At 56.9% G+C, this 56416-nt stretch carries 56 protein-coding genes (2 of these 56 only partly in view); 21 read left to right on the top strand and 35 right to left on the bottom strand.

The genetic code is table 11. The features are described from left to right. Positions 1 to 457, bottom strand: the beginning of a protein-coding gene (locus WFN61_RS17425; RefSeq protein WP_337038989.1) for an oxidoreductase. Its footprint begins 581 nt before the window's first position; the window shows 457 of its 1038 coding nt (coding positions 1-457); it begins with the start codon at positions 455 to 457; its stop codon lies off the left edge, out of view. Positions 458 to 807: 350 nt separating this feature from the next. Between WFN61_RS17425 and yhhY the strand changes: the two genes are divergently transcribed. Beyond that, a complete protein-coding gene (yhhY, locus tag WFN61_RS17420) occupies positions 808 to 1296 on the top strand; it encodes an N-acetyltransferase (RefSeq protein WP_222889341.1) in 489 nt (162 codons plus the stop codon). A 38-nt stretch (positions 1297 to 1334) separates the two neighbouring features. Here yhhY and ggt read toward each other — a convergent pair whose 3' ends face one another. Next, a complete protein-coding gene (gene ggt, locus WFN61_RS17415; RefSeq protein ID WP_312282910.1) occupies positions 1335 to 3083 on the bottom strand; it encodes a gamma-glutamyltransferase in 1749 nt (582 codons plus the stop codon). A gap of 122 nt (positions 3084 to 3205) precedes the next feature. On the opposite strand from ggt, the gene WFN61_RS17410 reads away from it, so the two are divergent. Continuing rightward, positions 3206 to 3571, top strand: a complete 366-nt coding sequence (locus tag WFN61_RS17410; RefSeq protein WP_144818009.1) for a DUF2756 family protein — start codon at positions 3206 to 3208, stop codon at positions 3569 to 3571. Here the strand turns inward: WFN61_RS17410 and ugpQ are convergent. The 11 genes from ugpQ to livH all read right to left on the bottom strand — a co-directional run bounded on the left by ugpQ (position 3568) and on the right by livH (position 13057). Further along, a complete protein-coding gene (gene ugpQ, locus WFN61_RS17405) occupies positions 3568 to 4308 on the bottom strand; it encodes a glycerophosphodiester phosphodiesterase (protein WP_312282911.1) in 741 nt (246 codons plus the stop codon). The two genes, WFN61_RS17410 and ugpQ, sit on opposite strands and share 4 nt — an antisense overlap. After that, entirely contained in the window at positions 4305 to 5378 is a 1074-nt protein-coding gene (locus WFN61_RS17400; RefSeq protein WP_257758714.1) for a sn-glycerol-3-phosphate import ATP-binding protein UgpC, read from the bottom strand. The genes ugpQ and WFN61_RS17400 overlap by 4 nt, the downstream gene beginning before the upstream one ends. Before the next feature lie 8 nt (positions 5379 to 5386). Beyond that, positions 5387 to 6232: a sn-glycerol-3-phosphate ABC transporter permease UgpE gene (gene ugpE / locus WFN61_RS17395; RefSeq protein ID WP_337038988.1), complete on the bottom strand. Its 846-nt coding sequence runs from the start codon at positions 6230 to 6232 to the stop codon at positions 5387 to 5389. Further along, positions 6229 to 7116 carry a sn-glycerol-3-phosphate ABC transporter permease UgpA gene (gene ugpA / locus WFN61_RS17390; protein ID WP_144818005.1) on the bottom strand — a complete coding sequence of 296 codons (888 nt, stop codon included), beginning with the start codon at positions 7114 to 7116 and terminating at the stop codon, positions 6229 to 6231. The genes ugpE and ugpA overlap by 4 nt, the downstream gene beginning before the upstream one ends. Positions 7117 to 7187: 71 nt before the next feature. Continuing rightward, positions 7188 to 8504, bottom strand: coding sequence for a sn-glycerol-3-phosphate ABC transporter substrate-binding protein UgpB (gene ugpB / locus WFN61_RS17385; protein WP_337038987.1), 1317 nt, complete (start codon positions 8502 to 8504; stop codon positions 7188 to 7190). Positions 8505 to 8670: 166 nt separating this feature from the next. Beyond that, on the bottom strand, positions 8671 to 9039 hold the full coding sequence (locus WFN61_RS17380; RefSeq protein WP_312282912.1) for a type II toxin-antitoxin system death-on-curing family toxin: 369 nt from the start codon (positions 9037 to 9039) through the stop codon (positions 8671 to 8673). After that, on the bottom strand, positions 9036 to 9257 hold the full coding sequence (locus WFN61_RS17375) for a type II toxin-antitoxin system Phd/YefM family antitoxin (RefSeq protein ID WP_257758716.1): 222 nt from the start codon (positions 9255 to 9257) through the stop codon (positions 9036 to 9038). Before WFN61_RS17375 ends, WFN61_RS17380 begins: the two co-directional genes overlap by 4 nt. A 104-nt stretch (positions 9258 to 9361) precedes the next feature. Beyond that, complete coding sequence (livF, locus tag WFN61_RS17370) at positions 9362 to 10075, bottom strand: high-affinity branched-chain amino acid ABC transporter ATP-binding protein LivF (RefSeq protein ID WP_042393287.1); 714 nt, start codon at positions 10073 to 10075, stop codon at positions 9362 to 9364. A 17-nt stretch (positions 10076 to 10092) separates the two neighbouring features. Next, on the bottom strand, positions 10093 to 10860 hold the full coding sequence (gene livG / locus WFN61_RS17365) for a high-affinity branched-chain amino acid ABC transporter ATP-binding protein LivG (RefSeq protein WP_103820364.1): 768 nt from the start codon (positions 10858 to 10860) through the stop codon (positions 10093 to 10095). Beyond that, complete coding sequence (locus WFN61_RS17360) at positions 10857 to 12134, bottom strand: high-affinity branched-chain amino acid ABC transporter permease LivM (protein ID WP_257758717.1); 1278 nt, start codon at positions 12132 to 12134, stop codon at positions 10857 to 10859. Before WFN61_RS17360 ends, livG begins: the two co-directional genes overlap by 4 nt. Beyond that, positions 12131 to 13057: a high-affinity branched-chain amino acid ABC transporter permease LivH gene (gene livH / locus WFN61_RS17355; protein WP_144818002.1), complete on the bottom strand. Its 927-nt coding sequence runs from the start codon at positions 13055 to 13057 to the stop codon at positions 12131 to 12133. The genes WFN61_RS17360 and livH overlap by 4 nt, the downstream gene beginning before the upstream one ends. 583 nt (positions 13058 to 13640) lie before the next feature. Here livH and panM point away from each other — a divergent pair. After that, positions 13641 to 14027, top strand: a complete 387-nt coding sequence (gene panM / locus WFN61_RS17345; protein ID WP_144818001.1) for an aspartate 1-decarboxylase autocleavage activator PanM — start codon at positions 13641 to 13643, stop codon at positions 14025 to 14027. 3 nt (positions 14028 to 14030) lie between these two features. Here the strand turns inward: panM and WFN61_RS17340 are convergent, their stop codons facing one another. From WFN61_RS17340 to ftsY, 8 genes are all read right to left on the bottom strand, one after another. Continuing rightward, positions 14031 to 14549, bottom strand: a complete 519-nt coding sequence (locus WFN61_RS17340) for a GNAT family N-acetyltransferase (RefSeq protein ID WP_257758718.1) — start codon at positions 14547 to 14549, stop codon at positions 14031 to 14033. Positions 14550 to 14552: 3 nt separating this feature from the next. Beyond that, on the bottom strand, positions 14553 to 14822 hold the full coding sequence (locus WFN61_RS17335; RefSeq protein WP_144817999.1) for a type II toxin-antitoxin system TacA family antitoxin: 270 nt from the start codon (positions 14820 to 14822) through the stop codon (positions 14553 to 14555). 303 nt (positions 14823 to 15125) lie between these two features. After that, a complete protein-coding gene (livJ, locus tag WFN61_RS17330) occupies positions 15126 to 16226 on the bottom strand; it encodes a branched chain amino acid ABC transporter substrate-binding protein LivJ (RefSeq protein ID WP_144817998.1) in 1101 nt (366 codons plus the stop codon). Between the two features lie 197 nt (positions 16227 to 16423). Continuing rightward, positions 16424 to 17689 (bottom strand): 4-aminobutyrate--2-oxoglutarate transaminase, encoded by a 1266-nt coding sequence (locus WFN61_RS17325; RefSeq protein ID WP_257758719.1) that lies wholly within the window; start codon positions 17687 to 17689, stop codon positions 16424 to 16426. Between the two features lie 137 nt (positions 17690 to 17826). Continuing rightward, complete coding sequence (gene rpoH, locus WFN61_RS17320; protein WP_042393216.1) at positions 17827 to 18681, bottom strand: RNA polymerase sigma factor RpoH; 855 nt, start codon at positions 18679 to 18681, stop codon at positions 17827 to 17829. A gap of 276 nt (positions 18682 to 18957) precedes the next feature. Beyond that, positions 18958 to 20007 carry a permease-like cell division protein FtsX gene (gene ftsX / locus WFN61_RS17315; RefSeq protein ID WP_144817996.1) on the bottom strand — a complete coding sequence of 350 codons (1050 nt, stop codon included), beginning with the start codon at positions 20005 to 20007 and terminating at the stop codon, positions 18958 to 18960. Continuing rightward, positions 20000 to 20668, bottom strand: coding sequence for a cell division ATP-binding protein FtsE (ftsE, locus tag WFN61_RS17310; protein WP_042393218.1), 669 nt, complete (start codon positions 20666 to 20668; stop codon positions 20000 to 20002). Before ftsE ends, ftsX begins: the two co-directional genes overlap by 8 nt. A 2-nt stretch (positions 20669 to 20670) precedes the next feature. Beyond that, positions 20671 to 22137: a signal recognition particle-docking protein FtsY gene (gene ftsY, locus WFN61_RS17305; protein ID WP_257758720.1), complete on the bottom strand. Its 1467-nt coding sequence runs from the start codon at positions 22135 to 22137 to the stop codon at positions 20671 to 20673. A gap of 203 nt (positions 22138 to 22340) precedes the next feature. On the opposite strand from ftsY, the gene rsmD reads away from it, so the two are divergent. From rsmD to zntA, 4 genes are all read left to right on the top strand, one after another. Continuing rightward, positions 22341 to 22952: a 16S rRNA (guanine(966)-N(2))-methyltransferase gene (gene rsmD / locus WFN61_RS17300; protein ID WP_144817994.1), complete on the top strand. Its 612-nt coding sequence runs from the start codon at positions 22341 to 22343 to the stop codon at positions 22950 to 22952. Further along, a complete protein-coding gene (locus WFN61_RS17295) occupies positions 22946 to 23215 on the top strand; it encodes a DUF1145 family protein (RefSeq protein WP_103820374.1) in 270 nt (89 codons plus the stop codon). The genes rsmD and WFN61_RS17295 overlap by 7 nt, the downstream gene beginning before the upstream one ends. A gap of 103 nt (positions 23216 to 23318) precedes the next feature. Next, positions 23319 to 23945, top strand: a complete 627-nt coding sequence (locus WFN61_RS17290; protein ID WP_042393226.1) for a lysoplasmalogenase — start codon at positions 23319 to 23321, stop codon at positions 23943 to 23945. Positions 23946 to 24018: 73 nt separating this feature from the next. Continuing rightward, entirely contained in the window at positions 24019 to 26205 is a 2187-nt protein-coding gene (gene zntA / locus WFN61_RS17285; protein ID WP_257758721.1) for a Zn(II)/Cd(II)/Pb(II) translocating P-type ATPase ZntA, read from the top strand. A gap of 78 nt (positions 26206 to 26283) precedes the next feature. Here zntA and WFN61_RS17280 read toward each other — a convergent pair whose 3' ends face one another. The 4 genes from WFN61_RS17280 to tusA form a co-directional block, all read right to left on the bottom strand. After that, the gene (locus WFN61_RS17280; protein ID WP_257758722.1) at positions 26284 to 27570 is read right to left on the bottom strand and encodes a TRAP transporter large permease; all 1287 of its coding nucleotides are present in this window, start codon (positions 27568 to 27570) and stop codon (positions 26284 to 26286) included. A 10-nt stretch (positions 27571 to 27580) separates the two neighbouring features. Then, entirely contained in the window at positions 27581 to 28090 is a 510-nt protein-coding gene (locus WFN61_RS17275) for a TRAP transporter small permease (protein ID WP_257758723.1), read from the bottom strand. A gap of 25 nt (positions 28091 to 28115) precedes the next feature. Further along, a complete protein-coding gene (locus WFN61_RS17270) occupies positions 28116 to 29087 on the bottom strand; it encodes a TRAP transporter substrate-binding protein (RefSeq protein WP_144817989.1) in 972 nt (323 codons plus the stop codon). A 173-nt stretch (positions 29088 to 29260) separates the two neighbouring features. Further along, positions 29261 to 29506 carry a sulfurtransferase TusA gene (gene tusA / locus WFN61_RS17265; RefSeq protein WP_154056941.1) on the bottom strand — a complete coding sequence of 82 codons (246 nt, stop codon included), beginning with the start codon at positions 29504 to 29506 and terminating at the stop codon, positions 29261 to 29263. A 167-nt stretch (positions 29507 to 29673) separates the two neighbouring features. Here tusA and WFN61_RS17260 point away from each other — a divergent pair, with 167 nt between their 5' ends. Next, a complete protein-coding gene (locus WFN61_RS17260; RefSeq protein WP_144817988.1) occupies positions 29674 to 30339 on the top strand; it encodes a 7-cyano-7-deazaguanine/7-aminomethyl-7-deazaguanine transporter in 666 nt (221 codons plus the stop codon). A gap of 72 nt (positions 30340 to 30411) precedes the next feature. Beyond that, on the top strand, positions 30412 to 30969 hold the full coding sequence (locus tag WFN61_RS17255; RefSeq protein WP_144817987.1) for a DcrB family lipoprotein: 558 nt from the start codon (positions 30412 to 30414) through the stop codon (positions 30967 to 30969). A 52-nt stretch (positions 30970 to 31021) separates the two neighbouring features. Here WFN61_RS17255 and WFN61_RS17250 read toward each other — a convergent pair whose 3' ends face one another. Continuing rightward, positions 31022 to 32230 (bottom strand): MFS transporter, encoded by a 1209-nt coding sequence (locus WFN61_RS17250; protein ID WP_238082549.1) that lies wholly within the window; start codon positions 32228 to 32230, stop codon positions 31022 to 31024. Positions 32231 to 32385: 155 nt separating this feature from the next. Here WFN61_RS17250 and WFN61_RS17245 point away from each other — a divergent pair, with 155 nt between their 5' ends. After that, positions 32386 to 33447: an AI-2E family transporter gene (locus WFN61_RS17245; protein WP_257758724.1), complete on the top strand. Its 1062-nt coding sequence runs from the start codon at positions 32386 to 32388 to the stop codon at positions 33445 to 33447. Positions 33448 to 33449: 2 nt separating this feature from the next. On the opposite strand, the gene WFN61_RS17240 is transcribed toward WFN61_RS17245, so the two are convergent. Next, positions 33450 to 35486: a hypothetical protein gene (locus tag WFN61_RS17240; protein ID WP_257758725.1), complete on the bottom strand. Its 2037-nt coding sequence runs from the start codon at positions 35484 to 35486 to the stop codon at positions 33450 to 33452. A gap of 75 nt (positions 35487 to 35561) precedes the next feature. Between WFN61_RS17240 and WFN61_RS17235 the strand changes: the two genes are divergently transcribed. Next, positions 35562 to 35786 (top strand): hypothetical protein, encoded by a 225-nt coding sequence (locus tag WFN61_RS17235; protein ID WP_257758726.1) that lies wholly within the window; start codon positions 35562 to 35564, stop codon positions 35784 to 35786. A gap of 89 nt (positions 35787 to 35875) precedes the next feature. Here WFN61_RS17235 and WFN61_RS17230 read toward each other — a convergent pair whose 3' ends face one another. Then, positions 35876 to 36382 carry a phenolic acid decarboxylase gene (locus tag WFN61_RS17230; protein WP_144817984.1) on the bottom strand — a complete coding sequence of 169 codons (507 nt, stop codon included), beginning with the start codon at positions 36380 to 36382 and terminating at the stop codon, positions 35876 to 35878. A gap of 98 nt (positions 36383 to 36480) precedes the next feature. On the opposite strand from WFN61_RS17230, the gene WFN61_RS17225 reads away from it, so the two are divergent. From WFN61_RS17225 to WFN61_RS17205, 5 genes are all read left to right on the top strand, one after another. Then, positions 36481 to 37335 (top strand): LysR family transcriptional regulator, encoded by an 855-nt coding sequence (locus WFN61_RS17225; RefSeq protein WP_144817983.1) that lies wholly within the window; start codon positions 36481 to 36483, stop codon positions 37333 to 37335. 44 nt (positions 37336 to 37379) lie between these two features. Beyond that, the gene (locus tag WFN61_RS17220) at positions 37380 to 38174 is read left to right on the top strand and encodes an SDR family NAD(P)-dependent oxidoreductase (RefSeq protein ID WP_312272622.1); all 795 of its coding nucleotides are present in this window, start codon (positions 37380 to 37382) and stop codon (positions 38172 to 38174) included. Positions 38175 to 38193: 19 nt separating this feature from the next. Then, positions 38194 to 39186 (top strand): alpha/beta fold hydrolase, encoded by a 993-nt coding sequence (locus WFN61_RS17215; RefSeq protein ID WP_312235028.1) that lies wholly within the window; start codon positions 38194 to 38196, stop codon positions 39184 to 39186. A gap of 30 nt (positions 39187 to 39216) precedes the next feature. Continuing rightward, positions 39217 to 40338, top strand: a complete 1122-nt coding sequence (locus tag WFN61_RS17210) for a metallophosphoesterase (protein ID WP_144817980.1) — start codon at positions 39217 to 39219, stop codon at positions 40336 to 40338. Between the two features lie 76 nt (positions 40339 to 40414). Beyond that, positions 40415 to 42388, top strand: coding sequence for a PhoX family protein (locus WFN61_RS17205; protein WP_144817979.1), 1974 nt, complete (start codon positions 40415 to 40417; stop codon positions 42386 to 42388). A 100-nt stretch (positions 42389 to 42488) separates the two neighbouring features. Here WFN61_RS17205 and WFN61_RS17200 read toward each other — a convergent pair whose 3' ends face one another. Further along, positions 42489 to 42824 (bottom strand): hypothetical protein, encoded by a 336-nt coding sequence (locus tag WFN61_RS17200; protein WP_222889317.1) that lies wholly within the window; start codon positions 42822 to 42824, stop codon positions 42489 to 42491. Between the two features lie 130 nt (positions 42825 to 42954). Between WFN61_RS17200 and WFN61_RS17195 the strand changes: the two genes are divergently transcribed. Beyond that, a complete protein-coding gene (locus WFN61_RS17195; RefSeq protein WP_337038986.1) occupies positions 42955 to 43833 on the top strand; it encodes a hypothetical protein in 879 nt (292 codons plus the stop codon). A 53-nt stretch (positions 43834 to 43886) separates the two neighbouring features. Here the strand turns inward: WFN61_RS17195 and WFN61_RS17190 are convergent, their stop codons facing one another. Both WFN61_RS17190 and WFN61_RS17185 read right to left on the bottom strand, forming a co-directional pair. Continuing rightward, complete coding sequence (locus tag WFN61_RS17190; RefSeq protein WP_144817974.1) at positions 43887 to 45350, bottom strand: pyridoxal phosphate-dependent decarboxylase family protein; 1464 nt, start codon at positions 45348 to 45350, stop codon at positions 43887 to 43889. Positions 45351 to 45367: 17 nt separating this feature from the next. Then, on the bottom strand, positions 45368 to 46753 hold the full coding sequence (locus tag WFN61_RS17185; RefSeq protein ID WP_257758732.1) for a diaminobutyrate--2-oxoglutarate transaminase: 1386 nt from the start codon (positions 46751 to 46753) through the stop codon (positions 45368 to 45370). Between the two features lie 440 nt (positions 46754 to 47193). Here WFN61_RS17185 and lysC point away from each other — a divergent pair, with 440 nt between their 5' ends. Further along, positions 47194 to 48558, top strand: a complete 1365-nt coding sequence (lysC, locus tag WFN61_RS17180; RefSeq protein ID WP_144817972.1) for a lysine-sensitive aspartokinase 3 — start codon at positions 47194 to 47196, stop codon at positions 48556 to 48558. Positions 48559 to 48569: 11 nt separating this feature from the next. Here the strand turns inward: lysC and WFN61_RS17175 are convergent, their stop codons facing one another. Beyond that, complete coding sequence (locus WFN61_RS17175) at positions 48570 to 49766, bottom strand: NAD(P)/FAD-dependent oxidoreductase (RefSeq protein ID WP_337038985.1); 1197 nt, start codon at positions 49764 to 49766, stop codon at positions 48570 to 48572. 231 nt (positions 49767 to 49997) lie between these two features. Between WFN61_RS17175 and pitA the strand changes: the two genes are divergently transcribed. After that, positions 49998 to 51494: an inorganic phosphate transporter PitA gene (gene pitA / locus WFN61_RS17170; protein ID WP_144817970.1), complete on the top strand. Its 1497-nt coding sequence runs from the start codon at positions 49998 to 50000 to the stop codon at positions 51492 to 51494. Between the two features lie 57 nt (positions 51495 to 51551). Here pitA and uspB read toward each other — a convergent pair whose 3' ends face one another. Then, a complete protein-coding gene (gene uspB / locus WFN61_RS17165; protein ID WP_042394150.1) occupies positions 51552 to 51887 on the bottom strand; it encodes a universal stress protein UspB in 336 nt (111 codons plus the stop codon). 396 nt (positions 51888 to 52283) lie between these two features. Here uspB and uspA point away from each other — a divergent pair, with 396 nt between their 5' ends. Next, positions 52284 to 52721: a universal stress protein UspA gene (gene uspA, locus WFN61_RS17160; RefSeq protein ID WP_103820396.1), complete on the top strand. Its 438-nt coding sequence runs from the start codon at positions 52284 to 52286 to the stop codon at positions 52719 to 52721. Between the two features lie 50 nt (positions 52722 to 52771). Here uspA and rsmJ read toward each other — a convergent pair whose 3' ends face one another. Next, positions 52772 to 53524, bottom strand: a complete 753-nt coding sequence (gene rsmJ, locus WFN61_RS17155; RefSeq protein WP_312174454.1) for a 16S rRNA (guanine(1516)-N(2))-methyltransferase RsmJ — start codon at positions 53522 to 53524, stop codon at positions 52772 to 52774. A 7-nt stretch (positions 53525 to 53531) separates the two neighbouring features. After that, positions 53532 to 55574 carry an oligopeptidase A gene (gene prlC / locus WFN61_RS17150; protein ID WP_222889311.1) on the bottom strand — a complete coding sequence of 681 codons (2043 nt, stop codon included), beginning with the start codon at positions 55572 to 55574 and terminating at the stop codon, positions 53532 to 53534. 199 nt (positions 55575 to 55773) lie between these two features. Between prlC and WFN61_RS17145 the strand changes: the two genes are divergently transcribed. Further along, positions 55774 to 56416: the 5' portion of a 23S rRNA (adenine(2030)-N(6))-methyltransferase RlmJ gene (locus WFN61_RS17145; RefSeq protein ID WP_144817967.1), read on the top strand. Its footprint extends 200 nt past the window's final position; 643 of the gene's 843 nt are visible here — the first part of the coding sequence; it begins with the start codon at positions 55774 to 55776; the stop codon falls past the right edge of the window.

The following is a 56416-nucleotide window of genomic DNA, read 5'->3' as shown; positions in this document are numbered from 1 at the left end:
TGTGGCTCTCGATTTCGACAATCTCACCCAGCTTGCCGCTCTCAATGGCTTTTTTCGCCGTCAGGAAACAGCTGTCAAAGCGACGGTTCTGGTAGGGCGTAACGGTGAGGCCTTTGCTTCTCGCCAGCTCGAACAGGGTAATGGCTTCGGCCATCGAGGGGGTAAAAGGCTTCTCTACCAGCACGTTTTTACCCGCCTCCAGAGCGCGCTTCGCGTACTCAAAGTGGCTATCGGCATGGGTGCAGACGATCACCAGCTTCACCTGTGGATCGTTGAGTACCTCGTCGAGATCGCTGGTGAAGTGGATGTGCTGATACTGAGGATACTGCTCTTCCGGCTTGGGATGGCGGCGGAAGATGTGTGCCACGTGCCAGCTCGCTTTGCGATTGAGAACATAGGGAAGGTGGTAGCGGGTGGTACTTTTACCAAAGCCGATAAATGCGCAGTGCAGAGTCATGGGTCACCTCTTTTTTAAAACAGTGCCCATAACCATAGCGCAAAGTAGAGCACCGTAACACGCCCGATGGCGCTGCGCTTATCGGGCCTACGGGTGCAGGCAAAATGGCAAATAAGCCAGGTTGATACATAGCTAAAAAAAAAGCCAGCATAGGCTGGCTAAATTAATACTGGAAGCAATGTGAGCAATGTCGTGCTTTCAGGTTCACCGTAGTAGCGCCTGAACGCATAGCAATAATAATCATTATCATTCGCACTTGTCTAATACTTTTTGCAAAAAATGGCAGTTGACGAAGATTTTGAATTAACGGATGTTGGAGAGGAGTGTTAACTAACTGAGGATAGAGGAAAATGAGTGAGATAGTGATACGCCACGTCGAAGCCCGCGATGCCGAGCCATTACGCCTGATGTCAGCGCAGCCGGAGATGTATCACCATCTACTACAGCTACCCTACCCCTCTCAGGAGCTTTGGCAGGAGCGCGTTAAGCCCCGGCCCGGCCACCGCATGCTCGTCGCCACCATTGATGGGGAAGTCGCCGGGCACATTGGCATCAGCGTAGAGCAGAACCCGCGCCGCAGCCACGCGGCAGAGTTTGGTCTTGCCGTCTCGCCCGCCTTTCGCCAGCGGGGCGTCGCCAGCGCCCTGATGAAAGCCATGATTGATGTGTGCGAGAACTGGCTGCGCATTGAGCGGATAGAACTGTCGGTATATGCCGATAACGAGGCCGCTGTCGCGCTCTACCGCAAGCATGGATTTGAGATCGAAGGCACCGCCAAAAAGTACGCTCTGCGCAACGGCGAGCTGGTGGACTCCTACTTTATGGCACGGATGAAATAAGAGATTGCCGGGTGGCACAGCGCCACCCGGCCTATACATTAATACCCCGCCGTTAAGTCATCCACCGAACGCGGATCCGACGCGCCATACAGCGCCCCGTCTTCACCTACCATGATGCTTTGGGTGCTGCCCATCGCCTCCTTCAGCGCCACTTTCTGTCCCTTCTGCTCCAGCATTTTCAGCGTATCCGGGCTAAAGCCCTTCTCTACGCGCAGCTCGTCAGGCAGCCACTGATGATGGAAGCGCGGCGCGTTAGTCGCTTCGGCCACGTTCATTTTAAAATCGATGCTGTTGACCACCATTTGCAGCACGGTGGTGATAATTCGGCTCCCGCCAGGGCTGCCGGTCACCAGCCAGGTTTTACCGTCTTTAACAACGATGGTTGGCGACATCGACGAAAGCGGACGCTTGTTTGGCCCCACGGCGTTGGCATCGCCACCCACCAGCCCATACACGTTTGGCACGCCCGGCTTGGCCGAGAAGTCATCCATCTCGTTGTTAAGCAGAATGCCGGTATTGCCCGCCACAATCCCGGTGCCAAAGACGGTGTTCAGGGTATAGGTCACCGCCACCGCGTTACCGTCCTTATCCACCACCGAGAAGTGGGTAGTCTGGTTACTCTCGTAAGGCGCCAGCTTGCCGGGGCGGATCTGGCTCGACGGCCTGGCCTTGTTAACGTCGATCTGCTGGGCAATGGATTTGGCATACTCTTTATTGGTAAGCGCCTGCCACGGCACTTTGACAAAGTCCGGGTCGCCAAGGTACTCCGAGCGGTCGGCATAGGCGTACTTCTCTGCCTCGGCCATCACCTGCATGGCATCCGCGCTGCCAAAGCCATATTTCGCCAGGTCGAAGTTTTCAAGGATATTAAGGATCTGCACGATATGGATCCCGCCTGAGGAGGGCGGCGGCATGGAGAAGACCTGATAACCTCGGTAGTCGCCGCTGATGGGGGTGCGCTCCACCGCCCGGTAGGCCGCCAGATCCTCTTTGGTAATCAGGCCGCCGTTCTTGCTCATCTCCTGGGCGATCTGATCGGCAATCGCCCCCTTATAGAAGGCATCCGGCCCCAGCTCGGCAATCATCTCCAGGCTCTTGGCCAGATTAGCCTGAACCAGCTTGTCACCTTTCTTCAGCGGCTCGCCATTTTTCCAGAAGATCGCCTTGCTGTTGTCGTGATTGGGCAAGACTTCGCTGCCGTAGGTTTTCAGATCCTCCGCCAGGGCGTCATTAACCGTAAAACCCTGCCGGGCCAGCTTGATGGCGGGCTGTACCACCTTGTTCAGCGGCAGCGTGCCGTACTTCTCCAGCGCCAATGAGAAACCCGCCACCGTGCCGGGGGTACCGGTCGCCAGATGAGAGGTCAGGGATTTTTTACTGTCGGGGTTGCCCTGGTCGTCGAGGAACATATCCCGGCTGGCCTGGGCTGGGGCCATCTCACGGAAGTCGATGGCGGTGGTAGTCCCGTCTCTGGTACGCAGCAGCATAAATCCGCCGCCGCCGAGGTTTCCGGCCTGCGGATGAGTCACCGCCAGCGCGTAGCCCACCGCTACGGCGGCATCCACCGCGTTACCGCCCTGCTTTAGAATATCAACACCCACGCGGGTGGCGGCGGCATCCACCGACGCCACCATCCCCTGCTGCTCGCGCACCGGGTGGAAAGTATCGGCTTCAACGCCGTAGGAGACGGGGGGCGCTTCCGGCTGCGGCGCGGCGGCCACGCCAAAACAGCTTCCAGCGACCAGCGCCGCGATAGCGGCCCAGTGCGCAAACTTAGGCTTACTCATCATTATTCTCCAGGAAAAATGGCTGATATTGCTGCTTAATCCTGGTTCACAACGCTAAAAAACGCACAGTCTTTGCGCTGAGCAAGTAAACTTAACTGATCCACCTACAGGAGGACATCACGATGAAATACCTCTTATCTCTGGCTCTGTTGCTACCGCTTAGCGTTTTCGCGCAGCCGATCAATACCATGAATAACCCGAACCAGCCGGGGTATCAAATCCCCAGCCAGCAGCGGATGCAGACCCAGATGCTGAATCAGCAAAGCCAGCAGAAAGGCATGTTGAACCAGCAGCTTCAGACCCAGACGCGCATGCAGCAACAGCACCTGGAGTCGCAGATCAATAACAACTCCCAGCGCATGCTGGATTCGCAGCCGGGCAGACTGGATAACAGCCGCGAACAGATGTTGCCCAACACTAGCGGCAGCATGCTAAATCCGTCCGGTACGCCGCAGCCCACTATTCCCCTGAAGACGATGAGTCCTTAGGGCTGGAAATCCGGGCCGATAGTGTCGATGCGATCGGTACAGATGCAGTCCACGCCCCAGCGTAGCAGCTCCGCCGCACGCTGGGGCTGATTGACGGTGTAGACCAGAATATGCAGCCCGGCTGCTTTAATCTCTGCCGTCCGCTGTTCATCCAGCAGCTTGTGGTTAAGGTGCAGCGAGACGCAGCCGAGGCGCGTTGCTAGCGCGCGCCAGTCTTCGCGCCACGCGTCCAGCAGCAGACCGCGCGGCAGCTCCGGGGCGGCCTGCTGCGCGGCCTCCAGAGCGTCAATCTCAAATGAGGAGAGCAGCGGCCGCGTCATGCCCTGCCAGAGCGCCCGCGCCGCCAGCGCCACCGTTTTTCCCGTCAGCGGCCCGGTACCGGTGGTCGGCTTGATCTCAATGTTAGCCATCATGCCATGCTGCCGGCAGCGATCCGCCACCTGCGAGAGCAGCGGCAGCGGCTCGCCCTTGAACGCGCCGCTAAACCAGCTCCCTGCATCCACCTTCAGCAGATCGCTCCACGGCAGATCGCCCGCCACGCCCCAGCCGTTGCTGGTGCGCTCCAGGTTATCGTCGTGCAGCAGAAAGATCTCCCCGTCGCGGGAGAGCTTGACGTCAAACTCGATCATGGTGTGACCGAGGCGCGCGCCGGTATCGATGCCCGCGAGGGTATTCTCCGGGGCCAGCTTGCCGCCGCCGCGATGGGCGACAACAGTGGGGTAAGGCCAGTGACTCATAAACGTTGTCCTGTTTCACCATCAAAAAGGTGCAGGTGGCTCTCGGGCATGTTCAGCCACAGCGTGCTGCCCGGTGTCGGGCGATCGTGATGCGGCAGCCGCACCACCAGCTTCTGCTCGCCCCAGCGGCCGTGGGCCAGGTTATCCGCCCCCAGCATCTCCAGGGTATCTATTACCAGCGGAATGCCGCCTGCGGATTGTGAGCTTAGCGTAATATGCTCCGGGCGGATACCCAGCGTCATCTTGCGCCCGGCGTAGCCCCGGTAGTACCAGTTGATGGGCAGAGCCATACCGCTCTCCAGCTCAAAGTGATCCCCGGCGGTGCTGATGCGCCCATCCAGCAGGTTCATCGCCGGACTGCCGATAAAGCTCGCCACAAAGCGGCTGGCCGGTTTCTCATACACTTCTACCGGCGTGCCGATCTGCTCCGCCACGCCCTTGTTCATCACCATCACCCGCTGCGCCAGGGTCATGGCCTCAACCTGATCGTGGGTGACGTAGAGCGAAGTGGTCTTCAGGCGGCGGTGCAGCTGCTGCAATTCGAGACGCATCTGGACACGCAGCTTGGCGTCGAGGTTGGAGAGCGGCTCATCAAACAGAAAGACGGCAGGATCGCGGACGATCGCCCGGCCCATCGCTACGCGCTGACGCTGGCCGCCGGAAAGCTCGCGCGGGCGACGTTTCAGCAGGCTATCCAGCTCCAGAATACGCGCTGCCTCTTTGACCCGCTCGGCGATGTGCGCTTTACCCATGCCGCGAATTTTTAATCCCCACGCCATATTCTCTTCCACGCTCATGTGCGGATAGAGGGCATAGTTCTGGAATACCATGGCGATGCCGCGCTCTTTCGGCTCCATCTCGGTTACCCGCTGGCGGTCGATCCAGACGTCGCCGCTGGTGACCCGTTCCAGCCCGGCCACCATCCGCAGCAGGGTCGACTTGCCGCAGCCGGAGGGGCCGACCATCACGATAAATTCGCCATCCGACACGTCCAGGGTCAGGGGTTGGATCACCTGAGTCTTGCCGCCGTCCCAGCTTTTGCTTACTGCCTGTAGTTTTAATCCAGCCATGTTTTTACCTACTTCTCACTGTCGACCAGGCCACGCACAAAGGCACGCTGCATGGCTAATACGATAACAACGGGGGGAATCAGGGTCAGCAGCATCGCCGCCATCACCTGGTTCCACTGGGTAGTGCCCTCCCCGGTAGCAATCATCCCTTTAATTCCCGCCACGGCAGTGCCCAGGTTGACGTCGCTGACGATCAGCAGCGGCCACAGGTACTGATTCCAGCCGTAGATAAAGGTGATGACAAACAGCGCCGCAAGGTTGGTTTTCGACAGCGGCAGCACGATGTCGCGGAAAAAGCGCATCGGCGATGCGCCGTCAATGCGCGCGGCTTCGATCAGCTCGTCCGGCAGGGTCATAAAGAACTGACGAAACAGGAAAGTCGCGGTGGCCGAGGCCATCAGGGGCAGCGTCAGCCCGGTGTAGCTGTCGAGCATCTTCAGGTTGGCGATCACCTCTACCGTCGGGAAGATACGCACCTCCACCGGCAGCATCAGGGTGATAAAGATCATCCAGAAGAAGAGATTGCGCAGCGGGAAGCGGAACCAGACGATGGCAAAAGCAGAGACCATCGAAACCGCAATCTTCCCTACCGTAATGCTAAAAGCCATGATGAAGCTGTTGAGCAGCAGTAGCCAAAACGGCGCGCTGTTGGCTCCCACACCCTGCAGCCAGATGGTCTTCAGGTTATCCAGCAGATGGCTGCCGGGGATCAGCGTCATCGGCGTCTCGAACACCGCCCGGTTGTCCAGCGTGGCTGCCACAAAGGCGACGTAGAGCGGAAAGAGAATGGCGGCGATGCCGAGGATCAGCATCACATGGCTGAAGAGGGTCAGCCCGCGTCGGTTTTCAATCATTGGTAGCGCACCTTACTCTCGACGTAGCGGAACTGGACGACCGTCAGGGCGATCACCAGCAGCATCAGCACCACCGACTGGGCGGCAGAGGCGGAGAGATCCAGCCCGGCAAAGCCTTCCCGGTAGATCTTGTAGATCAGCGTGGTAGTGGCCTGCACCGGTCCACCGGCGGTCGCGGCATCGATCACCGGGAAGGTATCGAAGAAGGCATACACCAGGTTGACCACCAGCAGAAAGAAGCTGACGGGGGCGATCAGCGGCAGCGAAAGCTGGAAGAAGCGACGCACCGGTCCGGCACCGTCAATGGCGGCGGCCTCTACCAGCGAGCGGGGAATTGACTGTAGCGCGGCGAAGAAGAAGAGAAAGTTGTAGCTGATCTGCTTCCACACCGAGGCAAAAACCACCAGAAACATCGCCTGGCCGCTGTTCTGGGCATGGTTCCAGCTGTAGCCAATCTGCTCCAGCGCGTGGGTAATCAGCCCGCGCCCCGGGTTGAAGAGAAAGATCCACAGCACGGCGGCGATGGCAGGTGCCACGGCGTAGGGCAGCAGCATCAGCGTCTGATAAAAGCGGCTGCCGCGCACCACGTAATCTACCAGCGCGGCAAAAAAGAGCGAGGCCAGCAGGCCAGAGAAGGTCACCAGCGCGCTGAACTTTATCGTCGTCCAGAAGGAGTCCAGATAGTAGCTGTCATGCAGCAACGCCATAAAGTTGTCCAGCCCAACGAACTGGCTGGAGAGACCGAACGGATCGACGCTCTGCACCGAGTACCACAGCGCTTCACCCGCGGGCCAGATAAAAAAGATAACGGTAATAATCAGCTGCGGCGCGACCAGCGCATAGGGAAGCCAGCGCGAGCGGAATACCGGACGGGATGATGACATAGGGCGTTTTATTCCTGAGAAAACGCCGGGTGGCGGCTACGCCTGACCCGGCCTACGGATTGCTGCAACGTTTATGATTTGGTGGACTGCTCAAAGCGGCGCAGCAGCTGGTTACCACGCTCTACCGCGCTGTCCAGCGCCTGCTGCGGGGTTTTCTTGCCGGTCCAGACCGACTCCAGCTCTTCATCCACGATGGTGCGGATCTGCGGCATGTTGCCGAGGCGCAGCCCTTTGGTGAACGGCAACGGCGGCTTGTTCAGCATCTGGCGGGTGGCGATATCCGCGCCTGGATTCTTGTCGTAGAAGCCCTGCTCGCGGGTCAGATCGTAAGCGGCGGTGGTGATCGGCAGATAGCCGGTCTTCTGGTGCCACTCGGCCGCATTTTCCGGCTTCGCCAGGAACTCAAGGAACTGGGCAACGCCGGTATAGGTCGGTTTATCTTTGCCCTGCATCACCCACAGGCTGGCCCCGCCGATGATGGCGTTCTGCGGCGCGCCCTTCACGTCGGCGTCATACGGCATCATGCCCACGCCGTAGTTAAATTTGGCGTACTGACGAATATCCGCCAGCGAACCAGACGAGGCGGTAGTGATCGCGCAGTCACCGTTATAGAACTTCTCGGTGGACTCATCCTTGCGCCCGAAGTAGCTGAAGTCGCCTTTTTTGTTGAGATCGGCCAGCATCGCGATGTGCTTGACCTGCTCCGGCTTGTTGAACGCCAGCACCGCGTCGGTGCCGTCAAAGCCGTTGTTTTTAGTGGCGACCGGCAGACCGTGCCAGGCGCTGAAGTTTTCGATCTGGATCCAGCCCTGCCAGCCGCTGGCGTAGCCGCACTTCATGCCGGCTGCTTTTAGCTTCGCGGTGTAGGCAGCAAGATCCTGCCAGGTTTTCGGCGGCTGCTCTGGATCTAAGCCCGCTTTTTTGAAGGCATCTTTGTTGTAGTAGAGCACCGGAGTGGAGCTGTTGAACGGCTGGGAGAGCAGATGGCCGGATTTCGCATCGGTGTAGTAGCCGGAGACGGTCGGCACAAACTGCGACTCGTCAAACTTGATACCCGCATCGCTGAACACTTCATACACCGGCTTAATGGCTTTCGAGGCCATCATGGTCGCGGTGCCGACTTCATAGACCTGCAAAATGGCAGGGGCGTTACCGGTACGGAAGGCGGCAATCCCGGCGCTCAGGCTCTGCTCGTAGTTGCCTTTGTAGACCGGCACAATTTTGTAATCTGGATGGGTATCATTAAAACGTTGCGCCAGGGAGTCCACCTCTTTACCCAGCTGCCCTTCCATCGAATGCCAGAACGGAATGGTGGTCACTGCCATAGCCTGACCTGCAAACGCCAGACCTAACGCTAATCCTAAAGCTGTATGTCGTAACGATATCATTCGGTTATCTCTCTTGTTGTGCCGGATGCGCGATATCACGCTTTTCGTGCTCGCGAAGTAACATGACACGCTCAAATGACAGAAAAATAACCGTTTGTTTACAAAAGTATGACAGGGAGGCGGCAGAGGGATGATGAAACGGTGACGGTACGATGGCGGGTAAATCTTACCCGCGCAGACGGTGGGCGATCTCCTCAAGTGACAGCTGACCCGCAGCCGCGGCCACCGTTAGCTCGACGTAATCGGCCTTAGCTGGCAGCGAGATGCCGTTACGCTTAAGGAACAGCAGCGTGATGAACAGGGCCGTACGTTTATTACCGTCGTTAAAGATATGTCCACGGGAGATGGCAAGCAGGTGCATCGCGGCGAGGGTCCAGATATCGGATATCCCTTCGTATTCATGTTTGTTTAAGACGCGATACAGCAAGGCTTCAGCTCGCCCCGGGTCGGGCATGCCCGCTACGCCTGGCGTTACGCTTAGAAGCTTATCGTGAAAACGTATAATCTCTTCTGCTGAGATGAACTGAAGCGTCATTTATCGGCCAGTTCCCTGATTTCGTTGCCATGTACGCTCATGATGGCGTCAAATTCCGCATCCAGCTTTGCCGCCTGGTAACGTTCAAACTCTTCAGTGCTGATGATCACCGCTGGCTTGTGCCCGCGACGCGTAATGGTTACCGGTGTGCCAGCCGCTGCCGAATCCAGCGCCGCTGCAAGATTTTGTCGGACTTCACTGTAGCTCATTGTACGCATAGCGCCTCCTCTTAAGTACGCGTTTATTGTACAACTAACCCGTACAGAAGCGTGAGCATTTCCAGGCCCAGCAAGCTTGTCGCAGGGCCTGGAAAGGAACTTACTTAGCCGCCGAGGTAGGCGCTGCGCACCGCTTCGTTGGCCAGCAGCGCGTCGCCGGTATCGGACAGCACCACGCGACCGTTCTCCAGCACGTAGCCGCGATCGGCGAGCTTCAGCGCCTGGTTGGCGTTCTGCTCCACGAGGAAGATGGTCATCCCCTCTTTGCGCAGCTGCTCGATGGTGTCAAAGATCTGCTGGATAATGATCGGCGCAAGACCAAGAGAGGGCTCGTCGAGCAGCAGCAGACGCGGCTGGCTCATCAGTGCCCGACCGATGGCCAGCATCTGCTGCTCGCCGCCGGACATGGTCCCGGCCCGCTGAATACGGCGCTCGTGCAGGCGTGGGAACAGCTCATAAACCCACTTGAGGCGGGTATGGAACTGGTCACGATCGGCAAAGAAACCGCCCATCGCCAGGTTCTCCTCTACCGTCATGCGCGAGAAGACGCGTCGCCCTTCCGGGACAATCGCCACCGCTTCACGCATGATTTTCGCCGTCTGCCAGTCGGTAATGTCTTTACCATCAAAGACAATGCGCCCGCTGCTGGCGCGCGGATCGCCGCACAGGGTACCGAGCAGCGTGGTCTTACCCGCGCCGTTGGCCCCGATCAGGGTGACGATTTCACCCTGGTTGATATGCAGGCTGACGTCGTGCAGCGCCTGGATTTTGCCATAGTGGGCACTTACCTGGTCAAAAGATAACATCACGTTTTCCATCTTAGGCCTCGCCCCCATTATGCTTCACCTAAATAGGCGCGGATCACGTCCGGGTTGTTACGAATCTGCTCCGGCGTGCCGTTTGCCAGCGGCGTGCCCTGGTTTACCACGTAGATACGGTCGGAGATACCCATCACCAGCTTCATATCGTGCTCAATCAGCAGAATAGTGGTGTTGTGATGGTTACGCAGCTCAACGATCAGCTCGTCCAGCTCTTTGGTCTCTTTCGGGTTCAGCCCGGCCGCTGGCTCGTCCAGCATCAGGATCTCCGGCTGGGTCACCATGCAGCGAGCGATCTCCAGACGACGCTGGTCGCCGTAGGCCAGGTTGCTGGCCTGACGGTTAGCGTGCGCCAGCAGCCCGATGCGGTCTAGCCAGGTCGCAGCGCGATCCAGCGCTTCACTCTGGGCGCGGCGGAAAGCAGGCGTTTTCAGCAGGCCGGAGAAGAGGCCGGTCTTGAGCTGCTGATGCTGGGCCACCAGCAGGTTCTCAATCACCGTCATCTCCCGGAACAGACGCACGTGCTGGAAGGTACGCACCACGCCCATGCGGGCAATCTGCTGCCCCGGCAGCCCTTCCAGGTGCTGGTCACGCAGCATGATGGTGCCGCCGGTGGGCTTATAGAAGCCGGTCAGGCAGTTAAAGACCGTGGTTTTGCCCGCGCCGTTTGGCCCAATCAGGGAGACAATCTCCTGCGGATGCAGATCCAGCGCGACGTTGTTTACCGCCAGCAGCCCGCCGAAGCGCATCATCAGGCCGTTAACGGACAGTAATGGCTCACTCATGCCTGCTCTCCTTTCACGTGTCCGCTTTTCAGTTTCAACTGCGGACGGGTCATTGGCAGCAAGCCTTCAGGACGCCAAATCATCATCAGTACCATCAGACCACCCAGCATTAACATGCTGTACTCATTGAAATCACGCATCAGCTCACGGGAGACCACCAGCAGGATCGCCGCAAGGATAACCGCGAACTGCGAGCCCATCCCACCCAGCACCACAATCGCCAGCACAAAGGCGGACTCGGCAAAGGTAAAGGATTCCGGGCTGACGAAGCCCTGACGGGCGGCGAACAGCGTACCGGCAAAGCCAGCAAACCCGGCGCTGATGGTAAAGGCGGTCAGCTTGATGCGGGTCGGATTGAGGCCCAGCGAGCGGCAGGCGATCTCATCCTCACGCAGCGCTTCCCACGCCCGGCCCAGCGGCATGCGCAGCAGGCGGTTGATCACGAACAGGGTAAAGACCATCAGCAGCAGCGCCACCAGGTAGAGGAACACAACCCGGTCGCTGGGATCGTACTTCACGCCGAAGAAGTTGCTGAAGGTATCCCAGCCGCCTTCGCGGGCGGTACGGCTAAACTCAAGGCCAAACAGCGTCGGTTTCGGGATCTGGCTGATACCGTTCGGGCCACCGGTCACTTCGGTGTTGTTGAGCAGCAGAATACGCACGATCTCGCCGAAGCCGAGGGTCACGATCGCCAGATAGTCACCGCGCAGGCGCAGCACCGGGAAGCCCAGCAGGAAGCCCGCCGCGGCGGACACCAGCCCCGCCAGCGGCAGGCAGGTCCAGAAGCCGAGGCCGTAATAGTGGTTCAGCAGGGCAAAGGTATAGGCTCCGATGGCGTAGAAGCCGCCGTAGCCCAGCACCAGCAGACCCGAGAGGCCGACCACCACGTTCAGCCCGAGGCCGAGGATAATGTAGATCATGGTCAGGGTGGCGATATCCACCGTGCCGCGTGAGACCACAAACGGCCACGCCACGGCAGCGACCAGCAGGGCAACAAGGAACAGCTTCTGCTTAACCGTCGACCCGTCAATGGCGGGCAGGATAAACTTCGGCCCGGAGACGTTCTTCAGCCCTTTTTGCATCAGTGGACGCAGAAGCTGGAACAGAAAGACCACGGCGGTGCCGATAAAGACCCACTGCCAGCGGATATCCGCCGCGCTGCCGACTACCAGCTTAGTGCCGTCGAGACTCAGCTGGACGCCCATAAAGACGCCGGCCAGCACAAAGAAGAGCGCAGCGGAGAGCAGCGCCATCGCAAAATGCATCGGTTTCATACTTTTTCAACCTCCGGGCGGCCCAGGATACCGGTTGGCATTACCAACAGCACCAGGATCAGCAGCGCAAACGACACCACATCTTTATACTCGGTACTCAGATACGCGGAGGAGAGCGATTCGGCCACGCCGAGGATCAGGCCGCCAATCATCGCGCCAGGAATACTGCCGATCCCACCCAGCACCGCGGCGGTAAAGGCCTTCATCCCGGCCATAAAGCCGATGTAGGGGTTAATCACGCCGTAGAACTGGCCGAGCAGCACGCCCGCCACGGCGGCCATCGCCGCACCGATCACGAAGGTGAGCGCGATAACGCGGTCGGTGTTAATTCCCAGCAGGCTGGCCATCTTTAAATCTTCCGCGCAGGCGCGGCAGGCGCGGCCCATGCGGGAGTAGCGGATGAACAGAGTCAGCGCCAGCATGGCAACGAAGGTGACGATCCAGATCACCAGCTGCATGGTGGTGATCGAGGCGGAGAAGTTCTCGCTGCTGCCGATAGTCCACTGACCGTTGAACAGGCTTGGCAGCGCCACGTCACGTGACCCTTCGGTCAGGCTAACGTAGTTTTGCAGGAAGATGGACATCCCGATGGCGGAGATCAGCGCGATCAGGCGTTTAGAATTACGCACCGGGCGATAGGCCACCCGTTCGATACTCCAGCCGTAGGCGCTGGCGATCACAATCGCGCCAACGAATCCGGCGGCCACCAGCAGCCAGCTGCTGTCGATGCCCATCATCATCAGGGCGGCGATGATCATAAAGGAGACATAGCTACCGATCATATAGACCTCGCCGTGGGCGAAGTTGATCATGCCGATAATGCCGTAGACCATGGTGTAACCGATGGCGATAAGTGCATAGGTGCTTCCCAGCGTCACGCCGTTAAACATCTGCTGCAGGAAGTAGAGAAACTGCTCGGACATAACGTAACCTTTCTAAACTCGCCCGGCTAAGCGGGCGATTGAGATTTACTGAGCTACCGAAGACGAACCATCGGCATGCCATTCAAAGACACCGAACTCAAATCCCTTATCCGTGCAATCGCACCCGCGCTCAACGTCTTCGCGTTCCTTCTCATAACCTGAAATCCCCATTACCGTCGTGATGTGTATATATTTTGTTTTATTATGGTTAAAAAGCATTCTGTACTTTTATTGAACAACGCTATTTTTACCAGCTTGCTTAATGGTTTAGCGCAGTTTTTACCGTAAAACCTGAGTAAATACTCTATTTTTCAGGCTATTAAGCAGAGATAATATTCTGTATTGATACAGAGATAAACAAAAAAAAGCGCCTCTTCCAGCATAAAATAATGGGACAAAGAGCGGAATAAATCACTACTCCATAGATAAATAAACTGCCTGTTTTTCGATCCCTGACGTTTAAAACTGCTTCAGCGGCTGCGTTAAAAGTATTCAGCTGATCCCGACAGCGAAAAAGTGAAAGCGTCTGGCTAAGGAAATTGAGTACACTGCTGTCATCTTTTGAGATTTGGACCCGCAGTGAATGAAACTGACCATCATCCGTTTAGACACGTTTAGCGACCAGGATCGCATTGATTTAGCTAAAATTTGGCCGGAGTACTCCGCATCGTCGCTGAACGTTGACGATACGCACCAGATCTACGCCGCCCGTTTTAATGAGCGACTGCTGGCGGCGGTGCGAGTGACCCTCAGCGGCAGCGAGGGGGCGCTGGATTCTCTGCGCGTGCGGGACGTGACGCGTCGTCGTGGCGTAGGGCAGTACCTGATTGAAGAGGCGATGGCGCGCAATCCAGACGTGACCCGCTGGTGGATAGCGGACGTCGGCGTCGAAGATCGCAGCGTTATGGCTGCCTTTACCCAGGCGCTGGGCTTTAGCCCGCGGCAGAACGGCTGGGAGAAGCGGCTGTAGCGGCTATGAAAAAAGCCTTTCGATAGATTTTGTCGGATAAAAAAGCGCGTGCGCGTTTTCTCCTGTTAGCGGGATAAATCCCAGCGAGAGATAAAACGCATGCGCTTTCTCATTCATGGCCTCAACAAATAGACCATGAATACCCACCGCCTGGGAGGCGGAATAGACTACCTTCATCGCATGGGAAACCAATACCGAACCCCACCCTTTTCCCTGCAGAGAGCGATCGACGGCCAGGCGGCCTAAGGTGACGCTGGGAACGTTTTTGTAAGGGATTTTCTTCTGCTGTGACTTTGACGGCAGGGCAACACGTTCAAAGCAGCTTCCTGACAGAGTGTAGTAGCCTAGCACCCGCCGTTCCGGCGTTGTTGTTCGAAGAATATAGGCGCGCAGGATTTTTCCACCATGCTGCCGTTTGAGATGCTCGATTAAAAAGAGACTGAGACCCGTTTCCCCGCAGTCGAAATGCTGCCAGTCATACTCCGCATCCTCTACGAAGATCTCTATCGTCAGGTTTTCCACGGTTCACTCCATGTCTTGAAGACGTTTCGCCGCGCGGTGAAGTTTCTCATTCGGTGAGGGTGGGTTACCGAGCGCTTCCATGACGCGGGTCCAGGATTCGTCGTTAAGAATAACCCGGCGATGCTGCTCAATAACTTCTGCGGCTCTTTCTGCTGCGCTAGTGAGCATAAACTGAGTGACTGACTGATTGGTCAGGGCCGCAGCCTCCTCAATGATGCTTTTGTCATCGTCAGTTAAACGCAGATCGATACGCTGCTTTTTTAGTGCCGTCATGATGTCTTCTCCAGCTATCAGCGTGAAAGCATGATAGCGTATATGTACGGATATTTACCGTACATTTATTTTATGCTTGTCGGTATAAAAATTCAACGCCTGCCGTGTGAGAAGACAATAAAAAAGCCCGGTGGCGCTAGCGCTTACCGGGCCTACGGGATCAAATTAGCATATCCATTTTCCCCAGCATTTCGTGTTGCAGGCAGGCGGCAAGTTCGGAAATCCCCGGGAGCTTACATGAGTAAGTGACCGGCGTTGAGGAACGCAGCCAACACACCTGCGGCGCGAAAGGCGACGGGAAAATTATTTGGCGTCGGTTGCGGTACCGTTGGCATGCCAGGTAAACACGCCGAACTCAAAGCCCTTCAGATCGCCCTTCTCATCCCACGTCAGCGGGCCCATTACGGTCTCTACCGAGTTGGCTTTCAGCCAGGTGGCGATTTCTGCCGGATCGGCAGACTGATTCAGGCCTGCCTGCAGCGACTGCAGCGCGGCGTAGGTGGTCCACACGAACGCGCCGCTCGGATCCTGTTTCTTCGCTTTGATCGCATCTACAATCGGTTTGTTCGCCGGAACCTGATCGTAGTTCTTCGGCTTGGTTACCAGCATGCCTTCTGCGGATTCGCCGGCGATGTTAGAGAGCGATACGTTCGCGACCCCTTCCGGGCCCATAAACTGAGTTTTCAGGCCAGCAGCGCGGGCCTGGCGCAGGATCTGGCCCATCTCAGGGTGGTAGCCACCGTAGTAAACAAAATCAATATTCTCTTTCTTCAGGCGCGCCACCAGCGTGGAGAAGTCTTTCTCACCGGCGGTAATGCCGTCAAAGAAGACCACGTTCGCGTTGCCTTTCTTCAGGTTATCCTGCACGGCGCGGGCCAGGCCTTCACCGTACTGCTGTTTGTCGTGAACAATGGCGATACGCTGCGGTTTCACCTTTTCCAGAATGTATTTCGCCGCGGTCGGGCCCTGGTCAGAGTCAAGACCGGTAGTGCGTAATACCAGCTTGTAACCACGCGCGGTCAGCTCCGGCGCGGTCGCCGCAGGCGTGATCATCAGAATGCCTTCGTCTTCGTAGATATCAGAAGCTGGCTGGGTAGAGGAGGAGCAAAGATGGCCGATAACATATTTAATGCCGTCGTTAATCACTTTGTTCGCTACCGCAACGGCCTGTTTCGGGTCGCAGGCATCATCATATTTTACAATTTGCAGTTTTTCGCCTTTGATACCGCCCTTCGCATTAATGTCTGCAACGGCCTGCTCCGCACCGGTAAACTCCTGATCGCCGTACTGCGCAACCGGACCGGACATTGCGCCCACCACGGCCACTTTAATGTCTGCCTGTGCCATGGTGCTGAACGCCAGCGCAATACATCCTGCCAGTAACGCTTTACCCTTCATTTTCATCCTGAGATTCCCCATTGTTCTGGTTGTAACGTTTGTTGTGATGTTGTTTTATGGCGCTTTATTTCATATATGCGTCTGCTGTACGCGCCTTTTCAGCACACTATGCTAAAACATACCCCATTTTTATCTTTTAGGAATAGCTATTTTGAAATGTAAATCGTGTATGCCCGGCAGATCGTTGCCGCCGGGCGTGCGAGTTACTGTGTTAACGAGCGGGAGATGATATCGAGCGCCCGGCGGAACTGCGCATCGGGGATGGTAAGCGGATAGAGGAAGCGGATCACGTTGCCGTAAACGCCGCAGCTGAGCAGCAGCAGGCCCGCCTCCAGCGCGTGGGCCTGCACTTTCTGGGTAAAGGCAGGCGACGGCTCGCCGGTTTGCGGATCGCTAAACTCCACGGCGACCATAGAACCCAGGGCACGCACCTCAGCGATGTACGGGCAGCTGGCCCTGGCGTTGTTCAGCGCCGCGACCAGCGCCTCGCCGAGCACGCGGGAGCGCTCGCAAAGCTGCTCCTCTTCAATGACCTCCAGCACCGCCAGCGCAGAGGCAATTGCCAGCGGATTGCCGGCGTAGGTGCCACCCAGCCCACCCGGAGCGGGGGCATCCATCACCTCGGCACGACCGGAGACCGCCGACAGCGGCATGCCGCCCGCAAGGCTCTTCGCCATGGTGATCAGATCCGGCCTGACGCTGTAGTGCTCCATCGCAAAGAGCTTACCGGTACGGGCATAGCCGCTCTGTACCTCGTCAGCGATGAGCAGGATACCGTGCTGGTCGCAGAGCTTACGCACGCCCTGCATAAAGTCATCGGGCGCAATAACAAAGCCGCCCTCACCCTGCACCGGTTCCAGCAGAATGGCTGCCACCTGATCCGGGGCAATATCAGCTTTAAAGATACGATCCAGACTGTTCAGAGCATCCTGGGTTGAGACATTGTGCACCGCATTGGGGTACTGAGCATGGAAGATCGAACCGGGGAAAGGGCCAAAGCCCATTTTGTAGGGAGCGACTTTACCGGTCAGGGCCATCGTCATTGAGGTCCGGCCATGGAAGCCGCCGCCGAAAGCGATTACGCCGGGGCGTTTGGTATAGGCGCGGGCGATTTTAATCGCGTTCTCAACCGCTTCCGCGCCGGTTGAGAAGAAGGCGGTTTTTGCCGGCCCCTCGACCGGCACGCGGGCGTTGATCTTCTCCGCCAGCGTCACGTAGCTCTCATAGGGCACCACCTGATAGGCCGTATGGGTAAAGGCGTGCAGCTGTTTCTCTACTGCCGCCACGACTTTCGGGTGGCGATGGCCGGTATTCAGTACCGCGATCCCGGCGGCGAAGTCGATCACCTCGTTGCCCTCTACGTCCCACAGCGTGGCGTTCTCTGCTCTTTCGGCGAAGAAGTTACACATGACGCCGATACCGCGTGGCGTCGCCTGTAGACGCCGTTCGTTTAGTTCGTTATTTTTCACCCTGTCCCCCTGAGAAATACCCATGCATAGCGCATCTGTAAGTGTTTGCCAGGGGCTAAAAATTCGCCAGAGCGGGCGCTAAAAAAACAAAACCCCCGGACTTTCATCCAGGGGTTTAGCAGGTGACTGCGCTTAAGTTAGGCTTCGATAGCCGCGCGCAGCTTTTTCATCGCGTTCTTTTCCAGCTGGCGTACACGCTCAGCCGAGACGCCGTACTGGTCGGCCAGCTCCTGCAGCGTGGACTTGTTATCTTCGTCCAGCCAGCGTGCGCGAATAATCGCCTGGCTACGCTCGTCAAGACCCTGCATCGCGTCGGTCAGGCGGTTTGCCGCCTGCTCTTCCCAGTTATCATCTTCAATGCCATCGGCAAAGTTAGATGATTTATCCTGCAGGTAGAGCACCGGGGCCATCGGCTGGCTGTCGGACTCGTCGTCAGAGGACATATCAAAGGTCATGTCCTGCGCGGCCATACGGGACTCCATCTCACGCACGTCTTTACTGGAGACGCCCAGCTCGCGTGCGACCATTTCGACTTCGTCCTGGTTAAACCAGCCCAGACGCTGTTTGGATTTACGCAGGTTAAAGAACAGCTTACGCTGCGCTTTAGTGGTGGCGACCTTCACGATACGCCAGTTACGCAGCACGTATTCATGAATTTCGGCTTTGATCCAGTGCACCGCGAACGAGACCAGACGCACACCCACTTCCGGGTTAAAGCGGCGCACGGCCTTCATCAGACCGATGTTGCCTTCCTGGATCAGGTCTGCCTGCGGCAGGCCATAGCCCGAGTAGTTACGAGCAATATGAACAACAAAGCGCAGGTGAGACAGGATCAGCGTTTTAGCTGCTTCCAGATCGCCCTGGTAATGCAGCTTTTCAGCCAGCGCCCGCTCTTCATCAGCCGTTAACATCGGCCAAGCGTTAGCAGCCCGGATATACGACTCCAGGTTACCAACAGGGGCTAAAGCTAAAGTTTGCATTTCTTTGGTCATTCAAATCCTCTCAATAGACTTCTTACTGGCGGCGGTTCGTTCCTTTCATCTTTTCAGGAACAGGCACAAACATGCCAGCGATTGTGAGCAACGAGAATATCATCCACATTTTTATCAGACAGTGATTTTATCCACAAGTTCAATGCCGTCGTGTGAATAGATTACGCACAAATTGTGACACAGCGTTGATAAAAACAGATGCAGGGGAGAAGAGTTAACAGGGACTCTTTCCCTGCAAGACATCAAGTGCAGGGAAAGAGTATATCAAAAAATCGCTTAGTCAGGCGTAAAGTGACGTAAATGTTGTACCGTCGCCAGCCAGGCGGCCAGCCAGCCGATCATTGAGCACACCAGCAGCAGCAGCAGACATTCGTCAAACGACAGACCGTCGAGGTTGAACTGGGTACCAAATACCTTCGCCACGTCGGCTACGGCAGAAGAGAGCCGCATGACCAGCACCTCGGACAGGATCAGCGACATCAGCGCTCCGCTAAAGCCCAGCAGCGCCCCGCCATACAGGAACGGACGCAGGATAAAACCGTCGGTTGCGCCAATCAGCTTCTGGACGTTGATGGTATCGCGGCGGGAGAAGATGCTCAGACGCACGCTGTTACCGATCACCAGGAAGACGGCGGCCACCATCAGAACACCGATCATCGCCGATACCCGGCCCACCAGCCCGGTTAGCGCCGTCAGGCGGGCAAACCAGCTGTCGTCCATACGCACTTCATCGATACCGTTGATGCGCGTAATACGATCCCGCAGGGTGTTCAACGACTCGGTGCTCTGGAAATCGAGCTTGGGCACCACAACCGCCACGGCAGGAAGCGGATTCTCTTCGAGCATATCCAGCGCGCCGCCAAACCCGGACCAGTTACGGAACTCGCCGAGGGCGTCCTCGCGGGAGAGATAGTTGACCTTCTCCACCCCCTGCTCCGACTGCAGCTGGCCTACTACCTGCTGGGCGGCGTTATCATCCAGCGCCTTATCGAAGTAGACGGTGATCTGCGGCGACGGATAGTACTGGGTCGCCGCCTGGTTGACGTTCTTATAGACCATGTAGCAGACGCTGGGCAGCGTCAGGGAGATGGCAATCACCATTACCGTCAGGAAGGTTGCCAGCGGCTTGCTCTTGAGATCCTGCAGCGCGCCGCTAAACGCATAGCGCATCTGCTCATTGAAGACGTTACTCTTCCGCGAACCGGGCTTAGGCGGTGTCTTGCTGCGTCCGGACGGAGGACGGCTGCCGCCCGTGCCAGGCTTGCGGAAGCGATCGAACTTGCCGCCAAACTGACGAATTTGATTTACTGCGTCGCGTTTATTCACCCGCCAGGCCTCCATGCAAATGGCCGTCGCTCAGGCTCAGCGTCCGATATGAACGACGGGAAATCAGTCCGATGTCGTGCGTCGCCATCAGTACGGTGACCCCGACGCGGTTAAACTCTTCGAACAGGCGCAGAATGCCTTCCGAAAGCGCCTCATCAAGGTTACCGGTCGGTTCATCCGCCAGCAACACCGCAGGCTTGTTGACCACGGCGCGGGCGATACCCACGCGCTGCTGCTCACCGCCAGAGAGTTGGATCGGAAAATTTTTCGCTTTGTCCAGCAGCCCGACCTTATCCAGAGCCGCAGAGACGCGGCGGCGAATGTCATCCCCGCTGGCCCCGGCAATAATTAGCGGGATAGCCACGTTGTCGTAAACCGTGCGGTCCATCAACAGATGGTGATCCTGGAAAATCATGCCGATCTGCCGACGCAGAAACGGCACTTCGCGGTTCTTCAGGCGGCTGATATCATGCCCCCCAAAGAAGATTTTCCCGGCGCTTGGCCGCTCAATACCACAGATCAGCTTGAGCAGCGTACTTTTCCCTGCGCCAGAGTGGCCGGTCAGAAATGCCATCTCGCCCTGCTGCAGGTGAAAGGTCACCCCCTGCAGCGCTTGTCTCCCACCGAGATAGGCCTTGCTGACGTGTTCAAAGCGAATCATTGTTAATCCTCTCGGGCAAAAAGTGCCTCTATAAAATCGCCCGCATTAAACGGACGCAAGTCCTCTATACGCTCGCCAGTCCCGATATACCGAATAGGGATCCCGAACTGGTCGGCGACGGAGAAGATTACCCCGCCCTTCGCTGTACCATCCAGCTTGGTCAGAGTGATCCCCGTCAGGCCTACCGCTTCGTTAAACAGGCGGGTCTGGCTTACTGCATTCTGCCCGGTGCTGGCATCAATGGTCAGCATCACTTCGTGCGGCGCATCAACGTCCAGCTTTTTCATGACGCGGACAATCTTTTTCAGCTCTTCCATCAGGTGCGCTTTATTCTGCAAGCGACCGGCGGTATCGGCGATCAGCACGTCAACGCCGCGTGATTTCGCTGCCTGAATCGCATCGAAGATGACCGAAGCGGAGTCCGCACCGGTGTGCTGGGCAATCACCGGAATATTGTTGCGCTGGCCCCACACCTGGAGCTGCTCAACCGCTGCCGCGCGGAAAGTATCCCCTGCAGCCAGCATCACCGATTTACCCTGCTGTTCAAACTGACGGGCCAGCTTACCGATGGTCGTGGTTTTCCCGACGCCGTTGACGCCCACCATCAGAATAACAAATGGCGTTTTGCCTTCAATATTAAGCGGCGCATCAACTTTTGCGAGAATATCGCCCATCTCCGCCTTCAGCAGGCCGTAGAGCGCCTCGGCATCCTGCAGCTGTTTGCGGCTGGCGCTCTCTGTCAGCGTGGCGATAATTTTACGCGTCGTCTCAACGCCAACGTCCGCCACCAGCAGTTGCTCTTCCAGCTCCTCGAACAGATCATCATCGATTTTTTTGCCGCGGAAAAGGCTGATAAATCCGGAACCGAGATTCTCTTTCGTTTTCAGTAGGCTGCGTTTCAGACGCGCAAAGAACCCCTCTTTGGTGGGCTTCTCCTGCTCCAGAGGTGCGACCTCAACGGGCTCCTCCTCCAGAACGATCTCCTCCTCGGCAGGCGCAGAGAGCGCAGCGGCTTCCAGCTCCTCGTCGGTGAGTTCACGCTGATCGTCTTCGGTTAACCACTCTTCTGCTTCCGGCTCAATGGGGGCAACCTCTTCCGCCTGCGGCAGCGCTTCCTCGGCAAGGTACACCGGCGGCTGAGCGTGCAGAGGCGCTTCCTGCGGCGCGGCTGGCTCTTCTATAACCGCTTCCGGCGCCGTTTCTGCAACCTCTTCCCGGGCAACTACCTGCTCCGTCACCTCGACGACGTCGGCGGCAAAAGCTTCCGATTCGGCTTCGCTATGTGGGGCAGGCTCCGCTTTTGCTTCGGCCTCTACTTCTTTTTCAATTTCTTGTTCAACAACCGCCTGCTGCTGGATCGGCTCTTCCGGCTGCGGTTCAATCTGCTGCTCAGGCTCTGCCTGCTGCGGCTCCTCTTTTGGGCCTAAGCCCAGCCAGGAGAGGAAACCCCGTTTTTTCTCTTTTGCCATTTGCGACTACACTCCTCGCGGTTAATTCATGGCACAGCCCGTATTGTCCTAAACCTAGTCGCAAACAGGGACTGAAAATTGTGTAAGTAATTCGTTAGTCTAACACTTTCCTGATTCTACAGCACCGCCTGCGGATTAAGGTTTCGTCCAGCGTCGCCCGCCGCTAAAATAGCGGCCTAAAAATTGTGACCAGAGCCAGCATTATGAAAAAACCCAACCGAGCCGCCAGCGGCCAGATACGCATCATTGGTGGTCAGTGGCGCGGCCGCAAACTACCGGTTCCGGACAGCCCCGGCCTGCGTCCAACGACGGATCGCGTCAGAGAGACCCTGTTTAACTGGCTGGCTCCCTCAATGGTAGACGCCCGCTGCCTCGACTGCTTCGCCGGCAGCGGTGCGCTGGGCCTGGAGGCGCTGTCGCGCTACGCGGCCTCTGCGACGCTGATAGAGATGGAGCGCGGCGTTGCCCGCCAGCTGCAACAGAACCTGGCGACGCTGAGCGCCACCCAGGGCAAAGTTGTTAACGACAATACGCTTACGTTCCTCAATCAGAGCGGAACCCCGCATGATATCGTCTTTGTCGATCCGCCGTTTCGTAAGGGCCTGCTCGACGAGACGCTGCGGCTGTTGGAAAATAACGGCTGGCTGGCGGATGACGCGCTAATCTATGTAGAGAGCGAAGTGGAAAGCGGGCTGCCGCCCGTGCCGACACATTGGGATCTGCACCGTGAAAAGATAGCCGGACAGGTGGCTTACCGCCTCTATCACCGGCACGTACCTTTATCATCGCTACGTACAGGGAGCGTAACATGCTGATTAATTTAGGCCGCCTGATGATGCTGTGCGTCTGGGCATTTCTGATCCTTAACCTGGTTCACCCCTTCCCGCGTCCGCTGAACATCTTTGTTAACGTGGCGCTGGTTTTCACCGCCTTTATGCATGCCTTACAGATGGTAATGATGAAGACCGCCCTGCCAAAAGATGGCCCGCAGATGACCGCCGCCGAGCAGTGGCGCATCTTTCTGTTTGGCGTCTTTGAGCTGCTGGTGTGGCAGAAAAGGCTTAAGCAGAAGAAGTAATCGGACGGACCCGCGTTGTCATCTGTCCGTCACGGCCACTACACTGAATAGCAAGGGTGTGGGCATAACGCCCATGAGACAGTAACGAATTCAAGGAATTAAGATGCTTTGGTCGTTTATCGCCGTATGTTTTTCCGCCTGGCTCTACGTGGACGCGTCCTATCGCGGGCCCGCCTGGCAACGCTGGGTCTTTAAACCCGTCACGCTGCTGCTGCTGCTGTTGCTGGCCTGGCAGGCACCGATGTTCAACGCCGTCAGCTATCTGGTGCTGGCCGGTCTCTGTGCGACCCTGGTGGGCGATGCGCTAACCCTGCTGCCGCGCCAGCAGCTGCTCTACGCTATCGGGGCGTTCTTCCTCGCGCATCTGCTTTACACCATCTACTTCGCCAGCCAGATGACGCTCAGCTTCTTCTGGCCACTGCCGCTGGCGTTGCTGGTGATTGGAGTGCTGCTGATCGCCACGATCTGGACGCGACTTGAGGAGCTACGCTGGCCTATCTGCACCTTTATCGCGATGACGCTGGTGATGGTCTGGCTGGCTGGCGAGCTGTGGTTCTTCCGTCCGACTAGCCCGGCGCTGTCGGCGTTTGTTGGTGCCGTCCTGCTGCTGTTGAGCAATATCGTCTGGCTGGGCAGCCACTACCGCCGCCGCTTCAAAGCAGACAGCGCCATTGTTAGCGCCTGCTATTTTGCCGGTCACTTCCTGATTGTTCGCTCCCTCTACATTTAACGCTTGACTCTGGAGTCGACTCCAGAGTGTATCCTCTGGTTAATGAGAAAATTATCATTGACCGGAGGACGTTATGTCTGTTCCTGAAAAGTCCAAAAAAGCGCCACAGTTTACGGCGTTTAAGCCCGCCCCTGCGCCGGTCCAGGAGGAGTGCTGCTGTGCGGAAGCGTGCGAAACGCAGCGTACCGCCCCCCTGCCGGCGAGTGGCGATCGTTACAGCTGGGTGGTTAACGGCATGGACTGCGCCGCCTGCGCGCGCAAAGTGGAAAACGCGGTCAGGCAGGTTGCCGGCGTTGAACAGGTTCAGGTGCTGTTCGCCACCGAGAAGCTGCTGGTTAACGCCTCGGGCAACGTTAGCGCTCAGGTAGAGGCCGCGGTCAGAAACGCCGGTTACTCTCTGCGCAGCGAATCAGCCCCGGTCGAGAAGAGGTCTTTCCTGCAGGAAAACCTGGCGCTTATCACGCTGATCGTCATGATGACGCTGAGCTGGGCGCTGGAGCAGGTCAACCACCCGCTCGGTAATCTGGCCTTTATCGCCACCACCCTCGTCGGCCTCTACCCTATCGCCCGCCAGGCGCTGCGCCTGATGAGAAGCGGCAGCTGGTTTGCCATTGAGACGCTGATGAGCGTGGCGGCCATCGGGGCGCTGTTTATCGGCGCAACGGCAGAGGCGGCGATGGTGCTGCTGCTATTTTTAGTCGGTGAGCGTCTTGAGGGCTGGGCTGCCAGCCGGGCGCGGAAGGGCGTCAGCGCTCTGGTGGCGCTTAAGCCCGAGACCGCGACTTTAGTCGTTAACGGCGAACGTAAAACGGTGGCGATAGATTCGCTGCGGCCAGGCGATGTGATTGAGGTCGCCGCTGGCGGCCGCCTGCCTGCCGATGGGGCGCTGCTTAGTGCTGACGCCAGTTTTGATGAGAGCGCCCTGACTGGCGAGTCCATTCCCGTGGCGCGCGCCGCCGGGGAAAAGGTGCCTGCCGGGGCCACCAGCGTGGATCGTCTGGTCCAGCTTAACGTGCTATCAGAGCCGGGCGACAGCGCGATTGACCGTATCCTCAGGCTGATCGAGGAGGCCGAGGAGCGCCGCGCCCCTGTTGAGCGCTTTATCGATCGCTTCAGCCGCATCTATACCCCTATTGTTATGCTCATCGCCCTGCTGGTTGCGGTTGTGCCTCCGCTGCTCTTCAGCGCCCCGTGGGAAGGCTGGATCTACAAAGGGCTGACCCTGCTGCTCATCGGCTGTCCGTGTGCGCTGGTGATCTCCACGCCAGCGGCGATCACCTCCGGGCTGGCGGCAGCGGCACGCCGGGGTGCGCTGATTAAGGGCGGCGCAGCGCTGGAGCAGCTCGGGCGCGTGCGGCATATCGCCTTCGATAAAACCGGCACCCTGACGCTGGGTAAACCGCAGATCACGGGAATGTATCCTCATCACACCAGCGAGGAGACGCTGCTTACGCTGGCCGCTGCGGTTGAACAGGGTTCGACCCACCCGCTGGCACAGGCCATTGTGCGTGAAGCCGAGGCTCGCGGGCTGGCGATCCCACGCGCCACGGCGCAGCGCGCGCTGGTGGGATCGGGTATAGAGGCCGACGTCGAGGGCAAAAAAGTGCTGATCTGCGCGGCAGGTAAGTTTGCGGCTGTCGAATTGAGCGAGCGCATTCACGCCCTGGAAGCGGCCGGGCAGACGGTGGTTATTGTTGCTGAAGATGGCGAGCTAAAAGGCGTGCTGGCGCTGCGGGACACCCTGCGTGATGATGCAAGGCAGGCGGTTGCTGACCTACATCGGCTGGGCGTGCAGGGGACGATCCTGACGGGCGATAACCCACGCGCGGCGGCGGCGGTTGCTGGCGAACTGGGGCTTGAGTTCAAAGCCGGGCTGCTGCCGGAAGATAAAGTCGCGGCGGTCACCGCGCTAAACGATCGTGCGCCGCTGGCGATGGTTGGAGACGGCATTAACGACGCCCCGGCAATGAAGGCGGCCACTATCGGTATCGCGATGGGCAGCGGCACCGACGTGGCGCTGGAGACCGCCGACGCGGCGCTGACCCACAGCAGGCTGACCGGACTGGCAGAGATGATTACCCTGGCGCGAGCAACGCACGCTGACATTCGGCAGAACATTGCCATTGCGCTGGGGTTGAAGGGCATATTTTTAGTGACTACGCTGCTGGGGATCACCGGACTCTGGCTGGCGGTGCTCGCCGACACCGGCGCAACGGTGCTGGTAACGGCGAACGCGTTACGTTTGTTACGCGGGCGGTGAAACGCCGGGTGGCGGCTTCGCCTGACCCGGCCTACGGTTTTGTAGGCCCGGCAAGCAGAGCGCCGCCGGGCTTCACGCTTACTGCATCCCTAATACTCCCGGCAGCCACAGCGAAATCGCCGGGATATAGGTCACCATTGCCAGCACCACCAGCAGCATGGCGTAGAAGGGCATCATTGCCTTTACTACCGTTTCGATCTTCTGCTTGCTCACCGCGCTGGCAACAAACAGCACCGAGCCAACCGGCGGTGTGATCAGCCCGATCCCGAGATTAACCATCATGATCATGCCGAAGTGCACCGGATCGATCCCCAAAGAGTTGGTCACCGGCAGCAGCACCGGGGTCAGGATCAGGATCAGCGGGGCCATATCCATCAACGTGCCCACCAGCAGCAACATGATATTGAGATACATCAGAATGACGTACTTGTTATCCGACAGCGAGGTGAAGAACTCGGTGATGCGCACCGGCAGCTGCATATAGGTCATGACCGCGCCGAACGCTGCCGCAAAACCGATCAGGATCATCACGATGGTGACGGTCTTTACCGTACGGCACATCAGCTTCGGCAGCTCGCTCCACTTGTAGTCGCGGTAGATAAACATGGTCACGAAGAAGGCCCACAGGCAGGCCACCGCCGCCGACTCGGTGGCAGTAAAGATCCCCGACAGGATGCCGCCGAGAATGATCACTACCGTCATCAGCCCCCACAGGGCATCGAACAGGATCTTCAGCGCCTGCTTAAACGGGATCCGCTCCCCTTTCGGGTAGCCGCGCTTATGGGCAAAGCCAAGGCAGAGGATCATCAGGCACAGCCCGAGCAGCAGTCCCGGTAACACCCCAGCGATGAACAGGGTAGCGATAGAGACCGTGCCCCCCGCCGCCAGAGAGTAGATCACCGAGTTATGGCTGGGTGGAATGAGAATGGCCTGCACCGAGCCGCTGGCGGTCACCGCCGCCGCGTACTCACGCGGGTAGCCTTTCTTCTCCATCTCCGGGATCATCACGCTGCCTATAGAGGCCGTGTCCGCTACCGACGAGCCGGAAATCGCACCGAAAAAGGTCGAGGCGACGATATTCACCAGCGACAGGCCGCCGCGAATAAAGCCGACAAAGACGTAGGCAAAGTTAACCAGACGCCGGGCAATGCCCCCTTCCGCCATGATCGCGCCCGCCAGGATAAAGAACGGGATCGCCAGCAGGGTAAACTTGTTCACCCCGCTAGTGATCTGGATCATCAGCGCCTCAAGAGGCAGATCGATCCACAGCGCACCAGCGACCGCACTTAGCCCAACGGCGAAGGCCACCGGCATACCCAGCGCCAGCAAGATGGCGAGGGTGAACAACAAAACAAACGCATCCATCTTTCACCCCTTAAGTATGGTTACCGAGCAGCACGACCGGACGATTTTCCTGCGATCCAAACAGCAGGCGCTCAAGTACAAACAGGATCAGGATCGCCGACCCCAGCGGCAGCGGGAGATAGCTCTCCCCGGAGGTCAGGATCGGGAACTCGGCGACGGGCTGCTCCCACAGCTCCACGCACAGCCAGAAGCTGTACCAGAAAATGATCAGGGAGATCCCCAGCATCAGCAGATCCACCACCCGAGCGCACAGGGTCTGCAGCGCTGCGGGCAGCCGGTCGGTAAGCATGTTCACCGCAATGTGTGACCCGGCGCGGTAGCTGACCGCCGCGCCGATAAAGGTAAAGGTCACCATGCAGATAATGGCGATTGGCTCCGGCCAGGACTCACCGCGGTTAAGCACGTAGCGCGAGAAGATGCCAATGGGGATCACAATAGTCATCACCAGCAGCGCCGCGCCCGCTACGACCATCGCAAGCAGGTACAGACGGTCCATCCACTTCAGGTAGCGTTCGGACATACGTCCTCCACAAAACGGGTCTGATTTACTTAACGTCGGCGATGGCTTTCATCAGATCCTGATGCTTATCGCCATACTGGGCGCGCACCGGCTCTGTCGCTTTGATAAAGACCGATTTGTCGATGTCGTGGAACTGGACGCCGCCCGCCTTCATCTTGTCGAGCGCCTGCTGGTTATAGGCATTCCACAGCTTGCGCTGTTCAAACTGCGCTTCGCGGGCCAGGGTGAGGATTTTTTTCTGATCGTCAGCGCTGAGCTTGTCCCACTTCACTTTGGAGTAGAGCAGCATCTCTGGGGTAATGAAGTGGCCGCTGAGGGTGTAGTTTTTTGCCACCGGCATATAGTTGTGGGCCACAAAGGTCGGCGGGTTGTTCTCTGCTCCGTCAATCACACCGGTTTGCATGCCGCTGTAGACCTCGCTCACGCCCATCGCCACCGAGTTAGCTCCCATATCTTTCAGCGTGGCCAGCGCCACCGGGCTACCCTGCACGCGGATCTTTTTGCCCTTCAGGTCTTCTGGTTTGACAATCGGATCCTTGGTGATCAGGTTGCGGGTGCCGGAGTCCATCCAGCCGAGAAATACCAGCCTGGATTTCGGGTTGGCGGTGAGCTTCTCGCCGATCTGCTTGCCGATATCACCGTCGATAATTTTGTGCATGTGGTCTTCATCGCGGAAGACGTAGGGCAGCGTAAAGACTTCGATGTCCGGCAGGATCGCCGCCACCGGTGCCATGGAGACGCGGATGATGTCGATAGCGCCCATCTGCGCCTGCTCGATCATCTGCTTTTCATCCCCAAGTACGCCGCCAGGGAAGACTTTGATCTCCAGCTTACCGTCGGTTTGCTGTTTCAACTTTTCGCCCATCTGCTCTACGGCCACCACGTTGGGATAACCCTGCGGATGAACATCGGCAGCTTTGATGGTTTGAGCAGCAACAGAGGAGGCAAAAGCAGTCAGGCACAGAGCGGCTAACAACGGCTTCAAGGTCGTTTTCATTGAGTCAACTCCAGGGTAGTGAGGTAAGCGGCAAACAGCGTTTTATTTTTACGCTTAAAAACTACACTACGCCTGGAGAAGCAGAGGTGAAGCGGTTCACAAAAGTAATAAGATTGTGAAACGATGGTTCAATTATGTGACAACGGTAGTCCAAATGATGTTAATAAACGGTGTTATTGCCCTTTACGCAGCAGATAACGGTACGGCAGCGCCTCCACCTGCTGGGCGACCAGCTCGTGCTCCATAAAGCGGCAAAATCCGGGAATATCGCGCGTGGTAGCGGGATCGTCGGCGATAATCAGCAAGGTTTCCCCGGCCTGCATGGTGCGTACGGTTTTACGTACCATCATCACGGGTTCCGGGCAGCGCAGCCCCTGAGCGTCAAGGGTATGGTCTGGCGTAGTAAAGAGATCGGTCATTTTTAGCTCATTCCGTCAAAAACCGCTGTAGTTTACGCCGCGATCGTTGCAATGCAACCCATGTTAACGATTGCGTGCATTTTAACCATTGCAAAGTGGTGCTAAAGCAGTATGATGCGGCGGTTCAAATTGGGTTCCCTAACCCCAACTACTAAAAAGGTCACAATATGACGCAGTTCTCACAATCTCAGCGCATGAAAGCGCTGTTCTGGCTATCGCTTTTTCATCTGCTGGTGATCACCTCCAGCAACTACCTGGTACAGCTGCCGATCTCGGTGTTTGGTTTCCATACCACCTGGGGCGCGTTTAGCTTTCCCTTTATCTTCCTCGCCACCGACCTGACCGTGCGTATCTTTGGCGCACCGCTCGCCCGGCGGATCATCTTTGCCGTCATGATCCCGGCGCTGATTATCTCCTATATCGTCTCGTCGCTGTTTTATATGGGCAGCTGGCAGGGCTTTGGCGCGCTGACACACTTTAACCTGTTCGTCGCCCGCATCGCCGCCGCCAGCTTTATGGCGTACACCCTGGGGCAGATCCTCGACGTGCGCGTCTTTAACCGCCTGCGTCAGAATCGCCGCTGGTGGCTCGCCCCGACCGTCTCCACCGTGTTCGGTAACGCCAGTGATACCGTTGCCTTCTTCTTTATCGCCTTCTGGCGTAGCCCGGACGCGTTTATGGCCCAGCACTGGACCGAAATCGCGCTGGTGGACTACAGCTTTAAGGTGCTTATCAGCATTCTGTTCTTCCTGCCGATGTATGGCGTATTGCTGAATATGTGCCTGAAAAGGCTGGCGGATAAATCTGAAATTTCTGCGTTGCAGGCCAGTTAAAGGTACGCCTTCTAACTTGTGATAAGATGGGCCTATGAGCCGTTTTGGCCGTTTATCGAAAGGAAGAAGTCAATGCGCAATCTGGTTAAGTATGTCGGGATTGGCCTGCTGGTGTTAGGGCTGGCGGCCTGTGATAACAACGATGCGAAAACGCCTGCACAGGGTGCCGCGTCGGAGAGCAACGCGACCGGTCAGCCGGTGAGCCTGCTGGATGGCAAGGTGACCTTCTCCCTGCCTGCCGACATGAGCGATCAGAGCGGAAAGCTGGGTACCCAGGCGAATAATATGCACGTCTACTCCGACGCCACCGGCCAGAAAGCGGTGATTGTGATCGTTGGTGATACCACCAATGAAGAGCTGCCGGTGCTGACGAAACGTCTGGAAGAGCAGCAGCGCAGCCGCGATCCGCAGCTGCAGGTGGTGACCAATAAATCCATTGAGGTGAAAGGTCACACGCTGCAGCAGCTGGACAGCATCATCTCCGCAAAAGGCCAGACCGCCTGGTCCTCCGTGGTGCTGGGTAAGGTTGATGGCAAGCTGCTGACCATCCAGGTCACGCTGCCGGCAGAAAACCAGCAGCAGGCGCAGAGCGCAGCAGAGAATATTATCAACACTATCGTGATTAACTAATTGTTGATTAACTAATTGTATGTAACGCCCGGCGGCGCGCTGCTTGCCGGGCCTACGACTCGGAAACGGTCTCCATTGGAGGCCGTTTTTTTAACTGCCACGCCAGCAGCAACGCTACCGCTACCAGCCCAGCCGCCGCAATATAGATTGACGAGACGCCGGTCCACGCCATCAGCAGCCCGGCCGCCGGCCCGGTGATGCCCAGGGCCAGGTCCATAAACACCGTATAGGTCGCCAGCGCCGCGCCCTGATTCTGCTGCGGCACCGCTTTAACCGCCACGACGCCCAGCGCCGGGAAGACCAGCGAGAACCCCGCCCCCGCCAGCAGCACGCCGACTTTCGCCATCCAGGGCGCAGAGGCAAGGCCGGTGAGCATTAATCCCAGCGTCTCAACCGCAAAGCAGATCAGCGCCACGTTGAGGCCGCCTAACCGGCTGATGCTATTGGGGAAAAAGAGGCGTGCGCCGATAAATGCACAGCTAAAGAGCGTCAGGGCAAAGGCCGCACCATCCCAGCCTTTCGCATCGTAGAAAAGGGTAATAAAGGTAGCGATAACGCCAAATCCGGCAGAGCCCAGCGCCAGCGCCATGCCGTAGAGCCAGATCCGCCCCAGTACGTCGCGAAACGGCAGCGGCTTGCCTTTGCTCACCTTCACCGCCGGACGAGTCAGGGCAAAGAGGAACGCCACCAGCGCCACGGCCATGATAGTGAGGGACAGTCCGGTCAGGCCAACGTAGTGAAAGCAGAGCACGCCCAGCGGTGCGCCGAGCGCCATCGCGCCATAGGAGGCGATACCGTTCCAGGAGATGACCTTGCCGATGTGCAGCGACCCCACCGTGCCTACGCCCCAAAGCGTCGAGCCGGTACCGGCAAAGCTCTGACCTACGCCGAGGATCACCCTGCCGACGCAGAGCAGTGCCAGGCTGACGATGGGCCAGCCGCTGCCTATACTCGCCAGCAGGTAGCCGACGCCGCTCAGAAAGCAGCCGCACAGGCCAAAGAGCACGATCTTTTTTGGCCCCAGACTATCGGCATAGCGCCCGGCGTGCGGGCGGCTCAACAGCGTGGCGAAATATTGCAGGCTGATCACCAGCCCTGCCCAGAAGGCGCTAAACCCCATAACGTCGTGGACATAGCCCGGCAGTACGGCCAGCGGCAGACCAATAATGAAGTAACTTGCGAAGTTAAATATAACGACGGAGATAATGCGCAGGTTAAGGCGCACTCCGCTTAGCGCCGGGTCGGCGACGGGTTCAGGCATCAAGCTCACCAGTTTTACAGCGGTTCTTTACAGGAGTGTTTCACTATTACCACGGCGAGGCGTGAAAATCAGCCTTCACAATAAGATTATCCGTCTTAAACGAAGCCCCAACAAGGCACTACACTTAACGTGCACAGCGATAAAAGGAATTCAACATGCTCAACATATTGCCTGAAAAATCTGGTGATAAAGCAGGACTGCACATTCTTGTCAAACTGGCCGCGCTGGTGATTATCCTTGCGGGTATCCATGCGGCGGCCGATATTATCGTCCAGCTTCTGCTGGCGCTCTTCTTTGCTATCGTTCTTAATCCTCTGGTCACCTGGTTTTTACGTCGTGGAATTAAACGCCCCCTCGCAATAACTATCGTGGTGGTGGTGATGCTGGTGGTGCTTACCGCCCTGTTTGGCGTGCTCGCTGCTTCGACAACCGACTTTATTAATCTGCTACCGAAATATAACCGGGAGTTAACGCGCAAAATTGTCGCCCTCCAGCAGGCGCTGCCTTTTTTGAATCTGCACATCTCGCCGGAGCGTATGCTGCAGCGCATGGACTCCGATAAGATGATGACCTTCGCCACCACGCTGATGGCGCAGCTCTCTAACGCCATGGCCAGCGTCGTTCTGCTGGTGATGACGGTGGTGTTCATGCTGTTTGAAGTTCGCCACGTGCCCTACAAGCTGCGCTTCGCGCTGAATAATCCGCAGATCCACATTGCGGGCCTGCACCGGGCGTTGAAAGGCGTTTCGCACTATCTGGCGCTCAAGACACTCATTAGCCTGTGGACCGGGGTAATTATCTGGCTGGGGTTGATGCTGCTGGATGTTCAGTTTGCCCTGATGTGGGGCGTGCTGGCATTCCTGCTGAACTACGTGCCCAATATCGGTTCCGTGCTGTCGGCCATTCCGCCGATGATCCAGGCGCTGCTGTTCAACGGCTACTATGAATTTTTCATGGTCGGCGCGCTCTTCCTGGTGGTGCATATGCTGCTGGGCAACATCCTTGAACCGCGCATGATGGGCCACCGGCTGGGGATGTCTACGCTGGTGGTGTTCCTCTCGCTGCTGGTGTGGGGATGGCTGCTGGGACCGGTGGGCATGCTTCTCTCGGTCCCGCTCACCAGCGTGTGTAAAATCTGGATGGAGACCACCAAAGGGGGCAGCAAGCTGGCCATCCTGCTGGGTCCAGGACGGCCAAAGAGTAAGCTACCAGGGTAATCTTAGTCCTTTCCCGCCGCTTGCTGTGCTGGCGGCGGGAAAGCAGGCAAGGTCAATTTGATAGAGGCAATCTCGGGGATGCGTACCGCTGGCGTTCTTATATCCCGAAGCAGAACGTTGATATTGGTTGCCTGCGGATCAATCCTCTGAAGCAGTGAAAGGCGAAAGAAGATGTCTTTCAACCAGCTACATGGACTTAAATCAATAGCGAAAATTTTCAGGTACGCTTCTGCTTTAAAAACCAGATCGTAAAGCGTTACCGGATCGAAGCCAAACACGCTCTCTTTGTAGCAGTTGCGTAAGGTAGTTAATGATTCAGAAGGATGCAACGTACCTTGGGTTAAATAGCTACGCTGAAAATAGTCCTCTACCTGAACAAACTTGTCTAATAGAGGCAATGCATAAAGACCTGCTCCGCTCAGTAGCTGGTTAAATTCTTTTAGCGCCATAGTAAAAGCCAAGTTAGGTTGGCTTATCTCGATACGTAAGCTGGGATTGAAACCAGTCGTACCTTCTACCTGAATAATGTCACAGTATCGGTCATCCTGTAGACCCAGCACGGTCTCAACCAACGTAAAGGTCATGGCATAGCGCGTATTTACGGCGATAAATTTCAGTAACCCATTGTAGTGACGCGGAGATCTTTTTATCTGCAAATTATGAAATATCCCGACTAGCAGAATGGCAATGATACGAGAAAGCAATGGCTGTTTATGTTCGTCGCGGATCTGCCGCAGCGTCAGAAGGTACTCCTTGCTCTCTTCGCTAACGTTCAGGGCAAAATATTTTCTTAGATAGCTGTTTAGGCGTTGCAGGTTAAATTGCCAGCTAGCTGCACCAATATGAACAGAGGGAGAAAAAACATATTTTAGAAGCGCGTTAATCCGTGTTTTAGACTGTGAAATATGTTCCTCAATGCCTCGGTCTTGGTGAAATAGCGTAATCCATGCCTGTAGCGCTTCATGGCGCTTTGCGTGGCCAAGCCAGCGGCAGCGTAAGAAGAAGTCTGCTGCTCTTCCCAGCCGTAACGCATCGTCTTGTGGAAAGCTGTTAATTACATCGAGGTAGAGCGTACGATCCGGAAGCACCAGCGTGAGTAATCCATACTGCAGTTCCGCCATTTTGGCTTCATCTTCAGTCATATCAAGAGGATTTGCCACAATTTGCTGGAGTAACATCAATATATCGCTCTGGCAAATTGTCGCTACTTCTCGATCAAGCAGGATTTTCTTGGGTAGCGTACCGCGCAGACTTTTAAAAATATTTCTAACAAAAAGGCCCGCCAGCTGAAAAGTTTTATACTGCTCGGCAATGTCGTACACATCTTCAGAACTAAGATGTTCTCCCCTCAATCGTCTATTACTTTCTTTAATCTCTCGTTCGATCTCTTCAAGACTTTCAGAGCAGCCCACCCGGCAGAAAGTAAACTCTTTCGCTATGGAATTTCGATCGGCATTATCTTTAAGCGCCTTGCCAAAAGAGAACGGGATAATTTTCTTAAGTTGCCTGGCTAAGTGCACGTGCAGCGCATGATCAGGATCCTCAATTAACGCCTCAAAAAGTGCAAGAATCACCCTCAGTAAAATCCGCTCTTCACGGTGAATTTCTAAGGGCTGCAAGATATGCGCAAGTTGGCGGAGATAGGGCAGCATAAAGAAAAAGAAAAGACGCTCATTAAATTTTTCTTCAGGATATTCAACTGTTAACTCGCTTTGCCAAAGCTGGTTAATCAGCAGTTCAATTTGCTCAAGGTAACCTGTAATAAGCGGCCACGCCCGAGACTGGTAACCCTGACAAAAGAGCTCAACAAGCCGGGTTTTTATTAACTCGTCGCGGGCTACCTGCTGCTCCGCAATAAGCAGCGTTACGGCGTTAAGATTCTTATCAATCAGACCCAGCCATGCGCCCACTTCTGAAAAAAATGCATGGCTATCAGGAAACGCCTCTCGCATAAAAACCTTTTTTATCAATTGGATAAGTGAAAAAGATACTTTATTTTTTAACCACCTGATTTTTGCATAGTCCGCAGCCTTAGGCAATCTGCCACCATAGTCATGCGTTGTTAGCTACGGCTTTCGATACACTAACCCTAATTATTTATCTGGAGGCAGAGAATGGAAGATATCACCGATTCGCTTAAAAATGCTGTAGGTCAGCTGGCAAATGTGCTGGAATCCAGTCAAAACAAATATAACCGTGCCATGTACGATTCCCAGCCGCCGCAGATCCAGAAAACGATTCTGCAAAATTGCTATGACAACGGTATGCCCGCAAAAAAAATCGCCATTATGACCGGCGTTCCGTTGAGCACTGTTTATAGCAAGATTAAAGCCCGTTGAGAGAACATACGCAGCACCTGATGAGGCAGGTGCTGCCATGCTTAATGGTTAGACGATGATTTCTACGGGGCTGCCTCCGTCCGGTGAGCCTACTTCAGGTTTTCCGGGAAGTTCTCTGGCAGCTCGCTGGCTGCACAGTCGATGACGCTGTCGTTATTTGCCCCGCAGTCGCGTACAAAGGTGATGGTCGCGAACTCATCGATCACCTCCGTTGGGTAGGCAGGCCCCGCCTCGCGATATGACTCCATAAGCGGAATATGATCGTTCTGGAAACAGACGGTTTTTTCCGGATTGTTTATGACCCAGCGCGGGAAGAAGATCGTCCCGTGGAACAGCCGGTCACCGAGGTTAACAATCAAGCTAACGTCGGTGCCGGTCGGCTCGGTCCAGGAAATTTTGTAGGTGCTCTCACCCACCCGCACGATCCAGGCATGCTGATCTTTCACCCAGCGATTGCCAACAATCCCGCTATGAATACGGTAGTCCAGCGTCGACTCGTTTTTCACATAAATCTCGTAATTCCAGCCGTTGTCGTAGGTGTAAACCAGGTGTTTACCGACAAATCCACTCAGATCGTGTTTATCAAAGCTGTTCATTTTTTACCTCCTTCATGTGATAGAGATAGCGTACCGCTGCAAATTATGGATTAATAACGCTGATTTTGGATGGAATTAATTAACTTTTTAGATAATTTATGCACAAGACAACCCTGGAGCAGTGGTCACTGCTGGAAAAAGTGATTGAGCTGGGCAGCTTTGCCAAAGCCGCCGAAGAGACGCATCGCAGCCAGTCATCGGTGAGCTACAACCTGGCGCTGTTGCAAGAGCGTTTGGGCATCGCGCTGCTCGTGCCGGAAGGGCGACGCGCTGTGTTAACGCCTGCCGGGGAGCTGCTGTTAACCCAGGTTAAGCCCTTGCTGAAGGCCTTTGCCTATGTCGAAACGCGTGCGTCAACCTTGCGTAACGGTATGCGCACTCGCCTTGATTTGGTGGTCGACAGCATCTTTCCCCGCAGCCATCTGTTTGCCATCTTGCGTCAGTTTCAGCAGCGCTACCCCCAAACGCAGGTGCATCTCACCGAAGCCCAGGAAAACGTTGCCCTACCCGCGCACAGTGAAGCCGACGTGATGATCCTGCCGCGCCGTCAGGATATGACCGGACGCGGGGAGTGGCTGATGAACGTAGATTTCATCGCCGTGGCCCACCGCGATCATCCGCTCTTTGCATTGAGTACGTTAGATGACGAAACGCTCTCTGCCTGGCCGCTGATCCGCATCGCCGGGAGTGACAGTGCTCAGCAGTCCACCAGCGAAGCCTGGACCTTCTCAACCATCGATGCCGCGATTGACGCAGTGATGTATCAGGTGGGGTATGGCTGGCTACCGGAAGAGCGGATCCGCGAGCAGCTGGAGGCGGGCGTCTTAAAAACGCTGCCCCTCGGCCATGGCGTGCGCCGCGCTACGCCCCTGCACCTGATTGTAAAGAAAGACTTAATGCCGATGGATGAACAGGTGAAGACGCTACTGAAACTCCTGACCTCTGCTAAGTAGCGTCTATGCTTAACGTTCAATAACGACATCTACGGGAGCAAACGATGAAGATTGATTTAACGGGCAAAGTTGCGCTGGTGACGGCGTCTACCGCCGGGATTGGATTTGCGATTGCGCGCGGGCTGGCGGAGAGCGGTGCGGAAGTGATCCTCAACGGCCGCAGCCAGGAGAGCGTGAACCAGGGCATTCAGCAGCTGCAGCAGGCGGTGCCGGGTGTAGAGGTGCGCGCCACTATCGCCGATCTCAGCACGCCTGAAGGCGTTGAATCAGTACTGAAAACCGCCGCGTCCGTGGATATCCTGGTTAATAATGCAGGCATCTATGGCCCGTCCGATTTCAGCGCCACCGACGACGCCACCTGGGATACGTACTGGCAGACCAACGTCATGTCCGGCGTTCGCCTGGCGCGTGCCCTGCTGCCGGGGATGGTGAAGAAGGGCTGGGGTCGGGTGGTCTTTATCTCTTCTGAATCGGCGCTTAACATTCCGGCGGATATGATCCACTACGGCGTGACCAAAACGGCGCAGCTCTCCCTGGCGCGCGGGCTGGCAAAATACGTTTCGGGCAGCGGCGTGACGGTCAACAGCGTGCTGCCGGGCCCAACGCTTTCCGACGGCTTTGCCGCCATGATGCAGAGCGAAATAGACAAAACCGGCAAATCGCTGGAGACGGTCGCCACCGAGTTTGTGAAAGCCAACCGTCCCACCTCAGTGATCCAGCGGGCCGCCACGGTGGATGAAGTCGCCAATATGGTGGTTTACGTCTGCTCAACCCAGGCCTCGGCGACCTCCGGCGCGGCGCTGCGCGTCGACGGTGGCGTGGTAGACGATATTGTATAACCCAGCGTGGAGACGCGTTATGCCTATGCAAATCTCACGCTGTGTGCTGGCCGCCCTGCTCTTCAGCGGAGCGGCTGCGGCAGCAGAGTACGGTGAACACCTGGAGGGTTTTAGCTACCCCTGGGAACTCAAAAAGTTTGATTTTCAGTCGCAGAAACAGCCGCTCAGCATGGGCTACATGGATCTTCAGGCGGATAAACCCAACGGTCATACGGTCGTGCTCCTGCACGGTAAAAACTTCTGCGCCGCCACCTGGGAGGAGACGATCCGCGTCCTGCACGATGCCGGGTATCGGGTCGTCGCCCCGGATCAGATTGGCTTCTGCACCTCTACCAAGCCCGCCAGCTATCAGTACAGCTTCCAGCAGCTGGCGCGCAATACCCATCAGCTGCTGGACTCGCTGGGGATCAAGAAAGCTACGGTGATAGGCCACTCTACCGGCGGGATGCTGGCCACCCGCTACGCCCTGATGTACCCGCAGCAGACCGAGAAGCTGGTGATGGTCAACCCCATCGGCCTTGAGGACTGGAAAGCCAAAGGCGTGCCCTACCGCAGCGTTGACGAATGGTATCAGCGGGAGCTAAAAACCAGCGCCCAGAGCATCAAAGCCTATGAGCAGAAGACCTACTACATGGGCAACTGGAAGCCGGAGTATGACAGGTGGGTCGATATGCTGGCCGGGCTAAGCAACGGGCCGGGTAAGGAGCGCGTAGCGTGGAACTCTGCCCTGCTCTACGACATGATCGCTACTCAGCCAGTAGTCTATGAGTTTAAGGATCTGCGGGTACCGACGACGCTGTTTATCGGCACCGGGGATACTACCGCCCCAGGCAGCGATACCGCGCCGCCGGAGGTGAAAAAGGCCGTGGGTAACTATAGCGTGCTGGGCAAAGAGGCCGCGAAGCAGATCCCTGGCGCGACGCTGATAGAGTTTGACGGCATGGGCCACGCCCCGCAGATGGAAGATCCGGCGCGCTTTCACGCGGCATTGCTTAAAGATTTACGATCGTAATCTGGAGCGGGTGAGTTAAGGGAGTAAAATATGTTTTTTATCTGGACGCTGATACCCGCTCTGTACGTGATAGCGCGGTTTATTCTGCCGCTGTCGCTGCCGATGTGGGTACGCGCAGGATTGGCGCTGGTGCTGCTGGTGGCGGGCGAATTTCACCTGCTGGGCAAGCTGTTCTTCGGCAGTATGTTCTCCCCCGAATGGCCTGAGCCGGTGATGATCGCCCAGGGCTGGCTGTTTGGTTCTATCGTGATGTTTGCCGGGCTGCTGCTGGTGCGCGACGTCGTCGCCCTGCTACTGAAGTGGCTGCTGCGTAAGCGTCTGCCGCAAACCTCATCCGGCGTAGCGCTGATGGTGGTTGCGCTGGTGCTGTCGGGCATCGGCGTGAAACAGGCGATTGAGATCCCGGCGGTGCGCACCGTCGAGGTAAATTTTCCCGATCTGCCCCCCGCCTTTGAAGGTTTTAAAATTGTCCAGCTGACGGATATCCACGCCAGCCGCCTGCTGCCGAGGGCATGGGTAGAGCAGGTAGTGGCGAAAGCTAACCGGCTCAATCCTGACCTGGTGGTGCTGACCGGGGATATGTCCGACGGCACGGTGGACCGCCGCTTTAAGGATGTCGAGCCGCTCTCCCGGCTCCAGGCCAAAAGCGGTCTCTATGCCATTACCGGCAACCATGAGTACTACTTTGACTATGTCGGGTGGATGAAGATTTACCGCCAGCTGAAGATCCCTTTTCTGCAAAACAGCCACGTGCGCATTACGCGCGGCGATGAGTCTATCGTGCTGGCGGGCGTCAACGACGAAGCAGCCCAGCGCGTCGAGGAGACGGGCCCGGACCTTGAGCAGGCGCTAAAGGGCGTTCGTCCCGATGACAGCATTATCCTGCTCGATCACCGTCCGGGTTCGGCCCACGACAACGCCAGGCACAACGTGAAGCTACAGCTCTCCGGCCATACACACGGCGGGATGATCCGCGGGCTAGATCTGCTTGTCAGTCCGGCAAACAACGGCTTTGTCTCCGGGCGCTATCAGGTGGGGAATATGATCCTCTATGTCAGCAACGGCACGGGCCTTTGGAACGGCTTCCCGCTGCGGCTGGGTCACCCGTCGGAGATCACCGAGCTGATCCTGCACCGCAGCGCGGCTCGATGACTGTTATAAAATTGTAACAATAATTACTTAGTCTGACGGCGTCACTTTACTCTCTGGTTAACCAAAGGACGCCGTCGTGAGCAGACCGTTAAAATCCCTATTCAAAAAAGAACATAGCGAAGAGATCAGTAACCGCAGCGCCAACCCGGTATTTTCAGACGTCGCAAACGTCTTTCTCTCCCGCCGCCGCCTGTTGCAGATGGGCGTGGTCGCGGGCGCGGCGGTCTCCTTCCCGCTGCTGGTCAAACCCGAGTCGGCCTTTGCCGCCGTTGGCCGCCCTTCCGCACTGGCTAAGGCAGTCTCGCTGGGGTTCACCAGCATCCCCGTCTCTTCTGAAGATACGGTGATTGTACCAGAGGGTTATATCGCACGGCCGTTCTATCGCTGGGGCGAGCCGGTGGGTCTGAAGGATGCGATGCCCGCGTTCAAGACCGACGGCAGCAACACCACCGACGAGCAGGCAGCCCAGGCGGGCATGCACCATGACGGCATGGCGTGGTTTAGCCTGCCGCAGGGCGGAGACAGTTCCGATCATGGCCTGCTGGCGATGAACCATGAGTACATTGATAACGGGATGCTGTTCAAGGATGGCGACGCCAACTGGGATCTCAACAAAGCCCGCAAGGGGCAGAACGCGATGGGCATCTCGGTTATCGAAGTGCAGAAGCGCGGCGAAGGCTGGCAGGTGGTGCGCCCCTCCTCATTCGCCCGCCGCATCACCGTTAACACTCCAATGCAGCTCACCGGTCCGGCGCGCCATCAGCCGCTGATGAAAACTGCCGCCGATCCGCAGGGGGAGCAGGTGCTGGGCACCATGCAGAACTGCGCCAACGGCCACACGCCGTGGGGAACCTACCTCACCTGCGAAGAGAACTGGTCTGATATTTTTGTGAAGAAGGCGGATCGCAACGCGCTGGAGAAGCGCTACGGCATTGGCGACAAAGATGACTCCTATCGCTGGAACGAGGTGGACGAACGCTTCAGCGTGGATAAAACCCCGAACGAGCCGAACCGCTTTGGCTGGGTAGTGGAGATCGACCCTTACGATCCGACCTCCACACCGCGCAAGCATACGGCGCTGGGCCGCTTCAAGCACGAAGGGGCAATGGTCACCCTCGCCGCAGACAACCGCGTGGTGGTCTACATGGGCGACGACCAGAAGTTTGAGTACATCTACAAGTTTGTCTCGGACAAAAAGTACGATCCGGCTAACCGCCAATCCAGCATGGATCTGCTCACCTCTGGCACGCTCTACGTGGCGAAATTTAACGAGGACGGTAGCGGCAGCTGGCTCCCACTGGTCTTTGGCGAGAACGGTCTCGATCAGAGCCACGGCTTCGAAAGCCAGGGCGATATGCTGATCAAAACCCGTCTTGCCGCGGACGTTGTGGGCGCGACCAAAATGGACCGCCCCGAGTGGATCACCGTCGATCCGAACACCCCCGGCAGCGTCTACTGCACCCTGACCAACAACAGCGATCGCGGTAAAGAGGGCAAGGCCCCGGTCGATGCTGCCAACCCGCGCGCAAACAACCAGTTTGGTCACATCATGCACTGGCTGGAAGAGAACAACGATCCGGCGTCAGGGCGTTTTAAGTGGGATATTCTGGTGATGGCGGGCCGCACCGACGGCAACGATGCGCAGGCCAAAGGCTCCATGCAGGGAGCCGCGTTTGGTAGCCCAGATGGTCTCTCTTTCGACCATCGTGGCGTGCTGTGGATCCAGACCGACGTCTCCTCCAGCACCATTAACCAGAAAGCCTACGCTGATATGGGTAACAACCAGATGGTGGCTACCATTCCGGGCACCAACGAGTATCGTCGCTTCCTCACCGGGCCGCGCGGCTGCGAGATCACCGGCATCGCCTTTACGCCGGATAACCGGACGCTGTTTATTAATATTCAGCACCCTGGCGAAGTAGGCGATGGGATTACCGACCCGGCGAATCCGCGCGCGGTGTCGAACTGGCCGGATGCCGACCCCAACGGCCGCCCGCGCTCTTCAACAGTGGTCATTGTGAAGGCCGACGGCGGGCTGATAGGAAGCTAATACCGTCCCTGAGCTTGCTTTAACTGCTGTACCTGAACGCATTAAATTCCAGATGTGGCAACATGTCTGGAATTTTTACTCTTTGGGTAGAGAGGCATTTTTAGTGCCGCATCAATAAATGCCCTTTCTTCTTTATAAATTTATATGCTTTATAAGCGGGCCTAAGAGGCATAAATATATATAATATGATAACCCCAAAAAATAGAGTAATTGAATAAGATACAAGATTTTGTTGAGTGCCGTTGCATGCCGTATAGATCCACCCCAACACGAGTATCATTATGATTACTAAGGAAACGATAAATCGCTTCCTTAGCTGAGAAAGCAGCCAATAGTACGGATAGCCTTCCTTTTCAGCATGTTGCCGAAGAGCTAAAACCTCTTTTCCTGTAAAGCCTTCTTTTAATAAAAGCCTTTCGACTTCAGCGCTATCCATGCTCGCTTCCACTTATCGGTTAATTGCTTTTTATACTATAACTACAGGTTTGATCTAATACCAGCCCGGATGAATACAGAATCTAAGTTATAATAACCGCCTGTTTGATGCCGTAAAGGAGACCCGCGAAATGGACATATCGATAAAAGAGAGCATTATCCCGATTATTTCCGCAACGGTGGCGATAATCTCCATGCTCATAGCCAGACGATCGCTGGCGCAGAGTAAGGTCAGCGCCCGTCTGGCCAGCTATAACGCGCGCGGCAGCTACGATGTTTTCCTGACAAAAGACAGCCGATTTAAACGCTCTTTTGGCGATGCGAATCACCAGGTCAAAATCTATAGTTCAGTGCTGTCTGGCACTATCGATTTTGATTATGAAATCAATATTGTGGCAATAAACGGCGGTATTTACCGGGCGCAGCTGTTTGAAAATATAGAAAAGCGGGAATACATCGGGATCAGCACCACCGGCCCTGAGTTAAGAACCTCCATCCCTAAACACAGCCCGCCCAAAGAGTATGCTAATCAAGGCCGGGTCTCTTTTTATGGCACACCGCTCTTTCCCTACTTTTCCGCAGCAGGCCGCGAGGGTAATGCCGATGAGCAGGATGCCATCCAGCTTAACCGTTATCATCAGTATATTGAGATCAGTGATTTTTGCGGCAACACAGAAATTTGGTACCTGGCGTTTTCACTGCACCTCTCCAGGCAGGAAGGTGACTTTAATAAGGCGGAGGGGTGGCGAGCGCTCGCTAAAGACAGGACACCCTATAAATACTACCGGTTCGCCGCTGTCACCATCGTCTCCCCTAAAGACCTGCCGAAAAACCTTGATGCCGCACTGACCCCACAGCAAACGCTGGAGGAGATTAGGGGCAGTGAAGCGTCATGGCAGCCCTCAGCGCAGCTAAGCGAGGGTGGCTGGGAGGCGATGAATAATAAACTCAAGCTCTATGAGATGCGGGAGTACTACCGCTTCATTAAAAGGATTAAGGACAATTTATAATAAAAAAAAGCCGACGACATCGCTGCCGTCGGCTTTTTTCACGTCTGATGCAATCAGGCGTTATGCAGCTGCTGCCCGCAGGCGATCACGCTTGCCAGCAGAACTTTTACGTCCTCCAGGCAAACGACAGGGTTCAGCAGGGTCAGCTTCAGACAGGTGACGCCGTCAGCCTCCGTTACGCCCACGTTCGCCGCCCCGGAGGCCAGCAACGCATCGCCGATACGCTGGTTCAGCAGCGCAACGCCTGCGGTGTCGCCGTTTTGCGGACGGAAACGGAACAGCACGCTAGCCAGCTGCGGCTGCATGACCAGCTCCAGCTGCGGCTGCTCCACCACAAACTGCGCCACCTGCTGCGCCAGGGTCACACCGTTATCAATGATTTCGGCATACTGCTTTTTACCCAGCGCTTCCAGACCCATCCACAGCTTCAAGGCATCGAAACGGCGGGTGGTTTGCAGAGACTTGGATACCAGGTTCGGCACGCCCTGCTCTTCGTCGAAGTCAGAGTTCAGGTACGCCGCCTGGTAACGCATCAGCTGATAGTGACGCGCATCTTTCAGCAGGAATGCGCCACAGCTGATGGTCTGGAAGAACTGTTTGTGGAAGTCGAGCGTGACGGAGTCCGCGAGTTCCAGGCCGTTCAGGAAGTGACGATACTTCTCAGACAGCAGCAGTGCGCCACCCCAGGCTGCATCCACGTGCACCCAGATCTGCTCTTCAGCCGCCAGCGCGGCGATGTCAGCCAACGGATCGATCGCGCCTGCATCGGTAGTGCCGGCGGTGGCCACAATGGCCATCACCTGCTCACCGTTGGCTTTCGCCTGGGCCAGCTTCTCTTTGAGATCGTTGAGATCCATACGCGAGAATTGATCGGTTTTCACCAGCGTCACGGACTGGTAGCCCAGCCCCATCAGCGCCATGTTCTTCTGCACAGAGAAGTGTGCGTTTTCGGAACATAACACTTTAATTTTGCTGAGATTACCGGTCAGGCCGTGCTGCTGAACGGAGTGCCCCTGGCGAGCGAAAAAGGCATCGCGCGCCAGCATCAGGCCCATCAGGTTGCTCTGCGTACCGCCGCTGGTAAAGACCCCGGCGTCGCCCGCTGTGTAACCGACCTGCTCACGCAGCCACTCAATCAGCTTGATCTCAATGATGGTCGCCGATGGGCTCTGGTCCCAGGAGTCCATGCTCTGGTTGGTGGCGTTGATCAGCACTTCCGCCGCCTGGCTAATCACCAGGCTCGGACAGTGCAGATGCGCCACACACTGCGGATGGTGCACAGAGAGGCTGTCTTTGAGGAAATACTCCACGGCGCGCTCAATGGCGGCCTGGTTGCCCAGGCCCTGAGCAGTAAACTCTAAATTGATGCGCTCACGAAGTTCCGCAACGGTTTTGCCCTGGTACATCTCAGGCTGCTTGAGCCACTGCACCACCGCTTGCGTACTCTGCTCAATCGCTTCCTGATAGGCGGCGATACTCTGCGCGGAACCAGAGAGAATCGGATTTAGATCAGACATGTGCTCATTTGCTCCGATTAAACAGGCTTCACGCCCGCGCTCAGCAGCGCGTTTTCAAATTTATCGAGGAAGATCCCCAGCTCTTCTTTGCTGATCAGCAAAGAAGGCAGCAGACGCAGTACGCAACCGCCACGGCCGCCGCGCTCAAGGATCAGGCCCGCTTCGAAGCATTTTTTCTGCAGCAGCGCAGAGAGTTCGCCGTCCGCCGGGTAGCAGCCCATATGATCCTGCGCTTCCTGCGGTTTAACGATCTCAATACCGATCATCAGGCCCAGGCCGCGTACGTGTCCGATCACCGGGAAGCGTTTCTGCATCTCAGCCAGCTGGCCCTTCAGCCATTCGCCCTGCTCAGCAACTTTATCGGCAATACGCTCTTCTTTCAGGATCTTAAGCGTGGTGAGGCCGGTGGCCATTGCCAGCTGGTTGCCACGGAACGTACCAGTATGGTGACCCGGTGCCCAGGCATCGAACTGCTTTTTAATGCCCAGCACGGCCAGCGGTAAACCGCCGCCTACCGCTTTGGACATCACGATAATGTCTGGCTCGATACCGGCGTGCTCGAAGGCGAAGAATTTACCGGTACGGGCAAAGCCCGCCTGAACTTCGTCAAGGATCAGCAGAATGCCGTGTTCCTGCGTGACTTTACGGATGCGTTGCAGCCACTCGGCCGGAGCCGGGTTCACGCCGCCTTCACCCTGCACCGCTTCGAGGATCACAGCAGCAGGTTTGCGCACGCCGCTCTCAACGTCGTTGATCAGGTTTTCGAAGTAGTAGGTCAGCGCTTTCACGCCAGCGTCGCCGCCGATACCCAGCGGGCAGCGGTACTGGTGCGGGTAAGGCATAAACTGCACTTCCGGCATCATGCCGTTAACCGCTTCTTTCGGCGACAGGTTACCGGTTACGGAGAGCGCGCCATGCGTCATGCCGTGGTAGCCGCCGGAGAAGCTGATCACGCCAGAACGGCCGGTCACTTTTTTCGCCAGCTTCAGCGCCGCTTCAACGGCATCCGCGCCGGAAGGGCCGGTGAACTGCAGGCAGTACTCTTTGCCCTGACCCGGCAGCAGCGAGAGCAGATAAGCAGAGAACTCATCTTTTAACGGCGTGGTCAGATCAAGCGTATGTAACGGTAAGCCACTGGTAAGGACGCTTTGGATGCTTTGGATCACATCAGGGTGATTATGGCCCAGCGCCAGCGTTCCGGCGCCTGCAAGACAGTCAAGGTATTGTTTATTATCTGCATCGGTGATCCAGACGCCCTGCGCTTTGGTAATTGCTAATGGCAATTTACGCGGATAGCTTCTGACGTTGGATTCGAACTCAGCCTGTCTGGCGAGAAGGGTCTCATTGCTTTGCGGGAATGAATCAGCACTCAAAGAATCAATACGGACTTTATCCGTCATCATATCTCTCCTACAACCTGGAGTTGTTTCAACACCGGTTGAATAAGGGTTTAAGGGGGGGTAAAAATCGCGGCTAATATATGTGTTTTCAGCAGCGGACTCAATCTTTTATTTTTTGTGGGCTTTTATGTAAATTTCTATGAAAATCAATGACAAAAAATGTTTTTACACCGGTTTAACGTAAACGTTGAAGAAAATATCGATTCAGCGGGTTAAATCACTTACTATGCCCGCGTTTAAAATCCCAAACCTATAAGGAAGACCTTATTTAACTATTCATGCGATCCCACCCCGGTAACCTGTGAGAGGCAATAAGAGCAGGTTCCTGAGTTTTAAGTAGAAATGTTCGCGGGCGGACATTTCGTAAGGTGAAGACCTCTTCCCTTATGCCGAAATGAAAATTTTCATGCCATACCGATATGGCGCCCTGATATGAGATTGTTATGACTCACACTTATCCACACATCATCGTCGCTAAATTTGGCGGAACCAGCGTTGCTGACTTTGACGCGATGAGCCGCAGTGCCACCCTCGTTCTTGCTGATCAAAACGTTCGTCTGGTTGTGTTGTCTGCTTCCGCAGGCGTGACCAACCTGTTAGTCGAACTCGCTTCCGGTCTGGAAAGCCCCGTTCGGCTGGACAAAATTGCGACCCTGCGCGCCCTGCAATACAACATTATTTCACGCCTGAAACAGCCAGACGCCATTGGTCAAGAGATTGACCGTTTGCTCGACAACATCAGCCGCCTGGCTGAAGACGCTGTCAATTCCCCTTCAGCCGCGCTGTGCGATGAGCTGGTCAGCCATGGAGAGATGATGTCCTCCCTGCTGTTTGTGGAAGTCTTGCGTGAACGTGAAGAAGTCGAGACGCAGTGGTTTGATGCGCGCAAAGTTATTCGCACCGATGATACGTTTGGCTGTGCCGTGCCGGCCATCGACGTCATTGCCGAGCAGGCGGAAAAACGCCTACGCCCGCGTATTGCTCAGGCGCTGATAGTGACCCAAGGCTTTATTGGCAGCGACGCGGCAGGGCATACCACCACGCTCGGTCGCGGCGGCAGTGACTACACCGCCTCCCTGCTGGCCGAAGCGCTCAATGCCTCACGTGTGGATATCTGGACCGATGTTGCCGGGATCTATACCACCGATCCCCGAATTGTGGCCCAGGCAAAACGTATTGATAACCTTTCGTTCTCCGAAGCCAGAGAGATGGCAACCCTGGGTGCGAAAGTGCTGCACCCGGCGACGCTGCTCCCCGCCATACGCAAAAATATTCCGGTATTCGTCGGGGCCAGCAATAATCCGTCAGCGGGCGGCACGCTGGTTCTTCGCGACGCGTTGGAACCCTCGCGCTATCGCGCCCTGGCTGTGCGCCGTCAGCAAACGCTGCTGACGCTATCCAGCCTGAACGCGCAGCCGACACACCGCTTTTTAGCGGAGACGTTTGCGATTTTATCGCGCCATGAAACGGCAATGGACCTGGTGACCACCTCGGAGACGAGCATCGCGCTGATCCTCAACTCTACCGGCTCGACCTCAGGCGAGGTCGATGCGCTGACTACTGCCCTGCTTACCGAGCTGTCGTCGCACTGCCACGTTGAGATCGAGACCGGGCTGGCGCTCGTCTCGTTGATTGGCAACGCGCTGGCGAAGGAAGCCGCGGTGTGCAAAGAGGTCTTTGCCGCGCTGGAGACGCACGCCGTGCGCATGATTTGCCACGGGGCGTCCAACCAAAGCCTCGGTTTCCTGCTGCCAGCGGCATCTGCGGACAGCGCGGTGAAAGCGTTACACAGCAGGTTGTTGGAATAACGGCTAACGCGTTAGTTTTGTTCTACCAGCGCCTGTGCACAGGCCCAGGCGCTTGACCATGCCCACTGGAAGTTATACCCCCCCAGCCAGCCGGTAACGTCCATTACCTCACCGATAAAGTAGAGTCCCGGTACGTTGCGCGCCTCCATGGTACGCGACGACAGCGCGTGGGTATCGACACCGCCGAGCGTCACCTCTGCCGTGCGGTAGCCCTCGGTGCCGTTGGGCTGCACGCGCCAGCGGGTAAGGTTATCCACCAGAGTCTGCTGTTCACGGCTGTTAAGCTGCTTCAGGGTCACATCCGGGATCTGCCCAAGCTGCTGCAGACACTCAATAAGCCGTTTCGGCAGCTGCATCGCCAGGGTGTTCTTCAGACTCTGGTTCGGGTGAGCGATGCGCTGGTCGTTGAGGAACGCATCCAGATCGCACTCCGGCAGCATGTTGATAGTGACAAACTCGCCGGGCTGCCAGTAGCTGGAGATTTGCAGCACCGCCGGGCCGGAGAGGCCGCGATGGGTAAAGAGCAGGCTCTCACGGAACAGGGTTCCGTCTTCTGCAGTGATGACCGAGGGCACCGACACGCCGGAGAGGAGCGACAGCTGCTCCAGCAGCGGCTTGTGCAGGGTGAACGGCACCAGGCCCGCCCGCGTGGGCAGCACTTTCAGGCCAAACTGTTCGGCAATTTTATAGCCAAACGGCGATGCGCCCAGGCCAGGCATCGACAGGCCGCCGCTGGCGATCACCAGCTTGTTGGTTATGACGCTTTCACCGTTGAGCTGTAGCGTATAGCCTGCGTCGTCGCGAGTGACGTCGAGCACTTCGCTGCGCAGACGGGTGGTGACATTGCCCTTTGTGCATTCTGCCACCAGCAGATCAACAATCTGCTGCGCGGAGTCATCGCAGAAAAGTTGGCCCAGCGTCTTCTCATGCCAGGCTATACCGTGCTTGCCGACCAGTTCGATGAAATCCCACTGGGTATAGCGCGCCAGTGCAGATTTGCAAAAATGCGGGTTCTGGCTCAGATAGGCCGCCGGTTCGACATAAAGGTTAGTAAAGTTGCAGCGACCGCCGCCAGACATAAGAATCTTACGTCCGGGTTTCTTACCATTGTCCAGCAACAGTACCCGGCAGCCCGCCTGTCCGGCTATCGCCGCACAGAACATCCCCGCCGCGCCAGCCCCAATGATAACGGCATCAAACCTTTCCACACTGCATTCCTCTTCGCTAATCCGGCGCGGATTGTAAATTTTATGCGGTGGTCGCACCAGCGCAAATGGTGGCGAAAATGGTCATTTCGTTGAAATTTATGACATAATTATTTACGCACCGTTACATGCACAGGATAAATATCAAAAAAAAGCTATATTTCACTTTGCCCCGGCCGCGAATGTCCATGATAATGCGCGGCGTTCATGACCTCAAAAATGGCGTAACGTCCTATGTTACATTTGTTTGCTGGCCTGGATCTTCACACCGGGTTGTTATTACTTCTTGCTCTGGGTTTTGTGCTGTTCTACGAAGCGATTAATGGCTTCCACGATACAGCGAACGCAGTGGCAACCGTGATCTATACTCGCGCATTACGTTCGCAGATAGCGGTCGTCATGGCGGCACTCTTCAACTTCTTTGGCGTTCTGCTTGGCGGCCTGAGCGTAGCCTATGCCATCGTGCATATGTTACCGACGGATCTGCTATTAAACGTTGGCTCTGCCCACGGCCTTGCCATGGTCTTCTCCATGCTGCTGGCTGCCATCATCTGGAACCTGGGTACCTGGTACTTTGGGCTTCCGGCCTCCAGTTCACATACGCTCATCGGGGCAATCATCGGGATTGGTTTAACCAACGCGCTGATGACCGGCACCTCGCTGGTGGATGCGCTGAACATCCCGAAAGTCCTGAATATCTTCGCTTCGCTGATCCTCTCGCCGATTGTCGGTCTGGTCTTTGCAGGCGGCCTGGTGTTTATCCTCCGTCGCTACTGGAGCAACACCAAGAAACGCGCCCGTATTCACCTCACCCCAGCCGAGCGTGAAAAGCAGGACGGCAAGAAAAAGCCGCCGTTCTGGACGCGTATCGCCCTGATCCTCTCTGCTATCGGCGTGGCCTTCTCTCACGGCGCGAACGACGGTCAGAAAGGCATTGGTTTGATTATGCTGGTCTTGATTGGCGTTGCCCCGGCAGGCTTCGTGGTGAACATGAATGCCTCCGGCTACGACATCACCCGTACCCGCGACGCGGTAAACAACGTTGAGACCTGGTTCCAACAGCATCCCGATCTGCTGCTGAAGGCCACCGGAGCCGATCCGGTGATCCCTACGCCCGAGCAGACCGTAGGCCCTAACGGCGAGTTCCACTGCCATGCAGGCCGTGCTGTCGTGGCGCTGGATCGCGCGAAAGCGATGCTGACCAATATCGAAAGCTATGACAAGCTGCCGATTGAGCAGCGTAGCCAGCTGCGCCGGATCATGCTTTGCATCTCTGATATCACCGATAAGGTTGCCAAACAGCCGGAAGTCAGCGCTGACGACCAGCGTCTGCTGAAAAAGCTGAAAGGCGATATGCTGAGCACCATCGAGTATGCCCCGGTGTGGATCATCATGGCGGTAGCGCTGGCGCTGGGTCTGGGTACGATGATTGGCTGGCGTCGTGTTGCTACCACCATCGGCGAGAAGATCGGCAAGAAAGGCATGACCTATGCACAGGGGATGTCGGCCCAGCTCACCTCGGCCGTCTCTATCGGCCTGGCGAGCTATACCGGGATGCCGGTGTCGACCACCCACGTTCTCTCTTCGTCAGTGGCGGGAACGATGATCGTGGACGGCGGCGGTCTGCAGCGTAAAACCGTGACCAACATCCTGATGGCCTGGGTGCTGACTCTGCCGGCAGCGATTTTCCTCTCCGGTGCGCTGTACTGGGTGGCGCTGCATCTGATTTAATCGGTAACAGGCATAAAAAAGCGGGCCACTCAGGCCCGCTTTTTTTATGTCTCTATTTCAGTGCCAAATCATCAGCGCAATCAGGCTGACCACCACCAGCCCACAGAGGGCGCTGGTTAAAACAAAGTGGCGACGGACCCGCTCACAGCGACGAATAAACTCATCGTCATGATGATCGCGATAGCGTTGAGCGTAGATATACCACACCAGACGCATCTGCTTACTGGGCTGACCGTGCGAGGTAAAAAAGCCACCGCCATCCACATATTGATAGAGCAACGGATCGCAACCACGCAGGACAACCAACAGTGCGCGTAACGATGAGAAATAACGCGCCATGTTAACCACACAAACGATGCACAAAGCCCAAAACAGCGCGACAGTGCTGACCATACCCCCTCCCCGGCGACCGCCCACGGAGATAAACTCCAGGGCTGGCGCTCCCCGATTCCCGGCCAATGAGTTCTTTGAAGTGTGTACCAGAAGCCGACGTGGATCACAATTCTACATCCGAGCGGCTTATTTAATAGTGTAGGAGATCTGTTAATTATTTCGCCACATCATCGATCTATATCAATGCTATAGACGACATTTTTTGATGAGCTAAACCGTGACCCAGGACAATTGACGACGGGTTTAGGGCGTTATAAGGTAGAAATATCTTCTACAATTAGATCCTTAAGGCCGGGCATCCCCCGCGCAATGGCACGCAGGACGCGGGATAAGCCGCAGCGCGAAAGTGGCGGCTGAATCCAACGGTCATCGACAACTTATGGAAGGAGTAACATCATGGCTTACAAACATATCCTTATTGCGGTCGATCTCTCCCCAGAGAGCAAGGTACTGGTCGACAAAGCCGTCTCTATGGCGCGCCCGTACAATGCAAAAATCTCCCTGATTCATGTCGATGTAAACTACTCCGATCTCTACACCGGGCTTATCGACGTTAACCTGGGCGATATGCAGAAACGCATCTCTGAAGAGACCCACAACGCGCTGGCAGAACTCTCCACTAACGCAGGCTATCCGATTACCGAAACCCTGAGCGGCAGCGGCGATCTGGGCCAGGTACTGGTCGACGCGATTAAGAAGTACGATATGGATCTGGTGGTCTGTGGCCACCATCAGGACTTCTGGAGCAAGCTGATGTCCTCTGCGCGCCAGCTGATCAACACCGTTCACGTTGATATGCTGATTGTTCCGCTGCGCGACGAAGACGACGAGTAAGCGTTCATCTGTAACGCCGGGCGGCGCTGCGCTTGCCCGGCCTACATATTTTACTCTGGTGTGCCGGGGTAAATATCAAACCGGTGGCCTTTGGTCACCACTGCGTTTTGCGTGGCAACGTCTGCCAGCGGTGGAGCGTAATCGGGGCGCTTCACGACCACGCGCCTGGTTGCCAGCGCGCGAGCAGGCACTAACAAACCATCAGCGTCCAGGTCCGGTCCTACCAGCGACTGAAAGACCCGCATCTCCTTTTTCACCAGCGCGCTCTTCTGCTTGTGCGGAAACATCGGATCGAGATAGACCACCTGCGGCCGCGGAGTGATGTCCGTCAGCGAGGTCAGGCTTGAAGCATGGATCAGCTGCAGGCGCTCCCGCAGCCACTCTCCAATCTCCGCATCGGCATAGCCGCGCGTCAGGCCATCTTCCAGCAGTGCCGCCACCACCGGGTTACGTTCCAGCATCCGTACCCGACAGCCAATGGACGCCAGTACGAAAGCATCGCGTCCCAGACCTGCGGTGGCATCGACGACGTCCGGCAGATAGCTGCCTTTAACGCCTACCGCCTTCGCGACCGCCTCGCCGCGACCGCCGCCAAATTTGCGCCGGTGCGCCATCGCTCCAGAGACAAAATCAACGAAAATGCCGCCAAGCTTTGGCTCATCGCGCTTGCGTAGCTCAAGATGCTCCGCCGTTAGCACCAGCGCCATCGGGTTGTCATCGTCATGCTGCAGGCCAAAACGGGACGCAAGACGCAATAAGGCACCGTCTCCGGTGCCTGTCTCATCTATTAAGCAGATTTTCACGCCGTGCTTAGCCCTTGATGCCGTAGTGCGCCAGCATCGCGTCCAGCTGCGGCTCACGGCCACGGAAACGCTTGAACAGCTCCATCGGCTCTTCTGAACCACCGCGGGTCAGAATGTGATCGAGGAAGTCCTGGCCCGTTTTGCGGTTGAAGATCCCCTCCTCCTCGAAACGGGAGTAGGCGTCCGCCGCCAGCACGTCGGCCCACAGGTAGCTGTAGTAGCCAGCCGCGTAGCCACCAGCAAAGATATGGCTGAAAGCGTGCGGGAAGCGTCCCCAGTTTGGACCCGGAATGACTGCCACCTGCGATTTGATCTCGGCCAGGGTTTCGAGAATTTTCGCCCCCTGCTCCGGGCTGAACTCGGCGTGCAGACGGAAATCAAACAGCCCGAACTCCAGCTGGCGCAGGATAAACAGCGCGGCCTGGTAGTTCTTCGCCGCCAGCATCTTATCCAGCAGGGCTTTCGGCAGCGGCTCGCCGGTTTCGTAGTGGCCGGAGATAAACGCCAGCGCGTCCGGCTCCCAGCACCAGTTTTCCATAAACTGGCTCGGCAGCTCCACGGCGTCCCATGGTACCCCGCTGATGCCCGCCACGCCTGGGACGGCGATCTGGGTCAGCATATGGTGCAGGCCGTGACCGAACTCGTGGAACAGGGTGATCACTTCATCGTGCGTGAACAGCGCCGGTTTGCCGCTCACCGGACGGTTGAAGTTACAGGTCAGGTAGGCAACCGGCTTTTGCAGCGAGCCGTCGGCTCTCAGCATCTGCCCGACGCAGTCGTCCATCCACGCCCCGCCGCGCTTGTTCTCACGGGCGTAGAGATCGAGATAGAAGCTACCGCGCAGTTCGTTGCTTTCGTCATACAGCTCGAAGAAACGTACGTCCTGATGCCAGACGTCGATATCCTTACGCTCTTTAGCCGTGATGCCGTAGATGCGCTTAACCACTTCGAACAGGCCGTTAACGGCTTTGTTCTCCGGGAAATAGGGGCGCAGCTGCTCATCGCTGATGCTGTAGAGGTGCTGCTTCTGTTTTTCGCTGTAGTAGGCGATATCCCACGGCTGCAGCTCATCTACACCGAATTCCGCACGGGCGAAGGCACGCAACTGCTCCAGCTCTTTCTCACCCTGCGGACGGGCGCGTTTCGCCAGATCCATCAGGAAGTCCAGCACCTGCTGCGGATGCTCGGCCATCTTAGTGGCAAGAGATTTATGGGCATAGTTGTCGAAGCCCAGCAGCTGGGCCAGCTCGTGACGCAGAGCAAGGATCTCTGCCATCACCGGGCTGTTATCCCATTTGCCCGCGTTTGGCCCCTGGTCGGAGGCGCGGGTGCTGTAGGCGCGGTAGAGCTCTTCGCGCAGGGCCTGGTTATCGCAATAGGTCATCACCGGCAGATAGCTCGGGATGTCGAGCGTCAACAACCAGCCCTCTTGCTCTTTGGCCTGCGCCTGAGCCTGGGCCTGCGCCAGGGCGCTCTCCGGCATACCGGACAGCTCAGACTCATCGGTAATTAGCTTGCTCCAGCCCATGGTGGCGTCGAGCACGTTGTTGCTGTAGGTAGAGCCCAGCTCAGAGAGGCGAGCGGCAATTTCACCGTAGCGTTTCTGCTTCTCTTTCGGCAGGCCAATGCCGGACAGTTCAAAATCGCGCAGGGCGTTATCCACCGCTTTCATCTGCGCCAGATCCAGGACGGTATAGGCCTCGCCTTCGCGCAGGTTACGATAGGCCTGGTAAAGACCCTCGTGCTGTCCCACCCAGGTGCTGTACTCAGAGAGCAGCGGCAGCGTCTGCTCATAGGCTTCACGCAGCTCCGGGCTGTTCTGCACCGAGTTCAGGTGGCTGATAGGTGAGAAGATACGGCCCAGGCGATCGTCCACCTCGGCCAGCGGCTGGCAGAGATTGTCCCAGGTATAGGGTGCGCCCTGGGCTACTACGCGCTCTACCGCCTCGCGGCAATCCTCCAGCGCTTTCGTCACGGCGGGAACCACATGCTCAGGTTTAATCTGGGAAAACGGCGGCAAGTCGAAGGGCGTCAGTAATGGATTGGTCATAAGCGCTGTCCTGTAGAAATAATCGCAAGCGCTCGGGCGGCGCTCGTTCCTGTAAGGTCTAGGATGGGGTTTAGTGTAGTTAATTTCAATGCCGTCCGTTGCGCTTTTGCGCCCTGGCAACGGCACCGCTGCGGTAATTTGCCGCAATCTGCGGTAAACTATCGACTATCTGTTTTTACTTCCCAGGATTGTTCCTTCCATGCTCAGTTATCGCCACAGCTTCCACGCCGGCAACCATGCCGACGTATTAAAACACACCGTTCAGAGCCTGATTATTGAATCGCTGAAAGAGAAGGAGAAACCTTTTCTCTATCTGGATACCCACGCAGGCGCGGGGCGTTATCAGCTGAGCAGCGAGCATGCCGAGCGCACCGGTGAGTACCTGGAAGGTATCGCCCGCATCTGGCAGCAGGACGATCTGCCTGCCGAGCTGGAGCCGTACATCAGCGTGGTAAAGCACTTCAACCGTAGCGGCCAGCTGCGCTACTACCCTGGCTCGCCGCTGATCGCCCGCCAGATGCTGCGCGAGCAGGACAGCCTGCAGCTGACCGAGCTGCACCCAAGCGATTTTCCGCTGCTGCGCTCAGAGTTCCAGAAAGATAGCCGCACCCGCGTCGAACGTGCCGACGGCTACCAGCAGTTGAAGTCTAAGCTGCCGCCGGTATCACGCCGGGGTCTGATCCTGATCGACCCGCCTTACGAAATTAAAAGCGACTACCAGGCGGTGGTACAGGGCATCAATGAAGGCTATAAGCGCTTTGCAACCGGCACCTACGCGCTGTGGTATCCGGTGGTGATGCGCGCGCAGATCAAGCGCATGTTAAAAGAGCTGGAAGCCACCG

The sequence above is a fragment of the Pseudescherichia sp. AS216 genome (assembly GCF_037152055.1).
Lineage (GTDB): Bacteria > Pseudomonadota > Gammaproteobacteria > Enterobacterales > Enterobacteriaceae > Pseudescherichia.
The sequence above is the reverse complement of the archived record's forward strand: the minus strand, read 5'-3'. Positions and strand labels throughout refer to the sequence as shown.

Bases quoted from the DNA above. Each gene is read 5' to 3' on its own strand.
- yhhY (WP_222889341.1), top strand. From the start codon at position 808: ATGAGTGAGATAGTGATACGCCACGTCGAAGCCCGCGATGCCGAGCCA.
- ggt (WP_312282910.1), bottom strand. From the start codon at position 3,083: ATGAGTAAGCCTAAGTTTGCGCACTGGGCCGCTATCGCGGCGCTGGTC.
- WFN61_RS17410 (WP_144818009.1), top strand. From the start codon at position 3,206: ATGAAATACCTCTTATCTCTGGCTCTGTTGCTACCGCTTAGCGTTTTC.
- ugpQ (WP_312282911.1), bottom strand. From the start codon at position 4,308: ATGAGTCACTGGCCTTACCCCACTGTTGTCGCCCATCGCGGCGGCGGC.
- WFN61_RS17400 (WP_257758714.1), bottom strand. From the start codon at position 5,378: ATGGCTGGATTAAAACTACAGGCAGTAAGCAAAAGCTGGGACGGCGGC.
- ugpE (WP_337038988.1), bottom strand. From the start codon at position 6,232: ATGATTGAAAACCGACGCGGGCTGACCCTCTTCAGCCATGTGATGCTG.
- ugpA (WP_144818005.1), bottom strand. From the start codon at position 7,116: ATGTCATCATCCCGTCCGGTATTCCGCTCGCGCTGGCTTCCCTATGCG.
- ugpB (WP_337038987.1), bottom strand. From the start codon at position 8,504: ATGATATCGTTACGACATACAGCTTTAGGATTAGCGTTAGGTCTGGCG.
- WFN61_RS17380 (WP_312282912.1), bottom strand. From the start codon at position 9,039: ATGACGCTTCAGTTCATCTCAGCAGAAGAGATTATACGTTTTCACGAT.
- WFN61_RS17375 (WP_257758716.1), bottom strand. From the start codon at position 9,257: ATGCGTACAATGAGCTACAGTGAAGTCCGACAAAATCTTGCAGCGGCG.
- livF (WP_042393287.1), bottom strand. From the start codon at position 10,075: ATGGAAAACGTGATGTTATCTTTTGACCAGGTAAGTGCCCACTATGGC.
- livG (WP_103820364.1), bottom strand. From the start codon at position 10,860: ATGAGTGAGCCATTACTGTCCGTTAACGGCCTGATGATGCGCTTCGGC.
- WFN61_RS17360 (WP_257758717.1), bottom strand. From the start codon at position 12,134: ATGAAACCGATGCATTTTGCGATGGCGCTGCTCTCCGCTGCGCTCTTC.
- livH (WP_144818002.1), bottom strand. From the start codon at position 13,057: ATGTCCGAGCAGTTTCTCTACTTCCTGCAGCAGATGTTTAACGGCGTG.
- panM (WP_144818001.1), top strand. From the start codon at position 13,641: ATGAAACTGACCATCATCCGTTTAGACACGTTTAGCGACCAGGATCGC.
- WFN61_RS17335 (WP_144817999.1), bottom strand. From the start codon at position 14,822: ATGACGGCACTAAAAAAGCAGCGTATCGATCTGCGTTTAACTGACGAT.
- livJ (WP_144817998.1), bottom strand. From the start codon at position 16,226: ATGAAAATGAAGGGTAAAGCGTTACTGGCAGGATGTATTGCGCTGGCG.
- rpoH (WP_042393216.1), bottom strand. From the start codon at position 18,681: ATGACCAAAGAAATGCAAACTTTAGCTTTAGCCCCTGTTGGTAACCTG.
- ftsE (WP_042393218.1), bottom strand. From the start codon at position 20,668: ATGATTCGCTTTGAACACGTCAGCAAGGCCTATCTCGGTGGGAGACAA.
- ftsY (WP_257758720.1), bottom strand. From the start codon at position 22,137: ATGGCAAAAGAGAAAAAACGGGGTTTCCTCTCCTGGCTGGGCTTAGGC.
- rsmD (WP_144817994.1), top strand. From the start codon at position 22,341: ATGAAAAAACCCAACCGAGCCGCCAGCGGCCAGATACGCATCATTGGT.
- WFN61_RS17295 (WP_103820374.1), top strand. From the start codon at position 22,946: ATGCTGATTAATTTAGGCCGCCTGATGATGCTGTGCGTCTGGGCATTT.
- WFN61_RS17290 (WP_042393226.1), top strand. From the start codon at position 23,319: ATGCTTTGGTCGTTTATCGCCGTATGTTTTTCCGCCTGGCTCTACGTG.
- zntA (WP_257758721.1), top strand. From the start codon at position 24,019: ATGTCTGTTCCTGAAAAGTCCAAAAAAGCGCCACAGTTTACGGCGTTT.
- WFN61_RS17280 (WP_257758722.1), bottom strand. From the start codon at position 27,570: ATGGATGCGTTTGTTTTGTTGTTCACCCTCGCCATCTTGCTGGCGCTG.
- WFN61_RS17275 (WP_257758723.1), bottom strand. From the start codon at position 28,090: ATGTCCGAACGCTACCTGAAGTGGATGGACCGTCTGTACCTGCTTGCG.
- WFN61_RS17270 (WP_144817989.1), bottom strand. From the start codon at position 29,087: ATGAAAACGACCTTGAAGCCGTTGTTAGCCGCTCTGTGCCTGACTGCT.
- tusA (WP_154056941.1), bottom strand. From the start codon at position 29,506: ATGACCGATCTCTTTACTACGCCAGACCATACCCTTGACGCTCAGGGG.
- WFN61_RS17260 (WP_144817988.1), top strand. From the start codon at position 29,674: ATGACGCAGTTCTCACAATCTCAGCGCATGAAAGCGCTGTTCTGGCTA.
- WFN61_RS17255 (WP_144817987.1), top strand. From the start codon at position 30,412: ATGCGCAATCTGGTTAAGTATGTCGGGATTGGCCTGCTGGTGTTAGGG.
- WFN61_RS17250 (WP_238082549.1), bottom strand. From the start codon at position 32,230: ATGCCTGAACCCGTCGCCGACCCGGCGCTAAGCGGAGTGCGCCTTAAC.
- WFN61_RS17245 (WP_257758724.1), top strand. From the start codon at position 32,386: ATGCTCAACATATTGCCTGAAAAATCTGGTGATAAAGCAGGACTGCAC.
- WFN61_RS17235 (WP_257758726.1), top strand. From the start codon at position 35,562: ATGGAAGATATCACCGATTCGCTTAAAAATGCTGTAGGTCAGCTGGCA.
- WFN61_RS17230 (WP_144817984.1), bottom strand. From the start codon at position 36,382: ATGAACAGCTTTGATAAACACGATCTGAGTGGATTTGTCGGTAAACAC.
- WFN61_RS17225 (WP_144817983.1), top strand. From the start codon at position 36,481: ATGCACAAGACAACCCTGGAGCAGTGGTCACTGCTGGAAAAAGTGATT.
- WFN61_RS17220 (WP_312272622.1), top strand. From the start codon at position 37,380: ATGAAGATTGATTTAACGGGCAAAGTTGCGCTGGTGACGGCGTCTACC.
- WFN61_RS17215 (WP_312235028.1), top strand. From the start codon at position 38,194: ATGCCTATGCAAATCTCACGCTGTGTGCTGGCCGCCCTGCTCTTCAGC.
- WFN61_RS17210 (WP_144817980.1), top strand. From the start codon at position 39,217: ATGTTTTTTATCTGGACGCTGATACCCGCTCTGTACGTGATAGCGCGG.
- WFN61_RS17200 (WP_222889317.1), bottom strand. From the start codon at position 42,824: ATGGATAGCGCTGAAGTCGAAAGGCTTTTATTAAAAGAAGGCTTTACA.
- WFN61_RS17195 (WP_337038986.1), top strand. From the start codon at position 42,955: ATGGACATATCGATAAAAGAGAGCATTATCCCGATTATTTCCGCAACG.
- WFN61_RS17190 (WP_144817974.1), bottom strand. From the start codon at position 45,350: ATGTCTGATCTAAATCCGATTCTCTCTGGTTCCGCGCAGAGTATCGCC.
- WFN61_RS17185 (WP_257758732.1), bottom strand. From the start codon at position 46,753: ATGATGACGGATAAAGTCCGTATTGATTCTTTGAGTGCTGATTCATTC.
- lysC (WP_144817972.1), top strand. From the start codon at position 47,194: ATGACTCACACTTATCCACACATCATCGTCGCTAAATTTGGCGGAACC.
- pitA (WP_144817970.1), top strand. From the start codon at position 49,998: ATGTTACATTTGTTTGCTGGCCTGGATCTTCACACCGGGTTGTTATTA.
- uspB (WP_042394150.1), bottom strand. From the start codon at position 51,887: ATGGTCAGCACTGTCGCGCTGTTTTGGGCTTTGTGCATCGTTTGTGTG.
- uspA (WP_103820396.1), top strand. From the start codon at position 52,284: ATGGCTTACAAACATATCCTTATTGCGGTCGATCTCTCCCCAGAGAGC.
- prlC (WP_222889311.1), bottom strand. From the start codon at position 55,574: ATGACCAATCCATTACTGACGCCCTTCGACTTGCCGCCGTTTTCCCAG.